We start from the raw sequence: 57,390 nt of genomic DNA on the forward strand, positions 1-57,390 counted from the left end.
ATCAAGAATTAACCCTTTCATGCCCTGCTTCTGCAGATCATTCAGAGTTTCCACCAGCTCTTTAGAAGTATTTTCCGAGAAAGTAGTAATCTGCACTTTTGCAATACCATCTTCAAGCATTTCCCCATAGACGGTTTCAAGGGGAATAGTATCACGAGTAATGGAAATATTCATAGGCTCATCTGAACCAGGGCGCTGAACTGAAAGTTCTACCTTAGTGCCCTTTTCACCTCTGATCAGCATAACGGCCTCAGTCGAACTCATCCCCTGAAGACTTTTTCCATCAACGGACAGGACCTTGTCATTCGGTTTAAGCCCGGCTTTTTCAGCAGGTGAACCTTTTAATGGTGAAACAATTACAATGTAGCCTTCCTGTTCCTGGATTTCAGCTCCGATTCCTTCAAATGAGGATGAAATACTCTGATGGAAGCTTTTGGCTTCTTCCTCATTCATATAGTCTGAGTATGGATCATCCAGCGCTTCAAGCATACCGTTAATAGCGCCATTTATAAGGTTATCCTGGTCAACTTCCTGGAAGTAGTTTGTTTTAAGGGTATCATAAGCTGTATAAAACTTATCAAATTCCCTTCTATCGCCAGTTCCAACATCTACTGCTTTTTCATCTCCAAAAGCCAGTGCAAAGGTAGTAATTCCAGCTGAAAGGAAAACAATAAAAAACAGCAGCATTACAAAATGAAACTTTTTCATGCGGATAAAACCTGAATGGTTATTATCGGGTGTTTCGGAAGTTTCTTTGTTTAGATCTTCATTTTGCAAACTCTTCACCACTTTCATTACCGTAAAATAACTATGTAGAATCCTTAATGATTAGAATAACATTTTTATCGAAAAAATAACAAAGAAAAATGCATATGTGTAAAAATTGAAAGAGCGCCAGCGAAAAATGCTAAAGCGCTCCTTCTTATGTTAGGCTACCCCATAGCCTTGATCTTCTATCGCTTTTATTAAGTTTTCCTTATCAGCTTTTTTCGGGTCATACTCGATTTCTGCATGTTCGTCGTGAAAGGCAATGGCGACGCTTGCCACACCATCAATGGAGAGAAGGGCATTTTTGACCGCCTCTTCACAGTGGCTGCAGGTCATGCCCGCAACTTTAAGTGAAACTTTTTCCAATGTATGAACCTCCTTTTCACCTGTAAAACCTTAGTTTATTATTACCTCATTTAAGGGTGTTAATAAACATCGAGTCAACAGTCGGCGGCTTGATGTATGCCAACACAGGAATCATACTTCCCCTCAATATAAACATCGAGAAAAATAAAAGATTAATGTTTAGCCGGCATAGACCATATTTTATTATATAGTCTCATTTTAAAAATCCACAAGCTTCCGCCTAATCCTATACACCAGCCTTCCCTCGAGCCTCCCATCACTTTTTTAAGGAGTGAATTATAATGATAATCGCAGTGTTATGGTTAAGTTTCGCAGTTTCATTGATCTGCCTTATTGCAGGAATCATGAATCAGTCATGGAAACTTGCTCTATCAAGCTTTTTTCTACTTCTGCCCTTAGGCTATTATTTAACTGGGGCAGAAAACGCTCTCCGCATCCTGTCTGCACTTCCCGCTGTTCCCCTCATTTTAGCAGTTATATTTTATTTTCAATCAGGGAAAAGCAGCCCCAAGCAAAAAGGAAAATAAAAGAGGCCTTTGTGGCCTCTTAGATCTTTTTAACAATATCGAAGTATTCTTCCAAAGTCCATTTCTTTTCGTAAATGACTGTTGCTGCTTCAGTCCCAACATAGCGGAAATGCCAAGGCTCATATTTATAACCTGTGATGCCTTCTTTTCCTTTAGGGTAGCGGAGGATAAATCCGTAGCGATGTGCATTTTCAGCAAGCCACTTTCCTTCCCTGGTTTCCCCGAATTCTTCTGAAAGTTCAAGATTTGCACTTCTGCTTGAGATATCCATTGAAAGGCCTGTCTGATGTTCACTGCTGCCCGGAATGGCAACTGCCTGAACTGCTTTTTCTTTTCCTACTTTGCTTACCTCTGCTTCAAAAACCTGTGATTGCCTGGTAAATGAACGGTATCCGGAAACTGCAAACAATTCAACACCTTCATTTAGCGCTCCGGTAAATAGCTTTTCCAAAGCCTGGGCAGCGTCCTGCCGCAAATAGCTTTTTTCCAAATCTAATTTCCCATAAGAAAATGCGACATCAGGAATCATTAACTTGGAAGGTTCATAGCCATCCGGAAGACTGAACTGTTTATTCACGAGGGCCATCACATTTTCAGGATTCTGAATTATATTTCTTCCATCGACAACTTTAACATCATTAAAATATGCCGCTTCCAATGAAAGAGGATCATTTTGAATTTCTTCTTTGCCTTCTTTGCCTTCATTGCCTGCTTCCTCAGCACTGTTTTCTTCTTCTTTTGAGGATTCATCTTCTAGAGGAGGTTCCTCAAGACTTTTTTCTCCTCCCAGAAATGGAATTTTTTCAATAAGCGGCTGAACCTTCTCCATATAAGGATCGAGCTTGCTGCAGCCGGAGAGCAGGAGGCTAAGGGTCCCTGCCATAATTATGATTTTCTTCATTCATTTTCACCTGACTTTTTTTGTCTAGCGCAATCACCCTGCCCCTCGGGCTAGGCGCTGCTGCTTTTCTTTTTCTTTGCAACATTACTATTTTAACACTACAAGTCAACTAGTCCATAATTGTGTGAAAAACAGGACAAACGGCACAAATTGCTTTTGGCAGATTTTTTTTATTTAAACTCAAAAAAAATAAAACTGGCTCACAATGAACCAGTTTCCATTTCCTTTATTCTTTAACAGCCGCCTCAAGTGCAACTTCAATCATTTCATTGAAGGTGGTTTGTCTTTCTTCAGAAGTTGTTTCCTCACCTGTAAGGATATGATCGCTGACTGTTAAGACAGAAAGCGCCTTACGGCCAAACTTCGCTGCAAGTGTATAAAGCGCAGCCGTTTCCATCTCAATCGCCAAAATCTGATATTGTGCCCATTTTTCGTGTTCAGCATTATCATTATAGAACATATCTGCTGTGAATACATTTCCGACTTTGAGGTTTAATCCTTTTTCAACACCTGCATCATAGGCTTTTTTCAGAAGGTCGAAGTTAGCTGTCGGCGCAAAGTCTACCCCTCCAAATGTAAGCCTGTTCATTTGGGAATCTGTAGAAGAGCTCATTGCCAGGATTACATCCCTAACTTTCACATCTTTTTGAATTGCACCGCATGTGCCTACTCTAATTAAGTTTTGAACATTGTAGCTCTGCATAAGTTCATTAATATAAATGGAAATGGATGGCACTCCCATGCCTGTGCCCTGAACTGATATGCGTTTCCCTTTATACGTTCCTGTATAGCCAAACATGTTGCGGACTTCATTGTAGCATTCTGCATTTTCCAAAAATGTTTCTGCAATATATTTTGCACGCAGAGGGTCTCCAGGGAGCAGGACCGTTTCCGCAATTTCGTTTTCTTTAGCACCGATATGTATGCTCATAATCAAAACCTCCAAATTAATTCTGAAGCCACTGTAAATGCTTCCAAGTCAAACTATACCATATGTGCCATCACTTAGAAACAAATTACATAAGGCATGTTTTTTCACTGTACGGGAAAGCTATTTTTAGCTTTTCCAAAGGAGGTTGTAATCATGCCGCAAAAAGGAATGAGCAAAAAACTCAGGCAGGCCGTACAGCATGCCAACGAGACAAATCCATCTTCGAGGGCTAATACCGAGCCCCATACATCCAAAACAGTCAAAACAAAAAGCAATCGATAATCGGAGGGATTAGGATGGGAAAAAAGCACCGCAACCGTATAAATTCTCCAAAGAAAAATAATCATATTCCTGCTGAAGCCATTATTGCAGAGCAAGAAGCCCACGGCAAGGAATACACTGCCAATAAACGCAAAAATAGTCCAGGATCAAACATTACGGAATAAAATATTTAATAAAATAAGCAGGAGAGCTCTAGTGCCCTCCTGCTATTTCATTGTTAAGGGAATTTATAAAAAATAACGATGTGAATAACTTTTAGAAAAAGATATCTGCATCAGCTCCACCGCCCAGCACCTCGGGTCATAAGCCAAATTACTCCAGAAATCGGGCCAAGGAATGCTTCGGCAGCGATACATCGCTCCGACCAAAGTAGCTTTGGGTGATTCGACTTATGCCTGTCGGACCTGCACAGGGTGTGCGCCACAGGAAGTGGCGGTTTTAGTTAGAGTTCATCTGATCAAGGCACTTCCGCTTTTGTTCTTTAGCGTATATGTATTCGATTAACTTCTTCCCAGCCGCCCGGCTTTAGCTGATAATAAAATTGCCCTCTTCTGCCTTCATCAATATAGAGTATATCCCCTGTGGAAATAAATCGGCCATCAAAATCCCCGGGAATCCTGTCAAGCACATTAAACTTCCTAAAAACTGAATCAAGACATTCCACATGGGTTAAAGCTTCGACATTTAGGCGATATACTTGCTGAAAGCCTTTTTTGTCCCTAAATTTCGGTGTTTGAAAGATTGTCACATCATATTCTTTTCTTTTGATTCTTGTTAGTTCCTTCAGCATTTGCATCCCCCTCACATTCTATGCATCCGCTTTTTTGTCTGATTTACCTATCAGACAAATTCAGCTGTTTTGACAAATAAGGTCTTCATAAGCATTTTTAATGACATTTTTTTACTTGCCCGCCAAATTTCTAAAAACAATTTTGTATTACTGTTTAATTAGCCATTTTTCTTGTCGTTTCCTCCATCAAAAAAATACTACTTTTGTCGATTTAAGGTTTTTTTCACAGAGAAAACGCTTTCAAAAGTGTTTAATCTGCATATTATGTATAAAAGTCTTTTAAGGGGGTGAAGAATTGCGGGTATCTAAAAAGCCTGTTTTATATTCAATCCTCATCGGATTGTTACTAATGACTATTTCTTATTTTTTTCAGCCACTCATGCCTTTTCAGTCTATCGCACACAGAGGTGCATCCGCTCTTGCACCGGAAAATACGCTGGCATCCTTTGAAAAAGCTATTGAACTGGGCTTTGACTATATCGAATTAGATGTGAGGCTGAGCAAGGATAAACAGCTTGTCGTAATTCATGACGCTAATGTTATGCGCACTACCGACGGAGAGGGGCTGATTGAGGATTTGACGGTTAAGGAAATAAAAAAGCTGGATGCAGGATCCTGGTTTTCTCCTGCGTATGCCGGGGAAAGGATCCCTTTATTAAATGAAGTTTTAAAAGAAGTCAGCGGAAAAACAGGAATCATAATTGAAATGAAATCACCTGAAAATCAGCCTGGCATGACAGAAATTCTGGCAAATATGTTACATTCTTTTAAACCTGACAATGAGATTAAGGTCCAATCTTTCCATATTAATGAGATAAAAAAGTTTCACCAGCTTGCTCCCGAAATTCCTGCAGGCCTGCTGCTGAGCAAGCACCTGGATTTGTTTCATTTGGCATCCTACCGCGAATTTGCCTCTTTCTTATCAGTTCATCATCTCTTACTTTCCAAGTCCTTCATTAATCAAGCTGAGTTATTCGGTTATGAGATATACTCGTGGACCATTAGCAAACAATACCAGTTTGCAGACATGCAGCGGCTTGGTGTTCACGGAATTATTTCCGATGATGAGAAGAGAATTCCCGACTCAATCATTTACGTGTTAATAACCCCCTTTTTAAAAGGTCAGGATTTTTTCAAAACACTTCTTGCATAGCTATATGCAGTCCCATGCTGCAGTCTGAGTCTGAGCATGTAAAAACGATGGGCGTCACCCATCGTTTTCGTCAGCATAAATTTTAAGCATATTTTGCAATGACAGACTGAAGCTTTTGCTGCATATAAGGAATATCTGCATTTGTAACAGTGAAACGGACAAAGGTTTCATCCATTTCCAGTGCCTCTGCCAGGAATCCTCCCAACCCTCTCGCTTTGCGGTCTACTTGAATCATGATCTCAGTCTCTCCATTTGCCTGTGGAAAAAATACAACTTCCAGTTCATCCAGCTTTCCTCTGTAAGGACCGGAGACTGGAACAAATTCAAACTCTTGGATAAACGGCAGCCTGCTGCGGAGGCGATGCGGAGCCTGTTCGCATTCTGCTTCCCGCAAACGGAATCCCATACTCGATACAGCGTTCAATACAGAATCCATTAGCGGGTTTGCCACGACTCGAATATAATCCTTATCAGCAGGATCCACCGCGTTTTTTATATCCAGTCCTGTCGCCACCCAAATTTTTGTCTTCCCAAAAGACAAAGGTGTGTCAGTTGGAAGATTAAAGGTAAATGGAATTTCCTTTCGTTCATTCGCCGCCAGGGTGAAGGAGTGAGCGAGCCTGAAACGGTCAATCAAACCTGAGACTGTATATTTTTTATCATCTGATTCTTTAATGTAAGTAGTATTCAATGAAAGATAAATATCATCGATTTTCTGTTCGGTGCTTCCCCCTGTAATCTCAACAACGCCTCTGAGAGCTTCTCCTGGAGCTGCTGAATCCTTCTCAAGTTTCGTATCGACTTTTGCCGATCCAATTCCAATACTTGCCAGGACTTTATTAAAAAATGACATATGCTTCTCTCCCTAGTTCTTTTTTTATTTTTTTCCTTTCCAATAGAAGGTTTACCTTCCATCCGGCCAACTTTTTAAACATTTCCGGCGGTCTTTATTTATAAATAACACAAAGCACTAGCTTCATTTAGATATACGAGCTTATAACAAGAAAAGTTTCATTTTTCAAATGTGCTGCCATAAATTTTTTATATTTGCGGAAATCGCTTTATATTTCTCAGCGTTTTCTTGAAAAATGATGTATGCTTGCAATTCGAATTTTCAGAATATGTATGCGCATGGTGTTCCTGCTGCTCCGCAAAAAAATGACGAGCACCTTTCCTCGTCATTTTTCTATATTAATCATCTTCAATTTCTTCATCAATGATGCACTTTTGCAGCAGGTATTCAAATGTGATATCTGCAAGCTCATCCAATTCTCCTTCAGTAGGCACATAACCTCTTTTTGCCAGCTCATGAAAGAAAAACTCAGCAATTTCTTCCGTATCTATTACGACCTCTATTTCCTTCACAGCAACGCCCCCTTTGTACAAAATGTATGAAGCACTACCTGGATTCATGCAAAACAACTTTCAGAAAAGTCATATTCTTTATTTTGTCTTAAAGTGCATTTTTCTTCAATTAGGACATACATATAGGATAAGCATCTAACAACGATCCATTTTATTCAGAAATTGAGGAGGCAGCGACATGTCAAGTATATCCAGACTGGCCCTAATCATTAAAGAAGATGTCAATCGTGAAGAAAGCTCCATTATCAATTTTTATAGCAATCTATTAAATGTCTGGTATAAGCTGGTCATATGGTTTGGCATACCATTTTTACTGTATCTCCTAATCACATGGCTCTAAGAAGAGCTGAGACCCCTAAGCTGCTTTACACAGTGCTCTTATCATCATTATTGGCAATATGCTTCAGTTTTCTGAGTATAACCCGCATGATATGCTTATACTCATCATCCTGAAACATTTCATAAAGTATACGATAATCATTATATATATCAAGCAAACCATCAATAAGCACTTTTCTTTCTTTAATGCCTTCAAGCAATTCCTTTTCTGCCTTTCGGAATGAATGAGCAGAATCCTTTAATTCAGGCAGCTTTTCTTTTTTGTTGATCATATAAAGGAGTCCCAGCTTCTGAATAAAAGCATCTGCACTTTCAGCATCCGCAACGAGTGTCAGCTCTTCCTCTCCAGCCTCCAGCCATTCCCCGTCATTAATTCTCGAAAGCTCATAAATAACATCTTCCCATGCATCTTCTTTGTATCTCCAAATTTCCGTCCTGAAGCCTACTATTTTGAAGAGATCCGAACCATACCCCTTGACTTGGACAAGGTCACCAAAAAAGTATTTATATTCGATGTCAATATGCTCCTTTTCCATAATCTCACCTTCATACTCAGAAAGCATTTGAAGGCTGGATTCCATATATAGACCTTCACTTTTATTGACTTCATAGACGTACATATCATCTAGCCATTTCACATCTGTTACTTTTCCGACTGTACCATAAATAGTGATCACGACTGTATCACCGATTTTGTACTTTGGTTTCTTCTTTTTGCTCATTTCCTCCATCCTCTCAATGACTGAGTCGTGAGTATTGAATACAATAGTATATGCACTTTTTATGAAAATCGTCCGTACGTTCATCACAATCAATCAAAAGCCATTCTCAAAAAATGGCTCTTTTTCAATGATTGATGATTTTTATTTTTGAATACTGCCCGTTGATTTCCAGGCACTTGCTTTCCGCGGGGAGGAATGCGAGCCTCCTCGGCTTCGCCTGCGGGGTCTCACACTTCCCTCTCCTCCCGCAGGACATTGAATAAGCTTCCTCGAATGGGCACAGCACGAAGGAAATGCGTCAGCATTTTCGAGGATCAAGTGCCTTCCGCTCCAATCAACTCATAAATTAGTTACCTGCCCAAAAGCAACAACCTTTACGAAAACAGCCAAATAAAAAAACACTCCTGTGCCGGAGTGTTTCAAAGTGTTCATTTAGCTTTCAGAAAGTATATACAATTGCCAGACTTCATCAAATACAGACATGCTCTCAGGATAACTTCCATTCAATTCGAGGTAAGAGCTGACCTCATCATACTCATAGGCTGTTTTCGGAAAGCTGTGATCCTCATATGCCTCATTTGCAAAACGGCTGATGTCGTCCTTTGGTACAGGGTGTCTGTATTTCATTAAAAAGTGATAGAAAGTTTTGGACATAATAACGCCTTCCCCTTTATTCTGTCGTTCATTAATTTATTTTCTACTATAATCGAATTGTGCTCAGTTCGTCTACTATTACATAGAAAAAGCAGCCCGCATAGCTTTACGGGCTGCCCTTATCACTTACTTATCATAGGAAGAGAAATCGAAATAATTTCGCTTCAGCAGCCTTGGCTGCTCCATCAGCTTTTCGAAACTAATCTCTTTTCCAATCTTTTTCACATCAATCAAAAATAGTTGGTCCTCAATCTCCTTAACGAGATCTTCTGACTGGTAAACCATTTCACAATCCCTGCAGGAAATGGAAGGTGTCTCATTAATTTGGATGGCCCTTGTTCCATCAGGCAGCTCCCAATAAACGGTTTCCCTGCTTTCATTTATATTCTGGCTTTCACACCATGCACATTTACTTTGCATTATGAACCTCCTATTCCTTTGCCGATGCGGTCTCTGCATTCGTTTCAGCCGCTGGTTTCTGTTTTGTCTGCTGGGCATTGAATTTCTTTTCCTTTAGTTCATCGCGTTTGTCACGCTTATCCTTCAATGAACTGTGGGACGGATCGCTTTCATATTTTTCGCGGCGGTCAAGTCTTGCGAGCCCTTCAGGTACAAGATTAAACTGCTGATCATTCATCAGCGCTGCTATTCCGATATTGGACCGTTTTTCATCCATTTCCGGGTAAACTTCTTTAAAATACCCTTCAGCACGGCCCGGAACATAGTTTTCCGGCTCCGGATAAGTGGTTATAACTCCTTCAAAATTACGAAGGACCACTTTATCGGCACTTTGTGAGATCAGGTAATTTGGCTGCAAGGAGATTTTTCCGCCTCCGCCAGGGGCGTCTACAACAAATGTTGGAACCGCATAACCGGAAGTATGTCCTCTTAATCCTTCAATGATCTCAAGCCCCTTTGAAACTGGTGCACGGAAATGGCCAATGCCTTCAGATAAGTCACATTGATAGATGTAATAAGGCCGGACCCGGATTTTAACAAGATCATGCATTAATTTTTTCATTATTGGAACGCTATCGTTTATACCAGCCAAAATCACGGATTGGTTGCCTACTGGAACACCGGCATTTGCCAGCATCTCACACGCTCTCTTAGAATCTTCGGTAATTTCAATGGAAGTATTAAAATGTGTATTCAGCCATACCGGATGATACTTTTTCAGGATATTGCATAAATTTTCGGTAATCCGCTGCGGAAAAACAACTGGTGCCCGCGTGCCGATTCTGATGATTTCAACATGATCGATTTCCCTCAAATTCTTCAAAATGTACTCAAGGATATTATCATTGATCAAAAGTCCATCCCCGCCAGATATGAGAACATCCCTAACCTGAGGGGCACTCCTGATATAGCTGATCGCTGCATCAAGCTGTTTTTTCGGCACTCCCATGCCAATTTGACCGGAAAATCTCCTGCGTGTACAATAGCGGCAATACATGGAGCATTGATTTGTCACCAGAAATAAGACACGATCAGGATAACGGTGCGTCAGGCCAGGGACAGGTGAATCTTCATCTTCATGCAAAGGATCTTCAAGATCATATTTTGTTTTATATATTTCTTTTGAAATTGGTACCGATTGCATTCTGATCGGGCATCGCGGATCATCCGGATTCATTAGTGAAGCATAATAAGGTGTAATGTTCAGCGGAATCGTCTTGGTCGAGATCCTTACTCCTTCTTCCTCATCCGGAGTGAGATTGATGACTTTCTTCAGATCATCAACAGTGCGAATCGTATTTGTCAGCTGCCAAAGCCAATCATTCCATTGTTCTTCTGTGACATCCTTCCACAGCTCAATATCTTTCCAGTACCGATCCGGTTTATATAAAAAGTTCTTCATTTAAATTCCCCCTATATGGATTTCTTTAAAAATATATACTGCAAGAATCATGCCAATTCTGAAGCTTTCGTATTATCATATGAAAACCCTGACTGAGTGGCGATTGTTAGCAGCTGAGGGGATATTTTTATTAAACTGGTGACTTTGAAACAAAAAAAAATGCCGATTATTCGGCACTTTCATAATTGCTGCAGACAAGACTCCCGTTATTTATATCAATATTATACTTTGCCAGTTTATATTGCAGCGTTTGCCGCGGAACCTCCAATAGCTTTGCGGCTCTTTTTATATTTCCATTGGTCTCTAGAAGGGCTTTTTTAATTAATGCTTTTTCCTGTTCTTCCATGCTCGCCTTTAATGGCTGAACCTTTAGTGAAACAGCCTGTTCATCCTTTTGCAGCTGCTGTTTCATTATCACAGGCAAATCCTCTGCTTTAAGAAAATGATCTTCACAGACATTCATCATGTATTCGATTGTATGCTTTAATTCCCTGACATTCCCGGGCCAATGATATTGTCTGAAAAAGGCAAGCACATCCTCCCCGACTCCTGAAAGGTTTTTGTCTAAAACCTGATTAAATCCCCTCATAAAATGATGTGCAAGAAATTCAATATCTTCTTTCCTATCCCTTAGAGGAAGGAGCCCGAAAGTAAGAACATTTAAGCGGTAAAATAAGTCTGTTCTGATTTGATTTCTCTCCAGTGCTTCCACTGGATGGATATTCATGGCTGCAATCACTCTTACATCTACATGGGTGCTCTTCGGGCTTCCCACTCTTCTGACAATCCCATCCTCCAGCACTCTAAGAAGTTTTGCCTGGAGCTCAATTGGCATGGCATGTATTTCATCAAGGAAGAGTGTTCCCCCATCGGCTAATTCAAATAGCCCTGGTCTGTCTACAGCTCCTGTATAGCTTCCTTTAGCCGTTCCGAATAGAATGCTTTCAAGCAAGGATTCAGGTATAGCTGCACAGTTCTGGGCAATAAATGGCCCGGCTGCTCTTGAGGAAGCATGGTGGAGTCCCTGAACAAAAAGCTCCTTTCCGCACCCGCTTTCGCCAAACACCAGAATGGAGGAATCAGACTTTGCCAGTTTGGCTGCTTCCTTCTTAATTTTTTGCATTTCCTGATTTACAGTAAGAAGACTATCCAGTGTGTACTGTACATTCTGAACAGGAGTCTTTTTTTTGACAGGCTGTTTTATTTTTTTTCGCAAATCCAGAAGGCTTTCTGATAGAAGCTTTAATCTGGAATAGTCCTTAGCAATCTCAACAGCTCCTGCTACTTTGCCATCTACAGTAATAGGGAGAGTTGTATTAATGGTTTCTATTTGCGCGCCATGAAGGTTAACATAGGATTGCGTCTGATTATAGATCGGTTTTTTTGTTTTCATTACTTTTAGTAAGGTGCTTGTCTCTTTATCCAATGAAGGAAAAACTTTCAGAACAGGTCTTCCGATAACCTCAGAAACCTCCAGGCCATCGTGCCTTGCAGCAATTTCATTATAAAAAATGGTATTTCCATCCAAATCCACAACATGAATTCCTTCATCAATGCCCTTTAGTATGGCTGCCAGAACTTCTTTTGAAATGCTTTGAGTTTCAGTCATCAAAATCCCCTCCCATATTTATGTATATGAAAGGGTGCCGAAAATTTGTCAGGATGGTGCCGAAAAACTGGCACTATTTTTTATGGCTCCAGGAATCTTCAGCAGCCAAATTCTTTACCCAGACATTCATATTTTCAAGTTTATCGAAAATATAACAGTTGTTAAGAAGCCGGCCCCGATAGGAATACCCCAGCTGATGCAGAACGGCATTCATTCCGAACGACAGCGCTCTGGCAATGGAGTAGGCACAGAATACACCCTGCGATTTTAAATCTTTTTCCAATTTTTCAAGGAGTATTTTCATTAAACCATGTTTACGGTGGGACGGAAGTGTTGCACAATCTGTCAGTTCTGCGTTTTTATAAAAAAGATTGACCTCCGCTGAAGCTGCACTGACAAGGTCATCATTATACTGAAATGCGTAATAGATGGTACCTTCCTGGATTGTCTTTTTAATATATGAGGGATCATGGAGAGGTGTTGGATAAATTTGAAATACTTCCCGATAAAGTGCAGCAAGTTTTTCAGCATTTTGCTCTGATATTTTCATAAGCTGATATTCGGATGGAGGCATGATGACATCCGGGTTTCTTGAAAGGGCAGCTACATTTGTAATAATGCTGTCTTCTGAAATCCAATGTGGATTGATTCTTCTTTCGTCCGAGAAATATTTGCAGAAAAAGTATTGATCAGATCCCCGGAAATATCCGTCAATAACAGCTTCGCACTGAAAACCCATAGCAAGCAGTTCCGTATAATTTTCCACTCTTCCTCTAAAAATTAATTTCTCACACTGGTGTTCTTTTGCCGTTTTCTCTGCTTCATGGACAGCATCTTCCAATTTCCCTGCATAATCGTCTACTCTTAAGCGTTTATTGAATGGATCAAGGTATAATTCGGCAAGAACGTTTTCTTTTTTTATTGTTTTTACAGAAGCTTTTTTATTCATTGCTCAGACCCCCTTCTATTAAAAAACTGCCCGGCCAAACGGCCAGGCATTATAGATGATGAAGGATATACGGGCCAATTCCGCCTTTTTTTCGGCCGAATCAGCGCTTTTACCGGCCAAGCCGATTAAAATACCGGCCAAATATAGTGAACTTCAATTTTCGCCACTGATTGCTAGTTGAGGCCCACAGGAAGTGGGTCACAAAGACGTTGCCACAGGAGGTGGCATTTCTTAGTCTTTGTTCTTCTTTTCGGGCCTTCACGGGCAGTTTGACCCCCACTTATCCCTCAACGATTTTTCCAGATCCTCGAAGTGGAGGTCTTACTGTTCCTGTCCTTCATCTTAGTCAATTTTAAAGCTGATCAGCTTCATCTCTGTCATTTCTTCAACAGCATATTTTATGCCTTCACGTCCCATTCCGCTCATTTTTACACCACCATATGGCATATGGTCTACGCGGAAGGTTGGGAAATCGTTAACCATCACACCGCCGACATGAAGCTCCCTTGCTGCTTTGAAGGCTTTATTCACATCATTGGTGAAAACACCAGCCTGCAGGCCATAATCTGAATCATTCACAAGCGCAAGCGCCTCTTCAAAGCTGCTGAATGAATTAATATGGACAACAGGTGCAAATGCTTCCTCACAAGAAATTTTTTCTGATTTATCAACGTTCAGCAGGACGGTTGGATACAGGGTATTATCTGCTGCCTTTCCGCCAAGAGCAAGTTCTGCTCCGCTCTTAACGGCACTCTCGATCCAGCTTTGCGCGCGGTCGGTGTCGCTTTTGGAGATCATTGCAGAAATATCTGTTTCTTCATTAAGCGGATCGCCGATTTTTAGCTTTTTGGCTTCCTCAACAAAGCGTTCGGCAAATGTCTGGTACAGGGATTCATGGACATAAATGCGCTGAACGGAAATACATACCTGCCCCTGGAAGGCAAATGCCCCAGCTGCAATTCGCGGAACAATTTTCTCCACGTCTGCATTCTCATCCACTACAACTGCCGAATTGGAACCCAATTCAAGTGTTACTCTCTTTAAGCCTGCATTTTCCCGAATCTGCTTTCCTACTGCAGGGCTCCCTGTAAAAGTAATCATCGATATGCGGTCGTCTGCAACAAGCACATCCCCTACCGTTCCGCCGCTCCCTGTAATTACATTCAGAGCTCCATCAGGAAGTCCGGCTCTGTGAAAAATATCAGCTATTTTATATGCCGACATTGGCGTTTGGGATGCAGGCTTTAATACAACCGTGTTTCCGGCAGCAATTGCAGGACCCACTTTATGGGCAACAAGGTTCATAGGAAAATTGAATGGAGTGATGGCGCCGATAATTCCAAGCGGTTCCTTTACTGTATAGGCAACCCTGCCTTCGCCTCCAGGAGCAGCATCCATTGGGATTGTCTCTCCATAAAGCTTGCGCGCTTCCTGGGCAGCGAAGGTATATGTCATGATGGTGCGGTCCACTTCTCCTCTTGCAGCCTTTAGAGGTTTAGATGCTTCACGCGCAATGATCATTGAGCACTCTTCTTTTTCTTCCTTCATAATGGCAACTGCATTTTCCAGTATTTCTGCCCTTTTATGAGCAGGCATTTCAGCCATTATTTTTCTGGCATGATCTGCCGCATCAATCGCTGACTTCACATCGGTAGGAGAAGCCATGGCAACTTCTGCAATACCTTCCCCGCTATAGGGGCTTTTCAATGCTTTGTAGTTCTCTGTTTCCTTGAACTTTCCGCCGATCCATAAATGTTGTTTCATTGTATTCCTCCTTATGTGCAGCATTCACCTATTACTTCTTCCAGTACGGTTAAACCTTCATTGAGCTGTTCATCGGTTGTAATAAGCGGAGAAAGCAGGCGAATAATATTGCCATAGAGGCCAGCACTCATAATAATGAGACCGCGCTTGTGCGCTTTTGACAGGATCTCCTGAACGATTTCCTTATTCGGTTCCTTTGTATCCTGATCTTTAACAAATTCAATGGCACACATTGCCCCTAAAGAACGAACTTCACCCACTTGCTTATATTTTAAAGGAAGATCTGAAAATTTTTCAGTAAAAAGGCTTCCGATTTCATTTGCCCTTCCTAATAATCCTTCTTCCTCAATTGTTCGAATCACTTCTAATGCGGCTGTACACCCGAGCGGACTGCCTCCATAAGTTCCGCCAATTTCACCGATATTCGGTGAATCCATTATGTCAGCCCTTCCAGTTACAGCACTGATAGGCAATCCGGCACCGATTGATTTTGACATCGTAATTAAATCCGGCACAACATCATAATGCTCCATAGCAAACATTTTGCCAGTCCTGCCAAATCCCGTCTGAACCTCATCAGCGATAAAGAGGATTCCATGTTTTTCACAAAGCTGTTTTACACCTTTTACAAAACGGGAAGACGGCATAACAAAACCGCCCTCACCCTGTACAGGCTCCATAATGACAGCAGCAATTTCTTCAGGAGGCACCTCGCTGAGAAAAAAAGTTTCGAATCTTTTAAGTAAGGCAAGATCATGTTCTTTTTCCTTCAGACCTTCGCTGCGGTAATAATAAGGGTAAGGCCATTTATATGTTTCAGGCGCAAATGGCCCGAATTCATATTTATATGGTTTAACCTTACTTGTTAAACTCATGGACATATAGGTCCGGCCATGAAACCCCCGCTCAAATGATATGATCCCTTTTCGGCCGGTATATTTCCTTGCTATCTTTACGGCATTTTCCACTGCCTCTGCGCCGGTGCTTAAAAAGAATGTTTTTTTGCTGTGGTTTCCAGGTGTAATGCTGTTGAGCTTTTCTGCCAGTTTAATATAAGGCTCATACATCATGACATGGAAGCACGGATGAAGATATTGGTCAATTTGGGCATGCAGGGCTTCCACTACCCTTGGCGGGCAATGGCCAACATTTAATGTGCCGATTGCCCCGGCAAAATCAAGAAAAGTATTTCCGTCTATATCTGTCAGAAGTACTCCATTTCCCTTATCAGCAAATGTCTGAATCGTGTTAAACGGCCCCTTTGGCACATTCTGCTCTTTTTTAGCCAATAATTCCTTCGCTCTCGGCCCCGGTATCTCCGTTCTTATTTTTATTGATCCCATCATCATTTCCCCTCTCACTGATTAGTGCCGCACCATTCCATCATGGCCAGAGCAATGATTTCAGCAGCTTCAAAAACTTCCTGCAAGGAGATATACTCGTTAACATCATGGGCCGCTTCAGTTACACCGGGGCCAAAGACAACAACAGGTGTATTCCCCACTTTGGATAATATGCCTCCATCCGTGCCCCAGGGTGATGCTTCAACTGCCGGCTGCATGCCTTTTACTTCTTCAAAAGACTCCGATATTACGGTCATTAGAGGGTGATCCTGTTCCAAATCACCAGGCAGCCAGCGTCCGCCGAACCATTCAACTTGAGGAGGATTTTTTTTAAGCCACGCATCATTTTGTGCTGCTTCCTTCAGGCACTGTTCCAGCTCTTTTTCCGCAGATTTCATTTCCTCATCTGGCGCCACCCCCATCCTTCCCTCTATGATGGCAATATCCGGCACTGAAGAAGGCCATTCTCCGCTATTTATTTTTCCGATATTTATAGGGATTGGTATAGGAATCTTGGAATATAGCGGATCCTCAATTCTAATGTTTCTTAATTTTTCAAGTTCCTGAAGCTTTGTCATAACTGTCATGGCTTTTTCGATTGCATTGATGCCTTCATATCTGGTTCCTCCATGAGCAGAACGCCCTTTTACCGTTATCCGAAACCACATCGAACCCTGCTGTTTTGGGAAGAGCTTCATATTTGTCGGTTCGGGAATGATTGCCCCGTCGGCTGTATATCCCCGGAGGACAGCAGCCAGAGTACCCGCCCCTCCGCTTTCTTCTTCTATGACACTTTGGAATATCACATCACCTTTAAGCTTAATTCCAAGCGTTATGATGGCTTCCATTGCAAGCAGGAGTGAGACTGTTCCCCCTTTCATATCCGTCGAACCCCGGCCATATAGTTTTCCATCTTCGATTCTGCCGCTAAATGGGTCATGATCCCAATCATTTCGGTCTCCCTCTGGAACAACATCAATATGGCCATTGAGGATAAGGGACCTTCCTCCGCCTGTTCCTTTCAAAACAGCCACTACATTGGGATTTCCGGAAAAATCCTTTCTATCCGAACAAAAAGCAGGATGTTTGGTCAATTGCTCCTTGCCAATCTCCCAAATATCCAGGGTTAGTCCAAGTTTGCGGCATTTTTCAATGATGACAGCCTGTGCACTGCTTTCTTTCCCACGGATGCTTCCTTCCTGGACAAGCTGCTGAAGAAGTCTTGTTCCCCTTTGCCTATTTTCTTCCAGCCACTGTTTAATCTTTGCATGAGCATTCATATTCCCACTCCTTTTCTGAGACCACAGCCAAACATAGGATACTATCTATCAATTAATCACTCTCACATTCCCAGCAATGGTAAAGCCGCAGCCGGTTTTCGCCCTTACTGCATGAATCGAGTGCGGTGCAAACAATTCTGTCAGTGTCAGACCATGATTTGTTATTTGAAAGACAGCCATCTCCGTAATAATCATGTCTACACAGCGGGCAGATGTAAGAGGCAGACTGCACTCGTTCACAATTTTTGAATTTCCATACTTATCTGTCTGGTTCATAAGGACAATTACTTTTCTGGCTTTTTGGGCAAGTTCCATTGCCCCGCCCATGCCAGGAACTTTTTTACCAGGGACAATCCAATTGGCCAGATCTCCCCTTTCACTCACCTGCAGGGAGCCAAGGATCGTCATATCAACTCTTCCTCTGCGTATCATCCCAAAGGCAATAGTACTGTCACAATACGAAGCACCTTTTACAACGGAAACCGGAAATCCGCCAGCATTACAGAGATTTTCATCTTCCTTCCCTTTCTCCGGACTTGGCCCCATACCTGTAATGCCATTTTCAGCATGAAACATCACATTTGTCCCAGCTGGCAAATGATTGGGAACAAGCGAAGGAATTCCAATGCCAAGGTTTACAATCATCCCGTTCTTTATTTCTTCAGCCGCACGTTTTGCAATGCGATCTCTGATTTCTACTCCCATGCCCATTTCCAATTCACTCCTTTCGAAGGGACAATATAATCCACAAAAACCCCTGGTGTTATAATTTCATCAGGATCCAGGCTGCCAAGGGGGACAATTTCCTCCACTTCTGCAATGGTCATATCTCCCGCCATAGCAACAAGCGGGTTTGTGTTTCTCGCACTTTTGTCATAAATTAAGTTTCCGTAAGGATCCGCTTTTTTTGCAAAGACAATGGATATTTCAGCTGTTAGAGCCGTTTCAACAAGATATTTTTTTCCACTCAAATTACATGTTTGTTTATTGCTTGTTACAATGTCATTATCAAGTCCAATATCGGAAAGAATGGCAGGGATGCCGACTCCCCCTGCACGGATTCTTTCTGCCAATATTCCCTGTGGCGAAAACTCCACTTCCATTTTCCCATCTGTCATTAATTGGCCAGCAACGGGATTTGATCCGATATGGGAGGCAATCATTTTTTTCGCCCTTCCCTGGCTTACCACTTTCCCGATGCCAATATGGGGAAACCCTGAATCATTGCCAATAAGCGTTAAATCTTTGAATCCATTATCCAAAATTCCGTCAATAAGGGCAGGAGGGGTGCCAATTCCTCCAAATCCGCCAAACATAATGATCATGCCATCCCGAAAATGCTTCATTGCCTCATCAATTTCAATGATTTTGTTATAAGTGTTCTCCATATTTATTCAGCCTCTTCCTCAGCAAAGATCAAGTGTTTTTCTGTGAAAATCTGCAAAGTCCCTTCAAACCTTTTCACCAGATCATCAATTTCCCTTTTGGTAATGGTAAGCGGCGGTGCAATCAATACAGCATCTCCATCGATGCCGGTTTTGCCTGCCCCCGCCGGGTAAATAAGCAGTCCCTGTTCCTGCGCTTCCTGTATTAATCTCTGTGTCAGATTAAACCTTCTCGAAAACGGCTCTCTGGACAGATGATCTTTTACAAATTCAAGTCCGATCATTAGTCCTTTTCCTCTTACATCACCAATAAAAGAAAATTTGGATTGCAGTTTTGTCAGCTTATTTTTCAAATACACACCTTTGCTATCCACTTCAGGGATGATGTTGTTTTTTTCAATATACTCAAGCACTGCGAGAGAAACTGCGCAGGACTGAGGATTGGCACTTAAGGTATGGCCGCTCATAATGCTCTTTGACCCTGCCAAAATAGGCTTCATAATTTCATCGCTTACAAGGGCAGCCGCAATCGGAGCATACCCGGCCCCCATTCCTTTACCAAGTGCGACAATATCAGGTTTTACATTCCATTGCTCGCAGGCAAGCATTGTGCCCGTTCTGCCAAAACCGGTCATAACCTCATCAGCAATAAATAAAATGTCATGCCGGTCACAAATTTCTTTTATTATCCTGTAGTAATCTTTTGGAGGGGTTATAGCACCCCCTGCAGCCCCAATGACTGGCTCTGCGATAAATGCAGCAATATTCTCTTGCCCTATCCGTTTAATGACGGTTTCAAGTTCATGGGCACACAGATATCCGCATTCAGGCGCTTCCAGCTTGTATGGACACCTATAGCAATATGGCGGATGAATGACAGGAAAATCTTCAAGCAGCGGTATGAAACGCGCCCTTCTGCCCGTATGACCTGACATTGATAAAGCACCCAGAGTTATGCCATGATAGCTCATCCACCTTGAAAGCACCTTTGTTTTTGTCTGAATGCCTTTTTCCTGCCAGTATTGAATCGCAATTTTCATAGCTGTTTCAGTGGCCTCAGAGCCGCTGTTCACAAAAAAGCTCCAATTTAAGTCGCCAATTGCCGCTTCCGCTATTTTAAGAGCCAGCTTTTCAGCTGCCCCGCTGGTAAATTGCGAACGATACACAAAAGAGACTTTCTTAGCCTGTTCATGCATTGCCTCAATGATTTCCTCAACACCATGGCCAATATTTGCCGTTATCGCGCCAGACGATGCATCCAAATATTCCTTTCCGTCAGTATCATATAAATAGACGCCTATGCCATAATCAATAACTGGATAATGTGCATGAAGCATTGGCTTAATTAGGTTTGATTGATCCATTTCAGAAACCCCTCCATTGTTATTCGTGGAAAAAAAGCGTCTTGGGCTCTAAAGTTGAAGCAGAATTGTAAAGTGTGACGCTATCTTCTGGGCCAATATATTAAAATATATGAAATGACTTCCAAAATCTTTCTTAAAGAATATTCATATCTTTAAAATGAACCATTTGCAGGAATTAAAAAAACAGCCGGTGTAATCGGCTGTTTTTTTGGTTAAATAATGCTTTTTTTCAGGTTCATCAGATCAATGTCTTCCTCTGCAAGTTCTTGAAAATATCCTTCTTCATCATGATGAAAGACATACTCAAGTTCTTCTTCAGCTTCTTTCAATTTATTTAAGATTGATAGATAGCAAGCTTTATTATATCTCGCTATCAAAAGATCAGGATCAATTTCAAGCGCTTCCTCCATTAGTTTTAGTGATTTTTCAACATCCTTTATTTTATGAAAAGAAATAGCCAGTTCAATATATAAGGAAGTATCATCGGTATGAAACTTTAATCCTTCTTCCATAATCTCTATTGCTTCTTCATACCGTTTTCTTTTATTTAATAATTGTCCGTATCTAAAATGGGCTTCTTTTTCATACGGATTTTCTGTTAACACCTTTCTTAAGATTGTTTCTGCCTGGGTGAATCGCATCCTGTGTGTAAATGCAACTGCCTTTAAGAGCATGAGATGTGTATCGTTCGGCTTTTCTTTTAGGCAGGCATCCAGCAGTTTTATTGCTGTGTTCATCTCTGCCGCTTCCTCAATGGGATCATTCCCGCCCGCCATATGGATCTGTACAAGCTGATAGGCTGTAATAAAATCCCAATCTTTTTCAAGAGAAGATTTCAGAACCTTTTTGGCATCCTCCTCAAGATTTACAGATTCATAGAATCCCGCAAGACCGATTGGTGCATTTTTATTAAACGGATTATGTCTGATTGAGGATTCATATAAGTCGATAATCACTCCAAACAAAGTAATCTGCTTTGTCTTCTCTCTCATCTTTTGAACAAACCTTCCAATGAAGGAGGAATTTTGATCAGCTTCCCAATCCACACCGCTTGCATGCTGGGCCAATGCATCAGCTGCCTTTAAGAATACCTGGCTTTTTTCCGTTTTTTCAGTTCTAATTTTCCCGAGGAATGCCGGAAGGTGTAAAATTTTATTGGTTTCGACAAATAGCACAATTAAAGTTTCATATATGTCTTCATCATCCCAATATTCTTTAATAAGTTCCTCCAGAAGCTTCCTAGCCTCTTTATATTTCTTATTCTCTATAAGCAATTTTGAATAGTGATGTTTTATTTCAGCTAATTGAGAATCCAGATTCAGGGCCAGCAAAAGACATTCCTCTTCCTTGATTCTGTCTCCTGCAGCTCCATAAGCATAAGCAAGGCTATCCAATCTCCATGTTTCCAGAACTTCACCCTGCATACGAATTAATTTTTCAATAACCCCCCGAAGCTCTTCCATGGATAGTAAGCTTGATAAATATTCAATATTAACTCTTAGAGGAGCCTTATCAATCAGCTTCAGCATATACTCTGCTTCCTTCAGTTCATTTCCTAAAATCCCATAGATTTGTGCAATGCGGCTATATGCCCCCTCTGTTTCAGGATTAAGATCAAGACATTTTCTAAATGCTTTAATCGCCGGTTCAAACTTTTCAAGTCTAAAATACGTTTCCCCCAGCCTGTAGTATGGAAAAGCTGTTTCATTTTCCCCGATGGCTCTTTTATAAAGGCTAATTGCTTCAGCATATCGCTCAGCACTTTCATATAAAGTGCCCGTATAGCATAGATAGTCAGTTTGAGAGTCTTCATCAGCCTTTGCTTCCAGAAAAGCGATTGCACGATTCACATAAGGCGACTCTTCTGCTATATTTACATATAGCTCCAGGGCTTCATTCAGATTTTGATCAACGTAGTTAAATCCCCTTTCAATTAGAGACATTCCTGCCTCCAGCAGGTGGGAATCCTTCAGGTCTTGTGCAAAGTCTGCAACCAGTTTGCCCCCATTTATTAAAAATTCGCTATCCTCACTGAAACGTTCTTCATGTTGTCTTATAAATTCTGCTGCTTCATCTGGCCTCTTCATTTCAGAGATAGCAAATGCATAACCCAGATAGGCAAAAACCTCATTAGGATTTTCTTCAATACAGGAGAAGTAAATACTCTCTGCTTTTTCATATTCCTCATGATCTTTGTAAAGATCACCCAAGCGAATTAAAATCTGCGGACTTCCTGATACCCCCGCTCCTTTCAGTAAAATCTCTTCAGCACGCATTTTATCTTCAAACAAATATTCATAGCAGTCGGCAAGAGCCAGATATGGATAAGAAATTTCAGCATCCAGGCTGGCTGAAATTATGTAGCCTCTTTCTGCTTTGCGGATTTTTCCTTCTGCCTGGTCAAGCTTCGCTCTCTCATACCATACATGCGCATCACCATGATCTTCACGAAGAAGCTGGCTGAATATCGAGCGTGCTTCATTGTACTTTTCCTGATCCGTAAGAATTATGGCATGATTTACTCTAATAAAGCGGTCTTGCTCATTTATATTTAGTGCAATGTCTGACATTTCTTTCGCATTTTCCGTCTCAGAATTATAGAGGAAGCACAGCGCAATATAACTCCAAATATAGTATTGGTCTGGGTCAAGCTGAAGGGATATTCTGAAATAGCCAATCGCAGAATAGTATTGGTCCTTATACATCTGGATCCTTCCACTCAAATATTGGTATAATGGGCTAAAGGTTTTTCTATTGACAAGTGATAAAGTCTTTTCCGCTCGATCGATTTCGTTTAAACGTATATATGCCTGAGCTGCATACAGCTTAAAAAAGTCTGACTCAGGAAAAATGGCCAGCAGCTTTTCGGAACATTTAATAATGAATTCTTTATGTTTATCCCCGGAAAAAAATTTTAATGTATATATGAGCGTATAAGGCTCATTCATTGAAGAAGATAAAAAGTCTGCCATAGCAGGTTCACTTTTCATTATGTCTTCTTCAACCATTTCCGAAAGGGAGTGAAGTTTTTTATAATACAGGTGATCATCCATAGGCAGGAATTCAAGCTCCGCCTCTCTCTCTATTGGCACTGCCGCAATCGACAAAAAGTTAGTATTTACAGCAAGCTTTTGGAACTCCCCATAAGGAACATACATTGTATCAAGAAAGTTTGGATCTTGTACCAAATAAAAGCCAAATCGTTCATCAATCCCAATCATAACCTGCACATGTGAAGATGCCTCAAAGTCCACACTAAGGATGATGGGTATCCCCTGCTGCAATAATGCCTTATAACGCTCCTTTTCACCCGTAAAGAAACGGTATGCGAAACCTTTTTTTTCAAGGTATTCCGCAGATGCAGACAGCTTTGAACCAGTCACATCAAAAATATGTTCAGCAATATCATCCTGAGTTTCCTTTTTACCAAAATAAGAAAAGAGCATTTCAAAGCTGGCAGGCACACAGTAATTGCTTTTCTGTACAATTGGATTGATTGAGAGCTTTACTGCATCACCTGTTTCAGAAAACCCCTTATCTCCTGAGAAAGGACCGTCCTTCATTTTCTTCTGAGAGATAAAGTGATGTAATTTTTCAAGTTCATCTTTTTGATAGTAGGAAAGAGCTCTAAGATGTTCAAAATAGCACTCATAGCTGTGAAAAGGAACAAGTCGATCGAGCTCACTCATTTCTGCTAGCATGTCCTCATGCAAGCCGAAATCTCTGTATCTGCGAATAAGCTCCAATTTTAATGCAGGCGCCTGCGGGTGGACTTCCATGCCTTCTTTAATCGTTTGAAGAGACTTTCCCCCTCCTCCATTTGATGCGTATAGATCTGATAACAAAAGATAACAAGCAAGTCCCCGTTCTTCATCTCTCAGGCCAGCAGTTAAATGAGATTCTGCCTTTGCACGGTCTCCTATCTGCAGATAATAAAATCCAAGTTTATCCCAGATTGGCTTTTCGCTGATCGCCTCCATTTCAACGAGCTTTTTCACTGCTTCTTTTGTTCTTTTTAACTCAAGAAGGCTATGTACTTCTGTAAATAAAGCACTTATCCTCAGCTCAGTTTCTGCTTCATGCGGCATCTTTTTCAAATATTCCGTTATAATATAATTTGCTTCCAGTGACCTTCCACTGTCAATTAACTCATCGCAATACCAAATGGCGGTTTGAAGTGTTTTAAAACGCCTGTGTGCATAGCGGGCAAGAAACCCGCTATATTGGTACATCACTCCACGGTCAAATAATCGAATGAGCAGCTTAAAATCTTCAACTGAAGATATTTTTGCTAATTTATTCTTAATAATTGAGAATTTTGATTTTTTCATATCTTCCAACTCATTAGCCAGAACATTCAGCGCCTTTAAAAACTGCCTGTCTTCTGCCAGGCCTTTTAGATTTTCCAGAATTTCCATTGTGCACCTCATTTGGGTATGATAGAAATATAATACAAACATTTACAGAGATTTACTACAGGAAATGGTTGTATTTTTTTCTTTGCATAAAAATACCCCGGCATATGATCCGGGGATTAATTATCTCTGTTCAATCCAAATTTCACTTTCAAAACCTTTTGCTTTTATTGCTGCCCTTCCTCCAATCGGGATAGTGGCATAAGGCTGTACATGGCCAAAATTCACATCAGCTATCACAGGAATGCCGTGAAGCTCTTTTTTTGACTCAATAATCTTTCTCAGTGCCTCTTCGGTAACCTGGGAATTCTTCTGAAATCTGCCAATCAGGATTCCTTTGATGCCTTGAGCATCAGGCAGGTGCAGGAGTGATTGAAGATCCCGATCAAATGTAAGAGCATGTGATTCCTCATCATCTTCAATAAATAAGATTGAATCCTTTAATGATGGCATGAATTCTGTCCCCTGCAGCAAATTAAGTGTGCATAAATTTCCTCCAATTAATCTCCCTTCTGCATCCCCTTCCTGGATTACCGTATACCCATTATTTTTGATGAAATGCCTGTCTTCCTGATCAAGATACCATGGATCATCACTCCAATCTGACGAAGCGAGGATTTCATAGGGAGCGTCATTGGTTACTGCATTAATAAAAGAATCAAGAGTGTACTCAAACCCATGTTTCACACCGAAGCTTGAAAAATGCGGGCCTGAATAGGTGATCAATCCTGTTTTTTTATAAATTGCTCCCTGCAGTGCCGTGATATCACTAAATCCGCAAAGTATTTTCGGATTGTTTTTTATTATCTCGAAGTCTATGTAATTCAAAAGCTGGTTGGCGTTATAGCCGCCAATCACTGTGAGGATCCCCTTTACATTAGGATCAGTAAAAGCATCATGCAAATCTTCAATTCTCTCTTCAATAGAAGTACTGAAAAACTCATCATGCAATTCTGCATTTTTGCCGTATGTTATTGTGAATCCAAGCTGATTCAGCCGTTCCTGGGCAATTCGCAATTGTTCGCCTTTTATGATGGCCATGCTTCTTGCCGGTGCAATGACCCGGATTTCATCTCCTGGCTTTAAACGCTCTGCAAGCATTATGTCCTCTCCTTTGCTCCTTTGAGCCTTGTTTATTTTTTTTACATTTTATCAGATACAATCTCGTTAAGAAATGACTGTTTTTACATATTGAAAAAAGGCCAGCTTTTCAGCTTGGCCTTTCTGCTTTTATACTATTGCAGCTTCCCTTCTTGGTGCATTGCTTTTCTTTTCTACGATATCCCTTGCAATCCAGACTCCGCAAGCTCCCGCTTGTGCGAGACCTCTAGTGATGCCTGCACCGTCCCCGCCGACATAAAGGCCGCTAATTTCCGTTTCGAAACGGTTATTAAGTCTTGGGCGCGCAGAGTAGAATTTTGCCTCTACGCCATAAAAAAGTGTATGTTCTGATGCAAGACCAGGAGATACATGGTTTAAAGCCTCAGTCATTTCAATCAGGCTTTTCATTGTATTATATGGAAGCACAAGGCCTAGGTCGCCAGGTACCGCCTCTTTTAAGGTTGGCTCCAGGAAACCTTCTTTAATCCTCTTCTCAGTTGATCTTCTTCCTTTTAATATATCTCCATACTTTTGAACAATGATTCCGCCGTTTGAAAGGCTGTTGGCAAGCCTTGAGATTTCGTGTGCATACTCATTTGGCTTATCAAACGGTTCTGAGAATGTATGGGATACAAGCAGAGCAAAGTTTGTATTCGGGCTTCCCAGTTTAGGGTCTTTATAAGCATGGCCATTCGCCAGCATGATTCCGGAGTGGTTTTCCACTACGACATGGCCAGAAGGATTGCTGCAGAATGTCCGAACTCTTGTACCGACAGATGTATTAAATGTGAACTTTCCTTCGTAAAGATGTTTATTAATCTCTTCCATGACAATATTGGAAGTTTCGACCCGGACACCAATGTCGACTTGATTATTGATCATCTTTAAGCGGCGGGACTTCAGGAGGTTTGCCAGCCAAACAGATCCATCTCTCCCGGGTGCTACAACCACCTTATCAGCATGAACTTCATTTCCGGACTTAAGCTTAACCCCCATAATGCGATGGCCATCAGGCGTTTTTTCGGTTATAAGATCTTCAACCTCTGTCTTATAAGACATATCAATTTTTTCACGCAAATATTCATAAATGCTTTTTAGTATTTCAAGGTTCTGCTCCGTACCTAAATGCCTAACCTGTGCACGAAGAAGTTTCAGTCCCGCTGCATAACCGCGGCGCTCAATATCTCTCACTTCAGCCGTCATTGGATCTGTGATGCTTTCAGTTGCACCGTGTTTCAAATTAATTTCATCTACATATTTGATCAATTCAACAACCTGGGAATCAGGGAGATAATCTGTCATCCAGCCGCCGAATTCACTTGTAATATTGAATTTCCCATCTGAATAAGCCCCTGCTCCGCCAAAACCATTGGTGATTGAACATGCCGGCAAACACCCTGCATACTCTTTTCTTCCCGCGGCCGGCGGGCATTTCTCAATCTTTTTCTGTAAAATCGGACAATTCCTCCGATAAATATCATGACCTTTATCAATTAATAAAATATTTGCTTCAGGCATTTTTAGTGTTAGTTCATAACAAGTAAATATTCCAGCCGGTCCAGCACCGACAACAATAACATCATAATTTGCATTCATCGTCCTATTCCCCCAGACGCATTATTCGTTAATTTCATCAACCCTAGGTAACTATATCAAACACTGAATAAATGGTCAATCTTTTTACGAACTATTTAATAAAATTAATCAATATTGTTCGGTTTTACAAAAGTTTATGTAAAATTCCGCGAATAAACCGCAATTGCTGGCCCCTTAACAAACTGAAGGCTGCTCCTAAAGAGCAGCCTCCACAAGATTCATTTTATATTACCAATTTCCACAGCAGCATGCTCCGATAATGATCAATAGAATGAACAATACGACGATCAATGCGAAACCGCCATATCCGCATCCTCCATATTGAGCACCCGCTACAGGATATCCATATCCTGGAAAACATTGGTCGTAGCCAGCACCAGCAACTGCACCTTTATACATTAATAATCACTCCTCAACAAGATTTCTTGGGCATTTTCAATATTAATGTATGTGCGGAGAACTTGACCCGCATGTGCATTTGCCCATTTTTATAAAAAAACGCTGAACTCCATTTTAAATCTTCCCCCATAGCCATTATTAGGGTACGATAACATTAAGGATTCAGAAAAGAAGCGGGGGATTCAAACCAATGAAGAAAAGGAAGATCGGCATATATTTTTTTATCATCACTTTTATATATGGTTTGTATCATTTGTTTGATAGCCTATCTAAAGTTGAAGGGGCAAATCCAACTAACGTGTATCAAAAGTTATCATCAAAAGAGAATATCAATTACCTCATTATCGGGGATAGCATTGGCAGGGGGTCAGGTGCGACCTCCAAATCATCTGCATGGTTTACAAGGCTTGAGCGGCATCTTCATAGTGAATTTGAAATCAAAGCCAGAAGGCATTCTATAGTCCAAAGCGGTGCCACTGCCTTTGAAGGCTTATATAAGCTTCAGCAATCCGAACATTTAGGGAAAATTGATTTAACTTTTATCGTGTTTGGGGAGAATGACCGCAAATATATGGATGAAAAGCAATTTTCATATTTCTACGAAGGGCTTATCCGGAAAACCAAACAGCTCTACCCTGATACCGAGATCATAACCATTACAGAAAATCCGCTTGATAATGAAGCATTTGTCCAGGCCATTTCTGTTATTTCTAATCACTATGGCGCAAAAAATGTGGATATGAGAAAGCCGTTCGGACAATCCGGATTGCCTGCTCAGGAACTGACAAAGGATATGGTCCATCCAAATGATGAGGGCTACAAAATATATGCAGATACACTAATAAAGAAAATAAGAGAATTAGCCGGCAGTCATGCAGAAATTGCTGAACTTTCTGCCCCCATTCATGAAAATGCGGATATTGAAATAGCATCGATTCCTCATGTAACGGACATATCGGGTTCATTTATTCACAAAGACGGCATTTGGGAGAGCAGCAAGGCGGGTGACAGTCTTGAATATCAATTTAGCGGCCCCTTCCTAGGCGTCAATATGATTCGAAGTGAAAAAGGCGGAAAGATGGATGTTTTTATAGATGATGCATATATCACATCTTTATCCGCTTGGTGGCCATTAACTAAAGAGCGATACCAGTATATCATTAGCGGCCTTGATCACGGAACGCACCATGTGAAATTTATTGTATCGGATGAAAAATCAGTAAACAACAGCACGAACGATGCTGTTATTCAAATTTCTTCCATCCTGAGCAGATCAGAATAGGAAGGTTTTTCGTTCGATTGAGGAGAAATTCATGAAAAGTTTATTAAAGAATTTTATCAATGGGATTCTAACAATTGTGCCCATTATTTTAGCAATATTTGTTGTGGTAAAAACCTTTTTGTTTTTAGACAGCATTTTGGGGAATCTCTTAAAGCCTTATTTAAAAGATGATTATATCCCTGGAATCGGACTAATAGCTACACTTATCCTGATTACTTTATTAGGATGGCTTTCCACCAATTTCCTTACAGGTTCCATTATTAAACTTGTGGATCGAATGCTGGAAAGAATTCCTCTTGTTAAAACGATTTACACAGTCATTAAAGATACTGTCCATTCCTTCTTGGGTGAAAAGAAATCTTTCTCAAAAGTAGCATTGGTTACAATCCCTGGGACCGAAATGAAGAGTCTCGGGTTTATTACTTCAGAAGAATTGGAAGAATTTTATGACCCGCTGAAGGAATATGCGGCTGTCTATGTTCCGCAGACTTTCCAGGTAGCCGGCTTCACATTCTTAATACCAAAGGATCAAATCGAGATCATAGATGTTAAGCCGGAAAATGCAATGAAATTTATTCTATCTGGAGGAATGACCTCGAAGGGAGTTCCGGAAAAGGACCGGAGTTTTTAAGAAATAATCAGAAAAAGCCGCCTAAAAATTAGGCGGCTTTTTCTAATTATTTTGCAGTAACAGTCATAATCGTAGATGTCCCTCTAGCCACAGGTCCCTCCACACTCTTCTCAAGAGAAGCGACCTGGTCGCCATTAGTGACAATGATCGGAGTGATAGTGCTCTTTGCCTTTTCTTTAACTAGAGCTAAATCAAAAGTGACAAGCTTATCCCCTTCACTGACCTTTGATCCTTCGGAAATATGGGTCTCAAACCCTTCCCCTTTCATCGAAACCGTTTCAAGGCCTATATGAATTAAAATCTCTGCACCATTCTCAGCACGAATGCCAATTGCATGCTTGGTAGGAAACACTTGAACTACTTCTCCATTTACCGGGGAAACAACCACCCCTTCTGCAGGTTCGATTGCAATACCGTCCCCCATCATTCTTTCTGCAAATACAGGATCAGGCACGTCTTCCAGATTAACTGCCGTGCCTGTCAAAGCAGCCTTAACCTCAATTGCTTTAACTGCTTCCTTTTTGCCAAATAATTTCTTAAACATAAAAACACCTTCCATTTCTTAGTTTGCATCATTAAATAATTGCAGAAATTCTTTATAGCCTTCTTCCTCCAGTTTTTCCTTAGGAATAAACCTTAGTGCAGCAGAATTAATGCAATAACGGAGGCCCTCAGGTCCCGGCCCATCATCAAAAACATGACCAAGATGAGAATCGGCTGATTTGCTTCTCACTTCCGTTCTAACCATAAAGTGGCTGCGATCTTCTTTTTCCACAATTTCTTCATCCTGTAGGGGCTTTGTGAAGCTTGGCCAGCCACATCCTGCGTCATACTTGTCTTTTGAGCTGAAGAGAGGCTTGCCGGAAACAATATCGACATAGATTCCCTCTTTAAATTCATTCCAATATTCATTGCGGAATGGCGGCTCCGTGCCATTATTCTGAGTGACTTCATATTGCATTGGATCAAGTTTCTGCTTTAAATCTTCTCTATTTTTTGCCATTATCTTTCACCCCAATGCTTATTAATAAATGCCTTTCTTCCAGAGCCGGATTGATAGGAACTGTATCTATCCGGATTTTTTTTGTAATAATGCTGATGATAGTCTTCTGCAGGATAAAAGTCTGAAGCAGGCAGAATCCTGGTAACTATCGGTTTCGTAAATGGTCCGGTTTCTTCAAGCTTTTGTTTGGATTCTACTGCTGATTGCTTTTGTTTTTCATTATGATAGAAAATCGCTGTCTGATATGATTGGCCGCGATCATAGAACTGCCCGCCTGCATCTGTTGGGTCAATCTGCTGCCAATATAGTTCAAGAAGCTTTTCATATGGGAAAACCACAGGATCAAATGTAATTTGAACTGCTTCGTAATGACCAGTCGTTTCTGAACAGACTTGCTGGTAAGTAGGATTTTTTACATTCCCTCCGGTATATCCGGATATTACTTCTTTAATTCCAGGCTGTTCATCAAAAGGTTTTACCATACACCAAAAGCAGCCTCCTGCAAATGTTGCCTTTTCAAATAGTTTCTCTGTCATTTACTCCACCTCTTTCCGGCACTTTTCTATCTTTTACTTTTTCCCTTAGAATGATAATTTAAAGCTATATACATAAGATTAATGAAAAGATTCCTTATATGCAAAAGAAACCTCTTTAGCGAAGAGGTTTCTGAGGTTTATGAATTTTCACATTCTTTTGTTCTTTGCTCCGGCACTCACTTTTTTCCAGCGTTTGCGTTCTTCAGATTGGGCTCTCTTATCCTGCTTTCTGTCCAGATAAGCGAGTTCCTTGAGAAGCTTTTTATAGCTGTTAAGACGTTCCCCTGATATGTCTCCATCCTCTATCAACCTATGCACAGCACAGCCTGGCTCATTTTCATGTGTACAGTCCCTGAACCTGCAGTTTTCAGCGGCTTGCTCAATATCTGTGAAGCTTTCAGAAAGCCCATTTTCACTTTCCCACAGCTGAAGCTCTCTCATTCCTGGAGTATCAATTAATATGGCACCGTCAGGCAGCAGGATGAGCTCCCGATGGGTAGTTGTATGCTTTCCTTTATCATCACTAATCCTAATATCCTGGACTTTTTGCTTATCCTCGCCAAGAAGGTAATTTGTAAGAGTGGATTTCCCTACGCCTGAAGAGCCGAGTAAGGCGATTGTTTTTCCTGGCTCTAAAAAAGGCTTAAGCTGGTCTATTCCCTTCTCTTCAATGACGCTGATTGAGATAACAGGAACACCCATGGCGACACTATCCACATCAGCAAGCTGATCCTCCAGATTTTCACAAAGATCAGCCTTGGTAAGAACTATAACAGGATTTGCCCCGCTTTCCCATGATAAAAGCAAATAACGTTCCAATCTCCTTAAATTAAGATCCTCGTTAAGAGAATTAACAAGGAAAATAGTGTCTACATTGGCTGCTACAATTTGCTCTTCAGTATTCATCCCTGCAGTTTTCCGTGAAAATTTGCTTTTTCTTGGAAGGACAGCATGAATCGTCCCTCGCTGTTCTCCTGCCCTTTCTTTGATGACAACCCAGTCACCGACAGCTGGATAATCTTCCCTTGAAGATGCACTGAAAGAAAACTTCCCTGATACTTCGCAAAGCATTTCAGAGTTATCTGTCCAAACGCGATACATTCTTTTATGCTCTAGTGCAACACGGCCAATTTGATAATCTTTATCTTCATACACTGAAAAAGCCTCTTTAAAAAAGTTATTAAATCCAAATTTATTGATTGTCAATGTTTGTTCCTCCATGCTTATAGAAATTTAATTTACATACAAAAAACCATAGGCAATCAGCCCATGGTTTAATAATGCAAGGTTCAATAAGCAGTGGAAAACTAACTGTTCCGCTCGATTAAACGATCTCCATTTGGGCTGTGCCTGAATTTTTTACAATGAACGTATTTGCATAAATTTCTCTTTTCATAGCACATCACCCGCTTTCGTTTATTTGTTTATATTATATGGAATATTGCACCAGAAGTAAAGCCTATTTTTTTCTCTACTTCATTTTCCCCATGTGGCATTCATCCAGTCAGAATCATATGTTATTGGAGCAGATTTAGGAGGGAGAAGCATGGCTTCAGAGAGAAATCGGCAATGGTACTTCCAAAGAGCAGCTAAGTATGATCTTCTTTCGCAGTATTTTAAATATATTGATCCTGCACAGCATATTGCTTATTACTATAAACATTTACATTGCCTGAATCAGGCTTTTCAAATAATGCGGACACAAAACCAGCAGCCTTCTGAGGGACAGCAGGCAAAAGTACGGATCTTTCATGGTTCACCTGATGCCGGTCAGGTTGATATTTATGTAGACGGTACGCGTATTTTGAAGGACTTCCACTATAAAGAAGCAAGCGGCTATGCTTCCCTGCCAGCCGGCAAGCATCAGATAGACATATATCGAGCAGGCAATATGGTGTCCACGCTTCTAAGCAGAAAAATCATTGCTGCCGCAGGAATTGCATCGAAATTAAAGCTTGTTATTTTAGAAGACCACCATAAAGTGCCTGCTGGAGAAACAAAAGTCAGATTTGCCCATCTTTCAGCTGATGCTCCTGCGGTTGATATCGCCGTAAAAAACCGGGATGTCGTTTTTCCCAATATCGCTTTCAGGCAGGCAAGCAAATATCTGGCCTTAACTCCAATGACTGTCGACTTGGAAGCAAGGATATCAGGCACCCCCAATGTAGCCCTGGCAATTCCTCGGATGCAATTTCAAGCAGACCAGGCTTACACCCTATTGGCTGTAGGTTCTGTTGCCAATGAGCCTGTGCTTGAAGCAATTCTGATTCCAGACTAATGGGTTCAAATACCCATTAACAGAAAAAGGAATCCTTTGCGAAAGGATTCCCTTTTCTCATTTAACCGGCACAAGAAGGGTAAAACGAATATCATCCTGCTTTAAATTAAATTCATCCACTTTTACTTTCACATCACTTTTCAGCTTCATCTCCTGCAGCGACACATAAATTCGTTCTTTCTGCGGCTGGATTGTGACCCCTTCTGGAACCTTGTAGCGGTCTTTTACCAGCTTTAGGACATGTGATACAGGAAGATTCAGCTGCCCTACAGATATGGACTTTTGCTGGAGGACAACATCCCCATTCTCCAAGGCTTCTGGTTCAAATGATAATTTCATTTGCAAATCCTGGCTGAAAAAAGGGATTGTGCCATATAAATCAACTTCATCATTCAAGAGAACTTTATAATCTATTGCCCCTGTCAGTCCTTCTTTTTCAAGATAGTGGTTAATGACTCTATTCAAGTCTTCTTTATTGGCTTTTATGTTAAAAGGAACATAATTATCACTATTCTCGGTGATCGCTGTATAGCCTTCATCATCTGCCGGCATGCTGATAAAAATAAACAGCACAATTAAGATGAGTGCATTAATGACCAGCAGCGCAAAAAACAGCTTTTTCCATTTGCTAACTTTCAATAATCTTCTCTCCATTTCCTTCTGCTTTCCTTTTATACGGAATTTCTTTCAGAACTTCTTCTGTGAGGATTTGATGAACTCGGTCAGCTATTAATTCATATCCTTTGTCATTTGGGTGAAAATAGTCTGTATATAAAAGATTATCATCGGTATTTTCGAAAATATCATCTATTTCAACAAAATAGGTTCCCGGATACTTTTTTAATATTGTCTGGCTTGTGCCATTCCAATCTTCAAGAATATCATTTATTTCCGTTATTTCGGAAAACCATTTTAAGAAGGGATTATATAATCCTATTAAAATGATTTTACTATTAGGGTTTACCTCTTTAATCGCATCTAAAACATCAATCAGATTCTGCTCATATTTTTTCTTTTCCTTAACAAAAGCTCTCAGCTTTAGGTTTGAAAAATTCTCGCGGACTACTTTCATCACATCATTTCCGCCAATGGTTATGATAACCGCGTCTGCACTCTTCACAACATCTTTTACTTCTTCAGTCCCTAGCTTTTTCAATAATTGATCGGAACGATTGCCTCTTACTCCAAAATTATAAAAAACAGCGTCTTGCACACTTTTGTCTTTTTCCAGTGACATTTCAAGATATGGCACGTAGCCTCCGCGTTCAGTACTGTCTCCAACCCCCTGGGTTAAAGAGTCCCCTACTGCAGCAACAGTAATATTTCTTGGAAAAAAGTCGAAGGGAATCTCCTCTTTAAGTGCAAGTTTAGATTCTTTTTCAGAATGAATGATTTCGCTGTTGTTTGAGGAACTGCAGGAGGCGAGAAGAAGCATGATCAAAAAGATGAAGGTGAATTTTTTTATCATACTATCACCTGCCTATATAATTCAATCATATTATAACATGTACTTTACTATTAAAAAGAATTAGCTTTTGCCCGGAAGGTTCCCGGGCTTATCTGAAAAGAAAAATAGACCTTTTCCAAGGTCTATTGCAAGGCTTTAATATCATTCATTATTTCATCTAATGGAATTTCATTAAGACCGGTATAATATTTCATTACATTGCCGTTCTGGTCAACAAGGTAAAAATCAGTTCCATGGATAACCTGATCGCCTGTTTGCGGCTTTTTCACAATGGCTTTGAAATATTCCATAGCATACTTTTCAATTTCTTCCTGGGAATAGCCGGTCAGAAAATGCCAATTGGTGAAATCTGCATTGTATGTTGATGCAAATTCCTTTAATACCTCCGGTGTATCAACCTTGGGGTCAACACTGAAAGAAACAAATTCGATATTTTTAATGCCTTCCTTCTTAGCCAAATCCTGAAGCTTCTTCATATTAGCTGTCATTGGCATACATACATCTTCACAGTTAGTAAAAATAAAGTCCGCAACCCATACCTTGCCTTCAAGATCCTTTAAACCAATTTCCTGATTGTCCTGATTTGTATACTTAAAATCTGCAAGTTCCCAGTTTAACGCATCCTTTATGCCACTCTGTCCACATGCTGAAAGGACTAAAAGCATAAAAACTGAAACGATAATGGCAAAAACTCTTTTTCTCATACATTCACCTGCTTTAATTAGTTACGATGCTAATTTTAGCAAATATTCTTGAAAGAAGAAAGAAGTACTTGTGACAAACTTGTGAATAGAAGCTTTTGCCTCTTTTTTAAGAAATAGCGGGATAAGCCGGAAGCATCCGCATAAACACATTTTTCCTTTTAGGGTGTTTTCGTTTTATGATTGGTCATTATCTCATAAAATTTCCTGATAAAACTTGAATAATTAAATTGTACAGCAATCCGATGAATCCGGTATTTCATCTTATCTTCAGGAGGTGCATTCCTAAAATCTCCAATGCTCTGGCCGAACGCCTCCCCTCTGTTGACAATTATTTTTACCGGGACTTCCATATATTGAATTTCAGCTTCTTCTAGCATTGCCCAAAAGGTTAACAAATCGTGCAGGGGACTGCCGCTTATGCCAGGGGAGGTTCCTTTATAAAAATGAAAATAATAATCAACCATAGGCTTAATAAGCAAGCCTACTTTATTTTGTACAGACTGATAATAAGCATCAAGGGCGTCGACAACAGCTGGTGTAATGATTGCAGACATCGTTACATCCAAAGGAAGAATATGAATTTTCTTCGGTGCATTCGCAAACACGACATTGGCCGCATATGGATCACCATAAAAATTTGCTTCAGCTACCGGAGTCACATTGCCAGGAACATTAAATGCCCCTCCCATTATGTAAAAGTCACTGACTTTACTCATGAGTCCAGGGTAAAGAATAAATGCCGCAGCCAGTGATGAAAGCCTGCCTACATTTACTATAATTATATCATTTTCATACTTCTGGATCAGGCCTTTGAAATCATCAAAATTTTCAAATATGTCATTGGAATTCTCCAGATTCGGCACAATCGGGCCGAGTCCCTCTATACCGTGGACGTCAGGATAATACACCGGAACTTCCCCGGTTAATGGCAAAACAGCTCCGCTGAATACAGGAATTTCCTTGTGTCCAGTTACTTCTTGCAGGTATGCAGCATTTCGGATGGCATCTTCCCTTGATACATTTCCATAATCAGCAACAATCCCCACGATATTGATTTCTTCTGAGAAAAAGGCAAAGATCACCGCAACAAAATCATCTATTCCAAAGTCACTGAATAAAAGGACATTTTTTTTCTTCAACCCTACACCCCCATAATTCATTTTATTCGGGGGATAAACAAGAATGGCAAATATTTTCAATTACAGGATAAAGCTCTATAAATCTAATCAATTGCCAGCGGAATGAATATCCGGAATACCGTTCCTTTTCCTTTTTCACTATTAACCTCAATACGTCCCTTCATCCGGTCGACAATTTGGTAGCATACCAGCAGGCCCATCCCAGTTCCCTTTTCTTTCAAAGAATAAAAAGCGGTTCCCAATCTATCCATTTCTTCTCTTGTCATACCAATCCCGGTATCAGAAATTTCAAAAACACCATATATACCTTCAGTGGATACCGAAAGTGACAAACAGCCCCCATTTTTCATGGCTTCAATGCCGTTTTTATAAATATTGATCAAAACCTGCTTTAACTCACTGGCATTCCCTTGTATCCATATACCTTCAGATATCTCGGAAGCAACAGATATATTTTTTGACATCATGGCATAAGAGTTCATTAGATCAATTACACCGGCAGCAAGTTCTCCGGCATTAATTGCCTCTACTTGTTCTATATCAGGTTTGGCAAGGGATAAATAATCATTTATGATTGTTTCCGCCCTATCCATCTCGTCAATCATAAGCTTTATGTACATTTTTTCTTCTTCGGTCATTTCTTCCTTAGCCAAAAAAATTTGTAGAAATCCTTTTACTACCGTCATTGGGTTTCTGATTTCATGTGCCACCGAAGCAGCAAGCTGGCCAATTGCGTTCATCTTTTCAGCTCTTTGCAGCTCTTTAAGAATCTTTGTCCTTTCCATGATATGCTCCATTTCCCCTATTGCTTCTTCAAAGCGATGTGAAGAGGGAGTATTCCTTGGCACTGTCCCAAATTGCTCGGAAGTGGCAGACAGTCTTTCAAAAAGGATAGCCAGCCGGGTGGTCATAAAGTTAAATCTCTCTGAAAGAATGCCTAAATCTGCTTGATTAGAAGGCTTTAACTTTACGTTAAAGTTACCGCTGCTGACTTCTTTAAAACCTGAAATAATATCATTAATTGGCTCTAATACTTTTTTAAGACCCCGTTTCAAAACAAAATATACTAAAAAGATAATGATTAAAAATAAGCCTGATAAATAAAGGGCTAAATCTCTTTGAATCGATTTCAGCACAGCAGCATCAATATCGATACATAATATGGCAATAATATTTCCTTTAGAGTCCACAATAGGTGAAAAGGCAGAAATCCAGGTGCCAAACTGATCCTGATAAACCTTACTGGATGCAGTACTTCTCTTCTGCACAGCTTCCGTTAAACCATCTATAAAATCGTCACTTGCCGAATAAAATGAAAATGATTCCAGGCCCATTTCTTTAGAGCTTTTGGAAGTTACTAATAACTTTACCGAGTTATCATCACTTTTTTCCGGCATCAGCAGTGAAGCATTTGAATAGGCTGCCTTTTCATTTACCAATGAAATAACATGTTGCAGCCTTTTATAAGCCGGATCGGACGGATCCTGATATTCCTTTACTTTTTCAACATCTTTGTACTCTATAACAGAGCTCCAAAGAGAAGCCATGTCAGTCACTCTATCTGTAAGCTGCTTCTCCAGATGCCGGGTTTCAACCATAAAGCTGATGCCTGCTGTAAAAACTGTGACAAAGATAGAAATGAGGAAGGAGAATAACAGTACTTTTCTGAACAAAGGCAGATTTTTTATTTGATCCTTCATATAGCAGTCACCGATTCCTTATATTCTAAGTAGCTATCTAACCTTTTTCGGCAAAATTCTGCTGAAATCCTCTAAAAACGCCAAAGTTTTAAAAGTGCAGCATTTATATCCTGGTCAAAAACGGAAGGCCCTTGATCGGGTAGGAGCTGGATGCAGATAATTTTTCATCAAAGTTATTCACATCGTTATATTTTATAAATTCCTAAACTGCAAAAAAACGCATAGCCTGATAGCCATGCGTCCGTTTTATTAATCTTCCAGATGATACATAAATCCAATTGCTCCTGGTCCCGTATGTGTACTGATAATTGGAGTTGTTTCTTCGATTTCAATTTCTGCAGCAGCATCCAGCTCTTCAATCATTTTCTTCAGTTTAGAAGCTAACTCAATGCCTTCTGCATGGACAAGGCCTACACCTTTTATTGTTTTCCCTTTGATATCCTCTGCAAATTGCTTGGCCAAATACTTGGCCACCTGGGTATGGCTTCTTACTTTGGCAACTGGTGTGTATACACCGCCTTCAAGCGAGGCAATTGGTTTTATATTCAGCAAGGACCCGATCATGGCCTTGCCTTTGCCGATTCTTCCGCCTTTCACAAGATTTTCCAGCGTATCTACTACTACAAATAATTTAGTATTACTGCGAATGGTTTCCAGCCGGCTGACAATTTCCTGAATACTTTTCCCTTCGCTGGCCATTTTTGCAGCCTCCAATACTTGAAAAGCCAGTGCTTTGGATATATATCTTGAATCAACCACTGTAACATTTGCATGTGACATAGCTGCTGCACTTTCTGCTGATTGAACAGTACCGCTCATTCCGCCAGTCATATGAATAGAGAGAATATCATAGCCTTGGTCACCAAACCTGTCATACACCTCAGCTAATACTCCTGCAGGAGGCTGGGAGCTTTTAGGCAACTCGTCCGTTTCTTTCATTTTTCTCATGAATTCAGATGGAGTAATATCAACCCGGTCCAAGTATGTATTACCTTCTATGTGAATAGATAGCGGGACAACTTCAATATCGAATTTTTCAATCAATTCGCTGGATAGGTCAGCTGTAGAATCTGTTACAATTTTAATTTTAGCCATTATGCTTTCACTTCCCCTGGATTAACAATTAGTTCATATTATACATTTAAGCAAAATACAAATAAAGCGATAAATATAAAGCGATAAATATAAAGCCTGTATTTCTCCTCCTCAAGTGGCCAAAAAAATACCGGCTGGCTGCCGGCATCAAAGTTGTTAAGCGTTATTTTTTAATTCTGGAGTCTTAAAAATCTCTTCATAGACGGGCCACTTTAAAACTCGCTTTAGATATTCTCTAAATGAATGGTTCTTAAGTGTTTTCTCATTGGCGTTAGTGGCCGCAATAAAAGTTTTCAAACGGACTTGGATCATAAAATAATAAGGGCTATCTTTTGCCAATACAGGAATTTCAATAATTTTTACCTTCTGTCCAACAGCATTTTTGAACTCTAGGCTTTTAAATAGCAAAATATCAATCCTCTTTTTCACCCGTTTGTTTATATTATACCCCAAATACGGCTCGAAATGTGTCTGATTATGCTATCTGATTAATTTTTTTAAGAAGATGCCTCTCCTGAATTCTCTGCCTTTTTCAGCTTTCTTTTGTAAACAATTTTAGATAAGTTGATGCTTATTTCATAAAGCAGAAGCAATGGAATAGTGACAAGAATATCAGACATGAAGTCAGGAGGTGATATAACAACTGAAATCACGACAAGGACAAAATAAGCATACTTCCTGATTTTAGTAAGCACATAAGGATTAATGATTCCAAGCGAAGTCAGGAACATGATGACTACAGGGAGTTCAAACAAAACTCCAAAAGGCAAAGTCATATTTAGGACAAAGCGGAAATATTTATCCGCAGTGAAATTAGCCTCAAACATTTCTCCACCCAATTCAACAAGAAAACTCAATACTGTGGGGAAAATGACAAAATAGCCAAAGCAAAGACCAATAATGAACAATATAAAAAGCGCCGGCACATAAGAAAGAGAAATCTTCCGCTCAGCGGCTGTCAGGGCAGGCTTGACAAAAAGCCAAATCTGCAAAGCCAGAACGGGAATTGTTCCTGCAACTGCAATGACCGTAGCAAGCATAAAGTAAACCCAGATAATATCACTTGGACCCAGGACAATCAATTTGACGTCCAGGTCTCTTACCAGCCATTTATAAATATCCTCCACAAAAACAAAGCCTGCAATAAAAAACAGGATAAATGCTGATGCCGTTATAATGAGTCTTTTTCTTAATTCATCTAGATGTTCGACTAAATTTAACTCTTTTTCTTCCATATAATTCTCCTGCTAATTTTATAAAAAACCAGGCTATGGCCCAGCCTGCTGTATCTGAAACCAAAACAAAAAGGTGCAAGAAGTATATCCTTACACCTTATTTAACCGTTTTTTTCTTAGAATCCTGTTCAAATTCTTCCATTACGTCACTCGTTAAATCACGGGTGGATTTTTTGAATTCTCTAAGTGTTTCACCAAAAGCACGGCCAATTTCCGGCAGTTTTTTTGGTCCGAATATGATTAACGCTAAAACAAGGATTAAAATTAATCCCGGAACACCAATATTTGAAAGCATATTCACATCTCCTTTTAAGTACTTCCCATCTGAATCTAATACGATTATAGTACTTTTCAAAGGAAATGTCACAGATATCATCAAAATTCATATTTCAGTCACAAATCATAGTAAATAATATGAAGCTGCCAAGTCATCCGGGTGCTTATACCAGCAGATGAAAAAGGTTACTGTCTTTGTTTATCTCTTTGTATGAAAATCCTTTTTTATTCATTCTTAAAATGAGGTCACTATAGTCCTCTTTATGCTTTAACTCAATTCCCACAAGGGCTGGACCATTTTCTTTATTATTTTTCTTCGTGTACTCAAAACGTGTAATATCGTCTGCCGGGCCAAGAACCTCGTCAAGAAACTCTCTTAATGCTCCGGCACGCTGAGGGAAATTCACAATAAAGTGGTAAAGCAGGCCTTCATAAAGCAAGGACCTCTCTTTTATTTCCTGCATTCGTCCAATATCATTATTGCCGCCGCTGATCACACATACGACATTCTTTCCTTTAATTTGCTCCCTGCACATATCAAGTGCGGCTATTGGCAGCGCACCTGCAGGCTCAGCCACAATCGCATGCTCATTATATAATTCAAGGATCGTCGTACACACTTTCCCTTCAGGCACCATGAAAATATCATCAACAAGCTCATTGCAGATTTCATAGGTTTTTTCACCGACACATTTTACTGCCGCTCCATCTACGAACTTATCAATTTCCTCGAGAGGCGCTACTGCTTGAGCCCTGATAGATTCACTCATCGATGGTGCTCCTGCCGGTTCTACTCCAATCATCTGTGTTTCCGGTGATATACTTTTTATGTAAGTGCTCAGTCCGGCCATTAATCCGCCTCCGCCAATACTCGCAAAAACAAAATCTGCAGGCTCTTCACAGTCGTTAAGGATTTCCACCGCTACTGTCCCTTGTCCTGCAATCACCATTTGATCATCAAATGGGTGAATAAATGCCCTGCTTTCCGCCTCTGCACATTTAAGAGCTTCGTAATAGGAATCATCAAAGGTATCTCCTACGAGAATGATTTCCACTGAGTCCCTCCCAAACAGCTCCACCTGACTTACTTTTTGTCTCGGTGTGGTTGCCGGCATAAAAATTTTTCCCTGGACGCCAAGATGCCTGCATGCATAGGCAACTCCCTGTGCATGGTTCCCAGCACTTGCACAGACAACACCATTTTCCAGCTCCACCGCAGTTAAAGATTTAACTTTATAGTAGGCACCTCTTAATTTAAATGAGCGGACATGCTGAAGATCTTCTCTTTTCAGATAGACATTGCACCCATACTTTTCTGATAGACGTTCATTTTTCTGTAAAGGTGTATGGGCAACAATATCCTTTAGCTGCTGGTATGCAATCAAAATATCTTCCAACTGCACCCATTTTTTTGTCATTACCTTCTGTTCCATTTTGCCACCCTCTTCTTTACAAGTTATTAATTTGTACATTATACCATGACAAATCATGATTTCAATCGGGTTTTTTTAAAATTTACATTTTTCGAATTATTTTAAGGATAGAAATCGCTGAAACTGACATATAATAAGCAAAAGCTAATTTATATCTCAAAGGGGTGCCGGAATGGAGTTTTCTTTATGCAGTCTGGATAGCGCTTTGCCTGTAGAAGTAACATTGGATGAAGATAACGGCAGGTATATGATTCGGAAAAGCGACACGAGCGGAGAGTACTTCAACAGTGCTGACGAATTAATACAATGGGTGAAAACCAACTTTACAGCAGAAGAGTTTTGCGATCCCAAAGAATACCACGGAATGATTCAGAAAATGACAGATTATTTAGTGAATCCCAATTTCTAATTTAATTAACCGCATAATTTAAATAAGGCCCCTGACTGAAAGGGGCCTTCTTCTTATGACGCGATCTTCTTGCCTGTAAGGCTGCTGCAGATTATTTCTCTTACTTCCTGCGCAAGAAACTTTGCTTCCATATTTTGAACGATCCTGGAATTCACAGGCTTACACACCTGGATTTCTATTTTAGCCGGCTTTATGAGCCTCCCATTCTTTTCAAACACATCAGCTGTCCCTTTAATGGAAATTGGCACAATCGGAACACCTGCATCCTGTGCAAGCCTGAATCCGCCCACCTTAAAAGGCGCTACCTGACCGCCCTTGCTTCTGGTTCCTTCCGGAAAAATCAGGAGAGAGTGCCCCTGCCTTAATAGTAATGCAGCATCCTTTAAAGAATTGACAGCCTTGCTGCGATTGCTGCGATCAATAAAAACACAGTTCATGACTTCCATCCATGAAGAGATAATGGGTGCTTTCTTAACTTCAACTTTTGAAATAAAACCAAAAGGTTTATCAATAGATGCAAGAAGGACTGGAATATCAAAATCCCCTTCATGGTTGCAAACAATGACAACAGGTCCGCCCGGAATCAATTCCTGCCCCTTAACTTTCACTTGAGAGCCTGAGATTTTCATAATTGTCCTGGACCACTTCTGCGGCACATTATGGATAATGCGGTCTCGTTCCTCAACAGGGAGCGCAGCATTCAGTTTCCTCATTCGGGTTAGTGCAGGCAGGCTATAAACCAAATATCCGCCCATATACAGAAAAAAGATTATTAATCGAAGCATAATGACCTCCAGATCTTGGGATGGTTTACATTATATAATAATCAGGTTCCTTTCACTATATGTTTACAGAATAAATGATAAAAACAAAGCAGCCCGCCGGAGCGAGCTGCTTTTAAGATTATTTTCTTTTATAAATGAGGAATTCAAAATCATATGGATTTTTTTCATCCCTGGTGCCCTTCTCCCTTGAAAGGAGATCCCATTCTGACATGTCTAATTCCGGAAAGTATGTGTCTCCTGCAAATTGGTCATAAATCATAGTCAAATAGAGACGATATGCTGCAGGAAGGATGGCTTTAAAAATCTCGGCACCGCCAATGACGAAGATTTCATCTTCCTTTACACCGCTGTACTTCAGAAGCTCTTCAACCGTATTTACAACTGTGCATCCTTCACAGGAAAAGGATTTATTCCGGGTAATAACAATATTCTCTCTCCCCGGCAGAGGTCTTCCGATTGAATCCCAGGTTTTTCGTCCCATGGCAATCGGATGTCCCATCGTAGTTCTTTTAAAGAACTTTAAATCCTCAGGCAGATGCCAGGGAAGTTTATTATCCTTGCCGATCACTCGATTCTCATCCATTGCCCACATTAAAGAAATCATACACTGACAACTCCTTTAATATGAGGGTGGGGATTATAGTCTTCCAGCTGGAAATCATCAAACTTAAAGCTGAAAATATCTTTCACATCCGGATTAATGATCATTTTTGGAAGCGGCCGGGGATCACGGCTCAGCTGGAGGTTTACCTGGTCAATATGATTCTGGTAAATATGCACATCTCCGAAAGTATGTACGAATTCACCAGGCTCCAGATCGCACACCTGTGCAACCATCATAGTCAGTAAAGCATAGGAAGCAATATTAAACGGAACCCCGAGAAAAACATCCGCAGATCTCTGATAAAGCTGGCAGGAAAGCTTTCCATCTGCTGCATAAAACTGGAACATGCAGTGGCAAGGCGGCAAAGCCATTTTTTCTATCTCTCCTGCGTTCCAGGCATTTACTATCAGCCGGCGGGAATCAGGATTTGTTTTAATCTGGTCAATCAGGCTGCTAATCTGATCAACTGTATTTCCATCGGCACCTGTCCATGATCTCCATTGATGACCATATACCGGCCCAAGATTGCCTTCCTCGTCAGCCCATTCATTCCAGATTCGCACACCATTCTCCTGAAGGTATTTTACATTGGTATCACCGTTTAAAAACCATAACAGCTCATGGATAATGGATTTTAAATGCAATTTCTTTGTTGTAACCAATGGGAAGCCTTCCTGCAGGTTAAAGCGCATCTGATAGCCAAATGTACTTATTGTCCCTGTACCAGTGCGGTCTTCTTTCTTTGTCCCATTCTCCAAAACATGCTTGCATAGATCCAAATATTGTTTCATTTCAACCCAACCTTTTTTAAATACTCATTGCTATTGTACACGAATTTCCGTAAATTTCACATCGGATAAAAATTAAGAGAATACGATGAAATTAGTTTAATTTGTTTATAAAATCATAGGTCTTCGGAGCATTCACACTTAATGATTTCCTGGATTCCCCGCCTGCAAAATACATGGCAAAAGCCTCAGCGAAATATTCTTCAGGGAAGGATAGAAAATAGTTTTGACCCGGGAACAATTTAGCTTTCTCAGCTTTCCAGACAGAGAGAAACTTCTGATTAAATCGGATGCCATTGTAAACATAGCGATCAACAGAATGGGCAAGTTCATGAAGTTCCAGGTTAATGGATCCATGGCCTTTCCCCTTCTCACTGTAGCCTATTTTAACAAGGACTGTTTTTGCCCCGCCAATCCCCGGGACATCGTCCCAAGTGGTACCCCCTGTATAGCCGCGGGGAATTACCCCTTCAAGGTGCTGGGCTGTAGGATTATCAGTAAGCTTTCCTACGAATAATTTCACCCTGATATCTTCATCCTCTATTTTGGTCAGCAGGGAGGCTGGCAGATTATCCACCCGGGAAATCATTTCTGCAGCCTCCCCCTCATCAAAAGGTTCGAGCGGCAATATAAAAATGCCGCCAAGCTGTCGTGGAGATTTTAAACTGAGAAACTCTTTAAGCTGGGAGGAATTCGGATAATCTTTTAGTTTGATCCCGCCCATGGCAGCCTGAGAGTTCCCCAGCAGTGCAAGGGAAACCATCATGATTGTAAATGTCAGTGCCATTTTGCGCATTTTAAAAGCCCCTTCTGCTAATCTAAGATGTATAATTTACGGGCAACAGAGCTCTTTGAAGTGTCTAAGCTGTGGAACTGCCTGAATGGAGAAAAAATTTTTAACCGTTCTGTTAATCTATTAAAATTATAACATACGAATGAAGAAGTTGAAGGAAACAAATGATGGGAAAATTAAATGAAAATTCAAAAAGGGCCCGAATAAATTCGGGCCCTGCCAATGAATATCTTTATTAAGAATATGAACGCACAACATCTGATAGGCCTGGAGAAGCCGTTCCAGTGCCAACTGCAGCAAACTTCCAATCGCCTCCATGGCGATAAATCTCACCGACAATTAAACTAGTTTTTCCGCTGTAATCATCTGTAAGATTATATTTAATCAATTCTTGATTATTTCCAGAGTTAACGACACGGATGAATGCATTCTGAATCATGCCAAAATGCTGCTTTCTTTTTACACTATCATAGATATTTACAACAAAAACCATTTTGTGAACGTGTGCCGGCACTCTGCTTAAATCAACCATTACCTGCTCGTCGTCTCCATCTCCCGCTCCGGTAAGATTGTCCCCGGAATGCTGTACACTTCCATCGCTGCTTTTTAAATTACCGAAATATATAACATCTTTATTACTCTTAAGCTTTCCATTTTCACCAAGCATGATAACAGAAGCATCGCAGTCGATATTTGCACCGCCGCCGCCTCCGAATAAAGATCCCAGAAGACCGCCGCCTCCGCTTTTTTGTACTGGATCCCAGCCTAATCCTACCATAATTTTAGATAATCCGGGATTTCCTTTAGTTAAGTCAACACGCTGGCCTTTTTGAAGATTTATTGCCATATCAATTCCACCTCATCAATTATTTATATTTTATTTTAAAATGAGCAGCTGCCTAACCCTGCTGCTTCATTTTTTTAAAATTGTCCTGCAGCTGTTCCAGTCTCCTGGTTCCTTCTTGCCGTAAACGCTTGTTTTCTTCTTCTATTGATTTTGTCTCCTGCATACCTTTCATGATGATATTCCAGGATTCCTCAATGGTTTCTATCTTAATGCTCGGACCGCCTGCCAATCTTGCGATATCAGCGCTTTGATTAGAAATATTCTGGGCATTGCGCACAAGCATTTCATTTGTTCGTCTGTCCAGCTCGCTCATTGAATCTGCAACAAGTTTTTGTCTCTTTGCTGCCACTGCCTGAATCAGGCCATTCTTAAAAATTGGAATCGTAGTAACGAATGCAGAATTAATCTTCCCGATCAGCTTAGTATTGCCTCGCTGCAGCAGCCGGATTTGCGGTGCAGTTTGAAGGGCAACCATTTTAGCCATTTCAAGATCATAGACTCTTTGCTCCAGCAGTTCGATGGCATTTCTTAACGTATCCAGCTGCATCGAAGCCATTTGATCCCCCTGGGCCGCCCTTTCTTCCAGCTGAGGAAGCTGATGGGCTTTTAAATCGTCGGCTTTCAGCTGTCCTGCCACAGCATATTTTTCGAGCGTCAGATAGTACTGATAATTTTGCTCATACATTTGTTCAAGCATGGATGTGGAATCAACCATTTCACTTTGGTATTTGGAAATTTCAACATAAACCTTATCAATTTCCGCGCCCATTGTCTGATATTTCCCGAAAAGCTTTTCAATCATCTTTTCACCGCGCTTGAAAAGCTTGCCAAAGATCCCTTTTGATCCCTGCTCGAAATCCTTCTTGTCAAATTTGTCCATAATTCTGCCGAGCTGCTTTAAAAGCTCACCTGAATCTTCAACCTTGGTTGTTCTCATGTTGCTCAGTATCTGATCGGAAAAGCGGGAAATCTGGACTGCAGGCTCTTTACCGAATTCAAGTATTTGAATTTGGTCCTTCTCATCGATGGACCTGGCCAAATTTTGCACCTCAGGCTCCTGCCTTAAAGCAAGCTTAATTTCTGATACCTTATTTTCGGTTAATTTGTCATCCTGCACCTGGGCTGTTAAATTCAAATCTGTTGCGTTAGTCGGATTCATTTTCAATCACCCTTTAAATTTTTTAATATTCCTTGAAAGAGAACCTTCTTTAGAAAAGATGGCTCCTTAAATTCCTGTTCAAAAACAACATCCTCAAGCCAATGGACATCATATAAATCTTCCTCAATGAAGTTTTCAATGTCGTTATGGCCCGGCGGATTATACAATACAATATCCAGTCCAAACTGATTAAGCAGCAAAAGAAGAGCGGCATCCGATCTTACCATCGTCCCGTTCAGCTCGTTGTTATAGAGGACAATCTTAGGGACTTCCTGCGAATAATCAAATTGCTGCATTAATTTTAGAATGCTCGGCGGAATTTGCAGGCTTTGGCTAAATAGATAAATCTTCAATTCATCTTCCGCTTCACCGGAAAGCGGCTTTATACGCGGACGTTCACACATATTTCTAATCGCCATTGCAATTCCATTTTGCAGGCCGCCAGGAAGCTGCTGATACCTCCAATAGTGCCCTGCAATGATTTTTTCAGGATCCAGCTTTCCTTCCCTGTCAAGTGCATTCCGATAATGGAACCGAAAATCATTGTTGACGCTATTTGTAAAAGGAAATCTCCTTATCAGCAAACTTTCATCATACTGGCTGATTGTTTGTATTCGATCCCAGTATTCCTTGCGGTTCCTGCTTACACCCTGGATTTTTGAAAATACGGAAGGTATCATGACCCTCCCTTCTTTCACCTCGAAGTTTGGGCGGATCATGGCTTTCTCTTTAATTAAAATAAAGAGCTCATCATAAGTGGTTTTCAAAGTAACAGAGGAAGGTGTATAATCCCGCAGCTGCCAGGGCTTATAAAGTCCTGATCCCTCATGGTTAAGGATGGTTTCTATTTCCCTGGATGCTCTATAGGCAACTGTAGCACTCCTTCTTCTCTTTTCTTGCGGAAAAGGCTCTGGCTTTTTCTTTTCAGGGTAATGATGGACAAAAGATTCCTGACCAACCGGCCCCATTTTTGCCGGAAGATCTTCCCCTGAAGGAGAAAAATAAAGAATATCGCACCCGATTTGAATTAAGTAATACAAAAAATAAAAATGACTCTTTTTCCCATTACCGTACCATAGGATTTTTGGCATGGCCCTTTTAGGGTCAATATCTTTAAGTTCTGTGCCCAAATGGTTAGTGGACCACTTAATCACATCTACAAGCACTCTTCGGATATCCTGGTTTTTTAATCCGGCTGGTTCTGTTTCAGAAAAAAGTTTCAGCATACTGATCATCGCTTCTCTAATCTTCCTGTGCATAGAAGGTGAGGATGATTTAAGCAGCAGCTGTTCCCCATCAAGGAAAGCAGCAAAGCGGTTTATGGATAAATCCTGTTCCTGGTTAATGTTCAGGACTTTTTGTATCGCCTGGAAATGCTGATTATTAATGGTTTTATCCAGATGTTCTTCACTCAAAAGAAGCAGCCCTGCATTCTCTGTGTGAATAAGGTCAAAAAGACGATTATAATATTCATCTTCATCAAGCGGAACTCCGAGAAACCTGGCAACAATCTGGCCAATATGCAAAGTTTGCTGTTCCTCTCTGTAACTGTCACGCTCTTGATTAGGCTTTGTTAAGTGTGAGGTCCAATTCTCATGTGTAATCTTTATAATGTGATTTTTAATTTGACTGTACGACAAGTTCAATTTATATCCCTTCCCTCTATGAGCGAAAGATGCATTCTTATCATTTCATTCAAAAATGGCGTTTCAGTTCCCGGATAATGACACGGGAAAAAATATGTAAACTTATTACCATCATATCATAGGAATACAGCCTATTACTAAAATGGTTAACTTTCTTTACGATTTAACAGGAAGAAAGTTTCATTTCAGCCGTATTTTCATAGCTGAATAACCTCAAATGAACTTTTTCACCATTATTCCTGTCCCCGCATAAATTGGAGTACTCTGTGAAAGGAAGGTGAATCAGTATGAGGCTGCTTTTTCGAAGAGTGAGATATCAGGGGATTGATCATGATCTGGATATGATCAGGAATATTTTATGTTCCAGTTCTTTTGTTTTCACAGACATCTTTTTCTTGTCATTAATTCTTGCAGTCTTCACTTTTGTTAGTTACCAGTCTATTGCCATCAGCAGCTTAATCTTTACAGGATGCTATACGTCTTGCATCTGTTTATTTATCGCTTTAAAAAAATGGCTGAGGGACCAGCCGGACTAAACTCTTTCTTTAATATTATTTAAAACATCATTAAGAATTTCTTCCCCGGCTGCTGCCCCTATATTATTAGAAATCAAGTAAGGATGTGAGAGGGCTGGATTAGCTGCCAGCTCACCATGGTTTGGGACGTATGGGAAATCGCAGAACTTTAAGAAATCATGGTCCAGAACTGAATCACCTGCTCCGAAAACAATTTTTATTTCTTCCCGATTCTTAATAAATTTTACTGCCTCGCCTTTACAGATTGGATTCGGCATAAAATACAGTTTTCTCCCCTGAAGGGATATTCTCCACCCATAAGACTCAGTCAGCCTTACTATTTCCTCTTTGGCTGCTGTTGTAATATGTTCATTCAGAATATAGTAAAAGAAAAGATTTTCAGCGGTTTTTATTTTTCCGTTCAGTTCCAGAGATTGTGATCTGTCCATCATTTCCTCAAGCAATGCACACTCTGCCTTTAGACGCTTTCGTACTATGCCGGACCACTCCTCAAGAGGTTTTCCATGATAATGGATATTTGCGCCATTCGATGTGACAGTGTACGGAATATTAAGTTGGTCATCCTGAAAAATAAAAATGCGCTTATATTGTTCGTAAGTTCTCGTTGTAACAGGCACAAAGAGCATTTGAGCGGATACCCTTTTCAGCATCAAGAGCCCCTCGTTCGTCATAAAGGCCACTTCCCTGCCATCTTTACGCTCAACCCCAATTAAATTTTTTTCTCCTGTCTGACCAAAATCAGCTAGTGCTTTATTTGAGTAGATCAATGTCCTGTCCAGGTCTGAAGCAAACATCCTCATTATTCTTCTCCCGTCTTTTTAATTAATCCACAGCATGTGTAGCTCATATCAGGATAATGAATAATCTCGACATTCCTCTCCCGGGCAAGCATCACAATATGGCGAACATATGGGCTTTTAGGGTCTCTCATCAGAATTTTCCATGGAAGCCTTCTCAGAAGAACCCTGGTGGTTTCTCCGACTCCCGGCTTTACAAAGTTAATAGATTCAATTTTAAATTCCTCTTGTATTCTCTGAACTTCTTTCATTCCTTTAAAACATGCTTCCCCAGGGTTTTCCATAATCTTGGCCGCAAGTTCAGCTGCTTCCTGTTTAATAGCCGAGAACTCTTCTGTAATCGCTGAGAGATAATGGTTTGAAACATCTGCTTCCTCCAGCTCCCTATAGTATTTGGCGCCATGGTAATCTTCCGGCCCAATTAAGGATTCATTTAATACTGTTCTGCTGACCAATCCTGAAACAGTAGAATTGAGGCAGGCACTTGGAATCAGAAAGTCCTCCCTTGTTCCATAAAGTGTTGTGCAAAATCCTGGATCTGCAAGAACAGCCAAAGTGTCATCGAGAAGAACACCATAATGTTCATGGAATTGTCTGCAGGCCTTGGTTAATTCAACAGAAATGGCCCCTTTGCCTGTCCATCCATCCACAAACTGAATATTGCAGCCAGGATGTGAGTTTAAGATATGCTTTATCGCGTTTTCGTCGATCCCCCGGTCCCTGATAATGGAAATGCTGTAATGCGGCAATCTTACTCCATATACTTCATAAAGATACCGTTTTATTAGAATACCGACAGGCGTCCCTGCTCTGGCCAGGGAAACTAAAACCGCATTTCTTCCTTTTTTCTTCCAAATTTGTTCAGAAACCACTCCTATGGACAATGCTGTTTTTCGTTTGTATTCATCAAGTGTTTCCCAAAACAGGGAAAGGTAATTTTCAGGAGGCTGGTATTCAATAGGAAGTGTTTCACTATAATGCTGACCGGACTGAATGTTTTTTTCCCTTTGCTCAATGGATCCTTCAAGTGAATATCTGCTTAAATCCTTCAGTAAAAATACAACGTCATCTTTACTATATGAACCAAATTTTTCCGCAATTCTATTCATTTGTTTCACCCCCATTAAAGCAAACTATTTTTATATTCTTTATATATTTCTTTAATTGATTGATAAAAGGCATAAGTGAATCTTTTTCCGGCTTCCTTTCGAAAAACAGGAATAGTTCTTCATAATAGTCCTCTGGAATGTTATAAACAAATTGCGCCATTTCAGGGTCTTCAGGGTTTTGAAAGGATATGCCGTATTTGGCTCCATATTCATTAACATTTCTTACAAAAATGGGACTGCGTGTTGTTGAGTGGAATTTTACGCCTTCCCCCATTAATGAGGCAAGTTTCATAGGGATATACATAAACTCCCCTGTTCCAAGACATAGCGTATTCCTGCCATCCCGTTTACCTGATAGGTATTGGCCGATCTCAGCTAATGACACACTTAATCTGGCTTGGCGTTTTGCATCCAGCCCGAAACGGCCAGAATCTTTTAAATAAGGAATAGTTTTGACTTCACCGCTTAGAGCAGCAGAAGGCTCATTCACCGGGCTTAATAGTTCAGGGAATTCATTATTTATATGAATATAGGAAATTAGCCCATCATTTCCTTTCAGTTCATCCGATGACTGACTTTCATGCACTTCAGGGGAACCCTTAACGTCGATCTCCCCTTTTAGAAGAGACACACTGTGAATAATAATGCCCAATTCTTTTTCAAGATCATCAAACAGAATCTGGTTTTTTAGGGAACGCCAATCCAGAATGGAGACGACTGTATAAATCTTTCTGGGAAAGCGTTCATGAATGGATCGGATGATATTAATAGCTGTTTTTCCTGTTGTCATTTCATCATCAACAAGAATGATCTCTCTCTTATTATCCAAAAGGCTTTCATTTGTGTAACACCTGTGGGAAGTAGCATGGGAATGTTCTTCTTCAAATGTTATGACAGAATTCCTATCAATCAGCTGCTCTCTTGTTGTGTGAAAGTAATCGGCACGTTTAAATGATTGAAAGAAAGCATGCCCAAGTGCCGTTGCTGTTTCGGCAAAACCGATAATGACAGGGTTATGTTCTTCATGAATAAAAGGGCTGCTGTTTATGACGCCTGAGCCGTTTTTAAAAGCAGATAGAAGCTCAGCGGCCTTTCCTGTGTCTACGTTCTTTACCTTTTCCATATAACGGCTTGCAAGCAGTTCCCCTGTCAGGAGTCCGATTTGCGGATTAATCGGAATATGTTTTCCGAGTACTTTGCTGACAAATAAAAAGGATCTTTTTTTATTTATTCTTGCGGCCATGACAAACAAATCTTCAGGCGCAAGCTCATAAGGGTTATCGGTTATCTGAATATCAACGGTTAATGAGTTGAGTATCTGAATTGAATATTTCGTTTTTGAGTAGGTCAATGTATGTGATCTCATCCTGCAGCACCCCGTATACTTCTGATTTTAATAATATTTTTTTAGCCCAATATAAATGGGGTTTAATTTCATTCATTTTGTTTTGGTAATCGCTTTTCATAACCCCTATTTTTCCGCCGGCCTGACCGGCGATGCTCTGTGCATCCAAATACTCTTCAAGGGTGACAGTATTCAATGCCTGTACGGGCCTGATATGGGTTGGATGGATAATGGTTTTTCCAGTTAAGCCATTTGATATATCCATCGCAATTTCTCTAATTAATCCGTCCATATGCCGGTCAATCAAGTCCGTCCTCATTTTGAGCCCATCCTGCCCAAGACGTTCCCTGAATGGAGTCTGCCTGATTTGAGGCTTCAGAAGACGCTCCTTTGAGGAGAAGTATTCCCATACCGGGCCTGAGATGACATATGGCTGATCGGAACGCAAAAATATATTAATGATATCTGAGATACAATCTCTGATAACAGCAATATCATATACAGTAGTATCTGAGTTTCTGCGAATTCCATATAGCCCGCTAAAATCAGTGGCACCAATCCGCACATTCAAAATCAGTTCAGAATGCTGGTCCAAAACCTTCTTAATGCCGATTAATTCATCAAGCCTTGTTTCTTTTTGAATGATTTCTTTAGTTTCCAGAATCGGCATGGCATATAAACAATAACCATAAGAATTAAGCTTTTTAATTTCAGCTAAAATTTTGCATCCTTCAGCCGGAGAGAACTTTGGCAGAACAAAACCAGTGAGAAGATGCATGCCATTGGGGATTCTGTTTTTGAGTCTAATAAGCTGTTCATAGCTTCTGATACGCACGAAGAGCAAAGGGAGATCTTCTTCTTCACAAAGCCCCTTGTCAAGGTCCGAGCTCAAATTTTCCAATTCCAAAGACAGCAGGTCTTCTGCCTGTTCCACTTCATCATCACCAATTGCATCTTCAAGGCATATGACCATGGATGTAAGGCCTGCATGCTTTTTTGAGAGCAGATCCTGATGAATATTAGGCCTTGTAGCCGGCATATACAAAGTTGCTCCAAGTGCATATGCTAAAAGATCCCTGCCTGACCTCTTGTTAAAATGGCCCGGCTTTTTGTAAAACACCTGATTTATTTTTTCATCCGGAAGATCGGAAAATAGTCTCATTTTTGCAGCTCCATTCCTTCACATAAATACTACTTTCTTCCTTTTTCGTCCAAAAAAGATAAAAATAAAAGGGAGCGGACAAGTGTCTGTTCCCTTTTAAACGTTGAGCAATTAGATATTTAAGTTCAGCCCTGATCTGCAGCTTCCTTTTTTGCATTCCTTGCATGAACTACAAAAGTAAGTGCAAACACGATGACCAACACAATAAAGAAATAAATATGGTCAATATGAATACCTGCCGCACTGGCAAGCATCTTAGCAGAAATTAGAAGGATTAGAATATATGAGCTTGTTTCCAATTCTGGCACCCTGTCAATCAGCTTTAAGAATACTCCCGCTACTCCACGCATCATGATAATACCAAGCATGCCTCCAATTAACAGCACCCAGATTTCTTCACTTACTCCAAGCGCAGCTAATATACTATCTATGGAGAAGGCGATATCCATCAATTCCACCGCAATGACGGTTCCCCAGAAAGTGCCAAAAAGACGAATTAATAAACCTCGCTGATTAATCCCTTCAATGGCCTCTTCATCACCGTCTTGCTCGGCTTTCCGCTTATCAATAAAATACTTGATTGCAAGCCAGGCTAAATAGGCTGCACCCAATGCCTTAATATACCAGAATTCTATTAAGTATACCCCGATTCCAATTGCAAGGAACCTGAAGAAGTAAGCACCTAGCAGTCCGTAAAAAAGTGCTTTCTTACGCTGTTTTTCTGGTAAATGTTTTACCATTACAGCAAGTACTAATGCATTATCTGCAGATAACAAACCTTCTAAAATTATTAGTGTACCTATCAGTGCCCAGCTTTCCGGTTTTGATAAAGCCTCCACCCACATGTCCCAGTGAAAAAACTTGGCATAAGTATTCAGAATTGCCTCTAAAACTTCCATTCTTGTATTATTCCCCCCAAGTATTTGTCCGTATAAAAGACCCGGCAATGCCGAGCCTTATTAAGCAAATATACCTCTTATTTATCCAACCTGTAAACCAAAATCTTTTGCCAGTGCAGCCAGTCCGCCCTGATATCCGCTTCCAATCGCACTGAATTTCCATTCTCCGTTATGTCTGTATAGTTCTCCAACTACAAGTGCAGTTTCAATAGAGAAATCTTCCCCCAGGTCATAGCGGATCAATTCTTCGCCTGTATCTTCATTAAGGATTCTTACATAGGAATTTGATACCTGTCCAAAGTTCTGATTGCGTGCTTCTCCGTCATGAATTGTGATTGTGAACGTAATACGCTGGATGTTTGCAGGCACATTAGCAAGGTCAATTTTCACCTGCTCGTCATCTCCAGCCCCTTCTCCTGTACGGTTATCTCCAGTATGTACAACGGAACCATTAGCACCAGTTGTATTGTTATAAAAAACAAAGTCGCTTTCAGAAGTTACCTTCCCAGTGTCTCCGAGGAGGAATACAGAAGAATCCAAATCGAAGTCAGTTCCGCCATCGTATTTATTCGTGTCCCACCCAAGTCCGACTATTACCTTAGTCATACCCGGGTTTGTTTTTGTTAAGTCAACTTTTTGTCCTTTTGATAAGCTTACTGCCATTTCAACTCAAACCTCCATTATGTAGAATAAATGTATTTACGCTATAAATCATGAAAAGTTTCATAATCCATAAAAATATTTTTTCATATTCCAGGATTTATTTCAATCTTTAAGTCATCCATTTCGGCGGAGTGTTTTTATTCCAGTAAATTGATCCAAGTTCATGATGGGCCTGAAAATTATCATGGTGTGTATGATAGTGAAAATTAAACCAGTATCCCTGCTGAGGAGGATGGTCCCTTCTTACATGGAAGCGAATGACATCTTCATTCGCCTTGCTATTGGTGATATGGAAGATTTTTTCCGACAATCCGCCCCCCGGAGTTTCTGTAACCTTTAAGTTAGCAAGGCTTTCTTCGGGAAACTGCACCGCCACCTCGTGGATGGCTTTCTCAATATTTGGAAGTATCACCTCGTTAAACTCATCTTCAATAACAGGGCCTATCTTTGCGCCAAACTTCTCATATGATTGTGCCTCAGCTTCTATAAGCATTTGCCTGATAAAGTCATCCTTATCAAAATTAGTATCTTCCTCTTCAGCAAGTTCTGCACTGTTTTCCGAGTTTTCCACATCAGAAGCTCTAGAGGCTTTTAACTGGCTGGTATTTTCATATAGAAAAGCCTGAGAAGGTGTGACGAGGCCAAATGTTAAAATGGTAACAAGTACAACAAAGGATTTTCTCAGCCAATTCGGCATGTTTTTTCGCCTTCCTTTCTGCTAAGCAATGATTTTCTTAAATATGCCGCTTTTTTCAATATTTGCGGCAGCTTGCTTTAATACATCTTCGGGCTGAACAAGTGCAATCCGAACATATCCCTCACCCCATTGGCCAAAGGCACTTCCAGGGGTTACGACTACGCCGGAGCGGTTAATCAAGTCAACCGCAAAATCCCGGGAGGAGCTGTATCCATTTGGAACCTCAGCCCACAAAAACATTGACCCCTCCGGCTTGCTGATATCCCACCCGATGTTTTTCAGCTCTTTTAATAATACATCTCTTCTTTTTCTATATGTTTCTCTCAAGTCCTTCAAAAAAGAGGACTGATCATTCAATGCTTTCACTGCAGCTGACTGCACCGGCAAGAATACTCCATAATCCAAATTGGATTTGAAGTTGGCCAGCAGCGCAATAAGCTGCTGATTACCGGCAGCATATGCCACCCTGCATCCTGCCATATTAAAACTTTTTGATAGTGAATTCAT

62 protein-coding genes (2 of these 62 running past the window's edge) are annotated in these 57,390 nt (G+C 40.5%); 10 read left to right on the forward strand and 52 right to left on the reverse strand.

The window, feature by feature from the left end:
- A protein-coding gene (locus AC0VZ9_RS18865) for a lmo1851 family serine protease (protein WP_157380195.1) crosses the window boundary here: on the reverse strand, positions 1-777 show its 5' portion. The gene continues 702 nt to the left of window position 1, outside the view; the window shows 777 of its 1,479 coding nt (coding positions 1-777); the start codon lies at positions 775-777; its stop codon lies off the left edge, out of view.
- Between the two features lie 150 nt (positions 778-927).
- Positions 928-1,134: a heavy-metal-associated domain-containing protein gene (locus tag AC0VZ9_RS18870; protein ID WP_009332572.1), complete on the reverse strand. Its 207-nt coding sequence runs from the start codon at positions 1,132-1,134 to the stop codon at positions 928-930.
- 281 nt (positions 1,135-1,415) lie between these two features.
- On the opposite strand from AC0VZ9_RS18870, the gene AC0VZ9_RS18875 reads away from it, so the two are divergent.
- Entirely contained in the window at positions 1,416-1,661 is a 246-nt protein-coding gene (locus tag AC0VZ9_RS18875) for a hypothetical protein (protein WP_009332573.1), read from the forward strand.
- 19 nt (positions 1,662-1,680) lie between these two features.
- Here the strand turns inward: AC0VZ9_RS18875 and AC0VZ9_RS18880 are convergent, their stop codons facing one another.
- Positions 1,681-2,562 (reverse strand): D-Ala-D-Ala carboxypeptidase VanY, encoded by an 882-nt coding sequence (locus AC0VZ9_RS18880; protein WP_009332574.1) that lies wholly within the window; start codon positions 2,560-2,562, stop codon positions 1,681-1,683.
- Between the two features lie 226 nt (positions 2,563-2,788).
- Positions 2,789-3,493 carry a purine-nucleoside phosphorylase gene (gene deoD, locus AC0VZ9_RS18885; RefSeq protein WP_009332575.1) on the reverse strand — a complete coding sequence of 235 codons (705 nt, stop codon included), beginning with the start codon at positions 3,491-3,493 and terminating at the stop codon, positions 2,789-2,791.
- A gap of 153 nt (positions 3,494-3,646) precedes the next feature.
- Between deoD and AC0VZ9_RS18890 the strand changes: the two genes are divergently transcribed.
- Together AC0VZ9_RS18890 and AC0VZ9_RS18895 are read left to right on the forward strand one after the other, a co-directional pair.
- Positions 3,647-3,775 carry a hypothetical protein gene (locus AC0VZ9_RS18890; protein WP_009332576.1) on the forward strand — a complete coding sequence of 43 codons (129 nt, stop codon included), beginning with the start codon at positions 3,647-3,649 and terminating at the stop codon, positions 3,773-3,775.
- A gap of 14 nt (positions 3,776-3,789) precedes the next feature.
- Positions 3,790-3,939, forward strand: coding sequence for a hypothetical protein (locus AC0VZ9_RS18895; protein WP_009332577.1), 150 nt, complete (start codon positions 3,790-3,792; stop codon positions 3,937-3,939).
- A 317-nt stretch (positions 3,940-4,256) separates the two neighbouring features.
- Here the strand turns inward: AC0VZ9_RS18895 and AC0VZ9_RS18900 are convergent, their stop codons facing one another.
- Entirely contained in the window at positions 4,257-4,565 is a 309-nt protein-coding gene (locus AC0VZ9_RS18900; RefSeq protein ID WP_009332579.1) for a YodL domain-containing protein, read from the reverse strand.
- A gap of 295 nt (positions 4,566-4,860) precedes the next feature.
- Here AC0VZ9_RS18900 and AC0VZ9_RS18905 point away from each other — a divergent pair, with 295 nt between their 5' ends.
- Complete coding sequence (locus tag AC0VZ9_RS18905) at positions 4,861-5,718, forward strand: glycerophosphodiester phosphodiesterase (RefSeq protein WP_251175752.1); 858 nt, start codon at positions 4,861-4,863, stop codon at positions 5,716-5,718.
- A gap of 82 nt (positions 5,719-5,800) precedes the next feature.
- On the opposite strand, the gene AC0VZ9_RS18910 is transcribed toward AC0VZ9_RS18905, so the two are convergent.
- Both AC0VZ9_RS18910 and AC0VZ9_RS18915 read right to left on the reverse strand, forming a co-directional pair.
- The gene (locus AC0VZ9_RS18910) at positions 5,801-6,571 is read right to left on the reverse strand and encodes a sporulation protein (protein ID WP_475396616.1); all 771 of its coding nucleotides are present in this window, start codon (positions 6,569-6,571) and stop codon (positions 5,801-5,803) included.
- A gap of 338 nt (positions 6,572-6,909) precedes the next feature.
- Positions 6,910-7,083 carry a YozD family protein gene (locus AC0VZ9_RS18915; protein WP_009332582.1) on the reverse strand — a complete coding sequence of 58 codons (174 nt, stop codon included), beginning with the start codon at positions 7,081-7,083 and terminating at the stop codon, positions 6,910-6,912.
- Positions 7,084-7,261: 178 nt separating this feature from the next.
- Between AC0VZ9_RS18915 and AC0VZ9_RS18920 the strand changes: the two genes are divergently transcribed.
- Complete coding sequence (locus AC0VZ9_RS18920) at positions 7,262-7,423, forward strand: hypothetical protein (protein WP_019379694.1); 162 nt, start codon at positions 7,262-7,264, stop codon at positions 7,421-7,423.
- A gap of 25 nt (positions 7,424-7,448) precedes the next feature.
- Here the strand turns inward: AC0VZ9_RS18920 and AC0VZ9_RS18925 are convergent, their stop codons facing one another.
- The 16 genes from AC0VZ9_RS18925 to AC0VZ9_RS19000 form a co-directional block, all read right to left on the reverse strand.
- The gene (locus tag AC0VZ9_RS18925) at positions 7,449-8,144 is read right to left on the reverse strand and encodes a hypothetical protein (protein ID WP_019379695.1); all 696 of its coding nucleotides are present in this window, start codon (positions 8,142-8,144) and stop codon (positions 7,449-7,451) included.
- Positions 8,145-8,576: 432 nt separating this feature from the next.
- Positions 8,577-8,798, reverse strand: a complete 222-nt coding sequence (locus AC0VZ9_RS18930) for a YozE family protein (protein ID WP_251175754.1) — start codon at positions 8,796-8,798, stop codon at positions 8,577-8,579.
- Between the two features lie 126 nt (positions 8,799-8,924).
- Positions 8,925-9,218 (reverse strand): YokU family protein, encoded by a 294-nt coding sequence (locus AC0VZ9_RS18935; protein WP_071157292.1) that lies wholly within the window; start codon positions 9,216-9,218, stop codon positions 8,925-8,927.
- Between the two features lie 10 nt (positions 9,219-9,228).
- The gene (gene kamA, locus AC0VZ9_RS18940) at positions 9,229-10,659 is read right to left on the reverse strand and encodes a lysine 2,3-aminomutase (protein WP_009332586.1); all 1,431 of its coding nucleotides are present in this window, start codon (positions 10,657-10,659) and stop codon (positions 9,229-9,231) included.
- 166 nt (positions 10,660-10,825) lie between these two features.
- Complete coding sequence (locus AC0VZ9_RS18945; RefSeq protein ID WP_071157290.1) at positions 10,826-12,268, reverse strand: sigma-54 interaction domain-containing protein; 1,443 nt, start codon at positions 12,266-12,268, stop codon at positions 10,826-10,828.
- Between the two features lie 73 nt (positions 12,269-12,341).
- The gene (ablB, locus tag AC0VZ9_RS18950) at positions 12,342-13,217 is read right to left on the reverse strand and encodes a putative beta-lysine N-acetyltransferase (RefSeq protein WP_009332588.1); all 876 of its coding nucleotides are present in this window, start codon (positions 13,215-13,217) and stop codon (positions 12,342-12,344) included.
- A 342-nt stretch (positions 13,218-13,559) separates the two neighbouring features.
- Positions 13,560-14,981, reverse strand: coding sequence for an aldehyde dehydrogenase family protein (locus tag AC0VZ9_RS18955; protein ID WP_071157288.1), 1,422 nt, complete (start codon positions 14,979-14,981; stop codon positions 13,560-13,562).
- Between the two features lie 11 nt (positions 14,982-14,992).
- Positions 14,993-16,327, reverse strand: coding sequence for a 4-aminobutyrate--2-oxoglutarate transaminase (gene gabT / locus AC0VZ9_RS18960; protein ID WP_099049176.1), 1,335 nt, complete (start codon positions 16,325-16,327; stop codon positions 14,993-14,995).
- 11 nt (positions 16,328-16,338) lie between these two features.
- Entirely contained in the window at positions 16,339-17,604 is a 1,266-nt protein-coding gene (locus AC0VZ9_RS18965) for a peptidase (RefSeq protein ID WP_251175755.1), read from the reverse strand.
- Positions 17,605-17,652: 48 nt separating this feature from the next.
- On the reverse strand, positions 17,653-18,315 hold the full coding sequence (locus AC0VZ9_RS18970) for a 3-oxoacid CoA-transferase subunit B (protein ID WP_019379703.1): 663 nt from the start codon (positions 18,313-18,315) through the stop codon (positions 17,653-17,655).
- Positions 18,300-18,992: a CoA transferase subunit A gene (locus AC0VZ9_RS18975; RefSeq protein ID WP_009332593.1), complete on the reverse strand. Its 693-nt coding sequence runs from the start codon at positions 18,990-18,992 to the stop codon at positions 18,300-18,302. The genes AC0VZ9_RS18970 and AC0VZ9_RS18975 overlap by 16 nt, the downstream gene beginning before the upstream one ends.
- A gap of 2 nt (positions 18,993-18,994) precedes the next feature.
- Positions 18,995-20,353, reverse strand: a complete 1,359-nt coding sequence (locus AC0VZ9_RS18980) for an aspartate aminotransferase family protein (RefSeq protein WP_251175756.1) — start codon at positions 20,351-20,353, stop codon at positions 18,995-18,997.
- Positions 20,354-20,565: 212 nt separating this feature from the next.
- On the reverse strand, positions 20,566-24,771 hold the full coding sequence (locus AC0VZ9_RS18985) for a tetratricopeptide repeat protein (protein ID WP_475396617.1): 4,206 nt from the start codon (positions 24,769-24,771) through the stop codon (positions 20,566-20,568).
- A 120-nt stretch (positions 24,772-24,891) separates the two neighbouring features.
- Entirely contained in the window at positions 24,892-25,869 is a 978-nt protein-coding gene (locus AC0VZ9_RS18990) for a S66 family peptidase (protein ID WP_019379706.1), read from the reverse strand.
- 129 nt (positions 25,870-25,998) lie between these two features.
- Entirely contained in the window at positions 25,999-27,465 is a 1,467-nt protein-coding gene (locus tag AC0VZ9_RS18995) for an NAD(P)/FAD-dependent oxidoreductase (RefSeq protein ID WP_019379707.1), read from the reverse strand.
- Positions 27,466-27,693: 228 nt separating this feature from the next.
- On the reverse strand, positions 27,694-27,864 hold the full coding sequence (locus AC0VZ9_RS19000) for a YjcZ family sporulation protein (RefSeq protein WP_009332599.1): 171 nt from the start codon (positions 27,862-27,864) through the stop codon (positions 27,694-27,696).
- A gap of 190 nt (positions 27,865-28,054) precedes the next feature.
- Here AC0VZ9_RS19000 and AC0VZ9_RS19005 point away from each other — a divergent pair, with 190 nt between their 5' ends.
- Both AC0VZ9_RS19005 and AC0VZ9_RS19010 read left to right on the forward strand, forming a co-directional pair.
- Positions 28,055-29,146 (forward strand): SGNH/GDSL hydrolase family protein, encoded by a 1,092-nt coding sequence (locus AC0VZ9_RS19005; RefSeq protein ID WP_019379708.1) that lies wholly within the window; start codon positions 28,055-28,057, stop codon positions 29,144-29,146.
- A 31-nt stretch (positions 29,147-29,177) separates the two neighbouring features.
- Positions 29,178-29,777 carry a DUF502 domain-containing protein gene (locus AC0VZ9_RS19010; RefSeq protein WP_009332601.1) on the forward strand — a complete coding sequence of 200 codons (600 nt, stop codon included), beginning with the start codon at positions 29,178-29,180 and terminating at the stop codon, positions 29,775-29,777.
- A 46-nt stretch (positions 29,778-29,823) separates the two neighbouring features.
- Here AC0VZ9_RS19010 and AC0VZ9_RS19015 read toward each other — a convergent pair whose 3' ends face one another.
- From AC0VZ9_RS19015 to rsgA, 4 genes are all read right to left on the reverse strand, one after another.
- Complete coding sequence (locus AC0VZ9_RS19015; protein ID WP_019379710.1) at positions 29,824-30,321, reverse strand: PTS sugar transporter subunit IIA; 498 nt, start codon at positions 30,319-30,321, stop codon at positions 29,824-29,826.
- 18 nt (positions 30,322-30,339) lie between these two features.
- On the reverse strand, positions 30,340-30,780 hold the full coding sequence (msrB, locus tag AC0VZ9_RS19020) for a peptide-methionine (R)-S-oxide reductase MsrB (RefSeq protein ID WP_475396618.1): 441 nt from the start codon (positions 30,778-30,780) through the stop codon (positions 30,340-30,342).
- On the reverse strand, positions 30,780-31,316 hold the full coding sequence (gene msrA, locus AC0VZ9_RS19025; RefSeq protein ID WP_251175466.1) for a peptide-methionine (S)-S-oxide reductase MsrA: 537 nt from the start codon (positions 31,314-31,316) through the stop codon (positions 30,780-30,782). The genes msrB and msrA overlap by 1 nt, the downstream gene beginning before the upstream one ends.
- Positions 31,317-31,463: 147 nt before the next feature.
- Positions 31,464-32,522: a ribosome small subunit-dependent GTPase A gene (gene rsgA, locus AC0VZ9_RS19030; protein ID WP_009332607.1), complete on the reverse strand. Its 1,059-nt coding sequence runs from the start codon at positions 32,520-32,522 to the stop codon at positions 31,464-31,466.
- A gap of 340 nt (positions 32,523-32,862) precedes the next feature.
- Between rsgA and AC0VZ9_RS19035 the strand changes: the two genes are divergently transcribed.
- On the forward strand, positions 32,863-33,594 hold the full coding sequence (locus tag AC0VZ9_RS19035; protein WP_475396619.1) for a DUF4397 domain-containing protein: 732 nt from the start codon (positions 32,863-32,865) through the stop codon (positions 33,592-33,594).
- Positions 33,595-33,651: 57 nt separating this feature from the next.
- Here the strand turns inward: AC0VZ9_RS19035 and AC0VZ9_RS19040 are convergent, their stop codons facing one another.
- From AC0VZ9_RS19040 to ilvA, 10 genes are all read right to left on the reverse strand, one after another.
- Positions 33,652-34,233, reverse strand: a complete 582-nt coding sequence (locus AC0VZ9_RS19040) for a YpmS family protein (RefSeq protein ID WP_251267395.1) — start codon at positions 34,231-34,233, stop codon at positions 33,652-33,654.
- Positions 34,223-35,062, reverse strand: coding sequence for an SGNH/GDSL hydrolase family protein (locus tag AC0VZ9_RS19045; protein ID WP_251267396.1), 840 nt, complete (start codon positions 35,060-35,062; stop codon positions 34,223-34,225). The genes AC0VZ9_RS19040 and AC0VZ9_RS19045 overlap by 11 nt, the downstream gene beginning before the upstream one ends.
- Positions 35,063-35,184: 122 nt before the next feature.
- On the reverse strand, positions 35,185-35,766 hold the full coding sequence (locus tag AC0VZ9_RS19050) for an SCO family protein (protein WP_009332611.1): 582 nt from the start codon (positions 35,764-35,766) through the stop codon (positions 35,185-35,187).
- Positions 35,767-35,924: 158 nt separating this feature from the next.
- The gene (locus tag AC0VZ9_RS19055) at positions 35,925-36,905 is read right to left on the reverse strand and encodes a nucleoside hydrolase (protein ID WP_019379713.1); all 981 of its coding nucleotides are present in this window, start codon (positions 36,903-36,905) and stop codon (positions 35,925-35,927) included.
- 83 nt (positions 36,906-36,988) lie between these two features.
- Positions 36,989-38,605 (reverse strand): sensor histidine kinase, encoded by a 1,617-nt coding sequence (locus tag AC0VZ9_RS19060; RefSeq protein ID WP_026041551.1) that lies wholly within the window; start codon positions 38,603-38,605, stop codon positions 36,989-36,991.
- 249 nt (positions 38,606-38,854) lie between these two features.
- Complete coding sequence (locus AC0VZ9_RS19065) at positions 38,855-39,700, reverse strand: DegV family protein (protein ID WP_475396620.1); 846 nt, start codon at positions 39,698-39,700, stop codon at positions 38,855-38,857.
- A gap of 156 nt (positions 39,701-39,856) precedes the next feature.
- Positions 39,857-40,108 carry a DUF2535 family protein gene (locus AC0VZ9_RS19070; RefSeq protein ID WP_019379714.1) on the reverse strand — a complete coding sequence of 84 codons (252 nt, stop codon included), beginning with the start codon at positions 40,106-40,108 and terminating at the stop codon, positions 39,857-39,859.
- Between the two features lie 89 nt (positions 40,109-40,197).
- Positions 40,198-40,935 carry a twin-arginine translocase subunit TatC gene (gene tatC, locus AC0VZ9_RS19075; protein ID WP_009332616.1) on the reverse strand — a complete coding sequence of 246 codons (738 nt, stop codon included), beginning with the start codon at positions 40,933-40,935 and terminating at the stop codon, positions 40,198-40,200.
- A gap of 97 nt (positions 40,936-41,032) precedes the next feature.
- Entirely contained in the window at positions 41,033-41,230 is a 198-nt protein-coding gene (locus AC0VZ9_RS19080; protein ID WP_009332617.1) for a twin-arginine translocase TatA/TatE family subunit, read from the reverse strand.
- A 145-nt stretch (positions 41,231-41,375) separates the two neighbouring features.
- Complete coding sequence (gene ilvA / locus AC0VZ9_RS19085; RefSeq protein ID WP_009332618.1) at positions 41,376-42,644, reverse strand: threonine ammonia-lyase IlvA; 1,269 nt, start codon at positions 42,642-42,644, stop codon at positions 41,376-41,378.
- Positions 42,645-42,816: 172 nt separating this feature from the next.
- Between ilvA and AC0VZ9_RS19090 the strand changes: the two genes are divergently transcribed.
- Positions 42,817-43,053 (forward strand): hypothetical protein, encoded by a 237-nt coding sequence (locus AC0VZ9_RS19090; protein WP_009332619.1) that lies wholly within the window; start codon positions 42,817-42,819, stop codon positions 43,051-43,053.
- Between the two features lie 53 nt (positions 43,054-43,106).
- Here the strand turns inward: AC0VZ9_RS19090 and AC0VZ9_RS19095 are convergent, their stop codons facing one another.
- From AC0VZ9_RS19095 to AC0VZ9_RS19125, 7 genes are all read right to left on the reverse strand, one after another.
- Positions 43,107-43,838 carry a lysophospholipid acyltransferase family protein gene (locus AC0VZ9_RS19095; protein WP_251175470.1) on the reverse strand — a complete coding sequence of 244 codons (732 nt, stop codon included), beginning with the start codon at positions 43,836-43,838 and terminating at the stop codon, positions 43,107-43,109.
- Between the two features lie 118 nt (positions 43,839-43,956).
- Positions 43,957-44,442 carry a dihydrofolate reductase gene (locus AC0VZ9_RS19100; protein WP_475396621.1) on the reverse strand — a complete coding sequence of 162 codons (486 nt, stop codon included), beginning with the start codon at positions 44,440-44,442 and terminating at the stop codon, positions 43,957-43,959.
- A complete protein-coding gene (locus AC0VZ9_RS19105; RefSeq protein WP_009332622.1) occupies positions 44,439-45,233 on the reverse strand; it encodes a thymidylate synthase in 795 nt (264 codons plus the stop codon). Before AC0VZ9_RS19105 ends, AC0VZ9_RS19100 begins: the two co-directional genes overlap by 4 nt.
- A 91-nt stretch (positions 45,234-45,324) precedes the next feature.
- The gene (locus AC0VZ9_RS19110) at positions 45,325-46,026 is read right to left on the reverse strand and encodes an anthrax toxin lethal factor-related metalloendopeptidase (RefSeq protein ID WP_019379716.1); all 702 of its coding nucleotides are present in this window, start codon (positions 46,024-46,026) and stop codon (positions 45,325-45,327) included.
- A 232-nt stretch (positions 46,027-46,258) separates the two neighbouring features.
- On the reverse strand, positions 46,259-46,870 hold the full coding sequence (locus tag AC0VZ9_RS19115) for a TerD family protein (protein ID WP_019379717.1): 612 nt from the start codon (positions 46,868-46,870) through the stop codon (positions 46,259-46,261).
- Between the two features lie 52 nt (positions 46,871-46,922).
- Positions 46,923-48,029: a toxic anion resistance protein gene (locus AC0VZ9_RS19120; protein ID WP_009332625.1), complete on the reverse strand. Its 1,107-nt coding sequence runs from the start codon at positions 48,027-48,029 to the stop codon at positions 46,923-46,925.
- Between the two features lie 2 nt (positions 48,030-48,031).
- Entirely contained in the window at positions 48,032-49,669 is a 1,638-nt protein-coding gene (locus AC0VZ9_RS19125; protein WP_475397516.1) for a YceG family protein, read from the reverse strand.
- Between the two features lie 293 nt (positions 49,670-49,962).
- Here AC0VZ9_RS19125 and AC0VZ9_RS19130 point away from each other — a divergent pair, with 293 nt between their 5' ends.
- The gene (locus AC0VZ9_RS19130; RefSeq protein ID WP_019379720.1) at positions 49,963-50,211 is read left to right on the forward strand and encodes a hypothetical protein; all 249 of its coding nucleotides are present in this window, start codon (positions 49,963-49,965) and stop codon (positions 50,209-50,211) included.
- On the opposite strand, the gene AC0VZ9_RS19135 is transcribed toward AC0VZ9_RS19130, so the two are convergent.
- The 8 genes from AC0VZ9_RS19135 to AC0VZ9_RS19170 all read right to left on the reverse strand — a co-directional run.
- Positions 50,208-51,011: an HAD family hydrolase gene (locus AC0VZ9_RS19135; RefSeq protein WP_019379721.1), complete on the reverse strand. Its 804-nt coding sequence runs from the start codon at positions 51,009-51,011 to the stop codon at positions 50,208-50,210. The genes AC0VZ9_RS19130 and AC0VZ9_RS19135 overlap by 4 nt on opposite strands.
- The gene (locus AC0VZ9_RS19140; protein WP_475396622.1) at positions 51,011-52,117 is read right to left on the reverse strand and encodes a cysteine protease StiP family protein; all 1,107 of its coding nucleotides are present in this window, start codon (positions 52,115-52,117) and stop codon (positions 51,011-51,013) included. The genes AC0VZ9_RS19135 and AC0VZ9_RS19140 overlap by 1 nt, the downstream gene beginning before the upstream one ends.
- Entirely contained in the window at positions 52,110-53,483 is a 1,374-nt protein-coding gene (locus tag AC0VZ9_RS19145) for a phosphoribosyltransferase family protein (RefSeq protein WP_475396623.1), read from the reverse strand. Before AC0VZ9_RS19145 ends, AC0VZ9_RS19140 begins: the two co-directional genes overlap by 8 nt.
- Positions 53,413-54,624 carry an HpcH/HpaI aldolase/citrate lyase family protein gene (locus AC0VZ9_RS19150; RefSeq protein ID WP_019379724.1) on the reverse strand — a complete coding sequence of 404 codons (1,212 nt, stop codon included), beginning with the start codon at positions 54,622-54,624 and terminating at the stop codon, positions 53,413-53,415. The genes AC0VZ9_RS19145 and AC0VZ9_RS19150 overlap by 71 nt, the downstream gene beginning before the upstream one ends.
- Before the next feature lie 125 nt (positions 54,625-54,749).
- Positions 54,750-55,523: a TerC family protein gene (locus AC0VZ9_RS19155; protein WP_019379725.1), complete on the reverse strand. Its 774-nt coding sequence runs from the start codon at positions 55,521-55,523 to the stop codon at positions 54,750-54,752.
- Between the two features lie 81 nt (positions 55,524-55,604).
- Positions 55,605-56,186 (reverse strand): TerD family protein, encoded by a 582-nt coding sequence (locus AC0VZ9_RS19160; RefSeq protein WP_009332632.1) that lies wholly within the window; start codon positions 56,184-56,186, stop codon positions 55,605-55,607.
- A gap of 109 nt (positions 56,187-56,295) precedes the next feature.
- Positions 56,296-56,883, reverse strand: a complete 588-nt coding sequence (locus AC0VZ9_RS19165; protein WP_019379726.1) for a YpjP family protein — start codon at positions 56,881-56,883, stop codon at positions 56,296-56,298.
- Between the two features lie 21 nt (positions 56,884-56,904).
- Positions 56,905-57,390: the 3' end of an LL-diaminopimelate aminotransferase gene (locus AC0VZ9_RS19170; protein ID WP_475396624.1), read on the reverse strand. The gene runs 693 nt beyond the window's last position; the window shows 486 of its 1,179 coding nt (coding positions 694-1,179); the start codon falls outside the window, past its right edge — the gene reads right to left on this strand; it ends in the stop codon at positions 56,905-56,907.

This window comes from Cytobacillus sp. QJM3NY_8 (assembly GCF_056173585.1).

Coding starts and splice junctions, on each gene's coding strand:
- AC0VZ9_RS18875 (WP_009332573.1), top strand. CDS start 1,416: ATGATAATCGCAGTGTTATGGTTAAGTTTCGCAGTTTCATTGATCTGC.
- AC0VZ9_RS18880 (WP_009332574.1), bottom strand. CDS start 2,562: ATGAAGAAAATCATAATTATGGCAGGGACCCTTAGCCTCCTGCTCTCC.
- deoD (WP_009332575.1), bottom strand. CDS start 3,493: ATGAGCATACATATCGGTGCTAAAGAAAACGAAATTGCGGAAACGGTC.
- AC0VZ9_RS18890 (WP_009332576.1), top strand. CDS start 3,647: ATGCCGCAAAAAGGAATGAGCAAAAAACTCAGGCAGGCCGTACAGCAT.
- AC0VZ9_RS18895 (WP_009332577.1), top strand. CDS start 3,790: ATGGGAAAAAAGCACCGCAACCGTATAAATTCTCCAAAGAAAAATAAT.
- AC0VZ9_RS18900 (WP_009332579.1), bottom strand. CDS start 4,565: ATGCTGAAGGAACTAACAAGAATCAAAAGAAAAGAATATGATGTGACA.
- AC0VZ9_RS18910 (WP_475396616.1), bottom strand. CDS start 6,571: ATGTCATTTTTTAATAAAGTCCTGGCAAGTATTGGAATTGGATCGGCA.
- AC0VZ9_RS18920 (WP_019379694.1), top strand. CDS start 7,262: ATGTCAAGTATATCCAGACTGGCCCTAATCATTAAAGAAGATGTCAAT.
- AC0VZ9_RS18925 (WP_019379695.1), bottom strand. CDS start 8,144: ATGAGCAAAAAGAAGAAACCAAAGTACAAAATCGGTGATACAGTCGTG.
- AC0VZ9_RS18930 (WP_251175754.1), bottom strand. CDS start 8,798: ATGTCCAAAACTTTCTATCACTTTTTAATGAAATACAGACACCCTGTA.
- AC0VZ9_RS18935 (WP_071157292.1), bottom strand. CDS start 9,218: ATGCAAAGTAAATGTGCATGGTGTGAAAGCCAGAATATAAATGAAAGC.
- kamA (WP_009332586.1), bottom strand. CDS start 10,659: ATGAAGAACTTTTTATATAAACCGGATCGGTACTGGAAAGATATTGAG.
- AC0VZ9_RS18945 (WP_071157290.1), bottom strand. CDS start 12,268: ATGACTGAAACTCAAAGCATTTCAAAAGAAGTTCTGGCAGCCATACTA.
- ablB (WP_009332588.1), bottom strand. CDS start 13,217: ATGAATAAAAAAGCTTCTGTAAAAACAATAAAAAAAGAAAACGTTCTT.
- AC0VZ9_RS18955 (WP_071157288.1), bottom strand. CDS start 14,981: ATGAAACAACATTTATGGATCGGCGGAAAGTTCAAGGAAACAGAGAAC.
- gabT (WP_099049176.1), bottom strand. CDS start 16,327: ATGATGGGATCAATAAAAATAAGAACGGAGATACCGGGGCCGAGAGCG.
- AC0VZ9_RS18965 (WP_251175755.1), bottom strand. CDS start 17,604: ATGAATGCTCATGCAAAGATTAAACAGTGGCTGGAAGAAAATAGGCAA.
- AC0VZ9_RS18970 (WP_019379703.1), bottom strand. CDS start 18,315: ATGGGCATGGGAGTAGAAATCAGAGATCGCATTGCAAAACGTGCGGCT.
- AC0VZ9_RS18975 (WP_009332593.1), bottom strand. CDS start 18,992: ATGGAGAACACTTATAACAAAATCATTGAAATTGATGAGGCAATGAAG.
- AC0VZ9_RS18980 (WP_251175756.1), bottom strand. CDS start 20,353: ATGGATCAATCAAACCTAATTAAGCCAATGCTTCATGCACATTATCCA.
- AC0VZ9_RS18985 (WP_475396617.1), bottom strand. CDS start 24,771: ATGGAAATTCTGGAAAATCTAAAAGGCCTGGCAGAAGACAGGCAGTTT.
- AC0VZ9_RS18990 (WP_019379706.1), bottom strand. CDS start 25,869: ATGCTTGCAGAGCGTTTAAAGCCAGGAGATGAAATCCGGGTCATTGCA.
- AC0VZ9_RS18995 (WP_019379707.1), bottom strand. CDS start 27,465: ATGAATGCAAATTATGATGTTATTGTTGTCGGTGCTGGACCGGCTGGA.
- AC0VZ9_RS19000 (WP_009332599.1), bottom strand. CDS start 27,864: ATGTATAAAGGTGCAGTTGCTGGTGCTGGCTACGACCAATGTTTTCCA.
- AC0VZ9_RS19005 (WP_019379708.1), top strand. CDS start 28,055: ATGAAGAAAAGGAAGATCGGCATATATTTTTTTATCATCACTTTTATA.
- AC0VZ9_RS19010 (WP_009332601.1), top strand. CDS start 29,178: ATGAAAAGTTTATTAAAGAATTTTATCAATGGGATTCTAACAATTGTG.
- AC0VZ9_RS19015 (WP_019379710.1), bottom strand. CDS start 30,321: ATGTTTAAGAAATTATTTGGCAAAAAGGAAGCAGTTAAAGCAATTGAG.
- msrB (WP_475396618.1), bottom strand. CDS start 30,780: ATGGCAAAAAATAGAGAAGATTTAAAGCAGAAACTTGATCCAATGCAA.
- msrA (WP_251175466.1), bottom strand. CDS start 31,316: ATGACAGAGAAACTATTTGAAAAGGCAACATTTGCAGGAGGCTGCTTT.
- AC0VZ9_RS19035 (WP_475396619.1), top strand. CDS start 32,863: ATGGCTTCAGAGAGAAATCGGCAATGGTACTTCCAAAGAGCAGCTAAG.
- AC0VZ9_RS19045 (WP_251267396.1), bottom strand. CDS start 35,062: ATGATAAAAAAATTCACCTTCATCTTTTTGATCATGCTTCTTCTCGCC.
- AC0VZ9_RS19050 (WP_009332611.1), bottom strand. CDS start 35,766: ATGAGAAAAAGAGTTTTTGCCATTATCGTTTCAGTTTTTATGCTTTTA.
- AC0VZ9_RS19060 (WP_026041551.1), bottom strand. CDS start 38,605: ATGAAGGATCAAATAAAAAATCTGCCTTTGTTCAGAAAAGTACTGTTA.
- AC0VZ9_RS19065 (WP_475396620.1), bottom strand. CDS start 39,700: ATGGCTAAAATTAAAATTGTAACAGATTCTACAGCTGACCTATCCAGC.
- tatC (WP_009332616.1), bottom strand. CDS start 40,935: ATGGAAGAAAAAGAGTTAAATTTAGTCGAACATCTAGATGAATTAAGA.
- AC0VZ9_RS19080 (WP_009332617.1), bottom strand. CDS start 41,230: ATGCTTTCAAATATTGGTGTTCCGGGATTAATTTTAATCCTTGTTTTA.
- ilvA (WP_009332618.1), bottom strand. CDS start 42,644: ATGGAACAGAAGGTAATGACAAAAAAATGGGTGCAGTTGGAAGATATT.
- AC0VZ9_RS19090 (WP_009332619.1), top strand. CDS start 42,817: ATGGAGTTTTCTTTATGCAGTCTGGATAGCGCTTTGCCTGTAGAAGTA.
- AC0VZ9_RS19095 (WP_251175470.1), bottom strand. CDS start 43,838: ATGCTTCGATTAATAATCTTTTTTCTGTATATGGGCGGATATTTGGTT.
- AC0VZ9_RS19100 (WP_475396621.1), bottom strand. CDS start 44,442: ATGATTTCTTTAATGTGGGCAATGGATGAGAATCGAGTGATCGGCAAG.
- AC0VZ9_RS19105 (WP_009332622.1), bottom strand. CDS start 45,233: ATGAAACAATATTTGGATCTATGCAAGCATGTTTTGGAGAATGGGACA.
- AC0VZ9_RS19110 (WP_019379716.1), bottom strand. CDS start 46,026: ATGCGCAAAATGGCACTGACATTTACAATCATGATGGTTTCCCTTGCA.
- AC0VZ9_RS19115 (WP_019379717.1), bottom strand. CDS start 46,870: ATGGCAATAAATCTTCAAAAAGGCCAGCGTGTTGACTTAACTAAAGGA.
- AC0VZ9_RS19120 (WP_009332625.1), bottom strand. CDS start 48,029: ATGAATCCGACTAACGCAACAGATTTGAATTTAACAGCCCAGGTGCAG.
- AC0VZ9_RS19130 (WP_019379720.1), top strand. CDS start 49,963: ATGAGGCTGCTTTTTCGAAGAGTGAGATATCAGGGGATTGATCATGAT.
- AC0VZ9_RS19135 (WP_019379721.1), bottom strand. CDS start 51,011: ATGAGGATGTTTGCTTCAGACCTGGACAGGACATTGATCTACTCAAAT.
- AC0VZ9_RS19140 (WP_475396622.1), bottom strand. CDS start 52,117: ATGAATAGAATTGCGGAAAAATTTGGTTCATATAGTAAAGATGACGTT.
- AC0VZ9_RS19145 (WP_475396623.1), bottom strand. CDS start 53,483: ATGAGATCACATACATTGACCTACTCAAAAACGAAATATTCAATTCAG.
- AC0VZ9_RS19150 (WP_019379724.1), bottom strand. CDS start 54,624: ATGAGACTATTTTCCGATCTTCCGGATGAAAAAATAAATCAGGTGTTT.
- AC0VZ9_RS19155 (WP_019379725.1), bottom strand. CDS start 55,523: ATGGAAGTTTTAGAGGCAATTCTGAATACTTATGCCAAGTTTTTTCAC.
- AC0VZ9_RS19160 (WP_009332632.1), bottom strand. CDS start 56,186: ATGGCAGTAAGCTTATCAAAAGGACAAAAAGTTGACTTAACAAAAACA.
- AC0VZ9_RS19165 (WP_019379726.1), bottom strand. CDS start 56,883: ATGCCGAATTGGCTGAGAAAATCCTTTGTTGTACTTGTTACCATTTTA.